We start from the raw sequence: 57,671 nt of genomic DNA on the forward strand, positions 1-57,671 counted from the left end.
GACTAATCGTAAGAAAAAGAGCGCCTTGGCAGCCTTACAATCGTAATGAAAATGGTGAGTTAACCAAAAATTGATGGGAATTATCGACCTGAAGCTAAGATTGAAAGTGGAGGCGGAGGATTGCTGTCTTTAGTTAGGCGACTATAGTCGATTTCCCCACATATTGCAAACGGCAGCAAGCTTAATTTTTCAAATTATTAGGATTCGCCCTTTTTGGAGATACAGAGGCATAAAATGAACACAAAGAATTAATAAAGGAGGATTGGCTACGGCATATCCAGTAATTAAGAAAATAAATTATAATCCATCCATGAAAGTATTTTGTTAGACTTAGGTACTAAGCTATATATTGGAAACAATTAAGCCTCCTTGCGCTTCATCGGGGGATGTCCTAACATAGCAAGGAGGCTCCAAAGACTGTTTGATATTAGCCCAAACAGTATTTATGTATAATTAAAGATAGTTCCGCTCATGCAAGCTTATTAATACCACACAATAAAAGTAATAAATTTTATGAAGTTTTATCCACTTGTTCCTGCCTGCAAATCACGGTTCTCTTTAGACTTACTTCCATTTTCAACGGCAAACTGTGTAAATTTCAGTTCACTAAGCCAATAGGTAATGAAAATAGCTATACTTGAGAAAAAGAAAATAAAGATGACTGGAAATTTTAAAGAAATAAATAATAACCCATAAAGACAAATCATATTGATTAAGGTCAGATGAAATTTATACAAGCCAAATTTCAAGGCATTTATAAGTAACTGTTTGCCTGTATAGTAACCGTTAACCATTAACGGAAACACATGTAAAACAACCATAAAATAGAAAACCGTCATTAAACAGAAAAACATGTATAGAGCGATTTTTATGTTTGAGTCCATTTTTGTGATGATTTGGAAATCTCCATAAAGCAACAAACCCATTATTAAAATAAAAACTCCGACAACCATGCTTTGTCTGAAATTTTCTTTCAATAATTGAATGTATGTTGAGACAATCGGCGGTTCTTTCTTTTTTACCCATTGTCTTGCTACTCCAAAAGCAGCTGCCGTCGCGGGAAATATTGTAATAATCGGTATACAGCTAATTAAGAATATAAGGTTTAAAAGGGTAAAATGATAAATCCAAGTACACATCCGATATAACCAACCGTCTATCTGTAACATAGTGAACCACACCGCCCTTTTTAATTACTTATTACCTATAATCGGTCATTACCAACCAGCATTTACTTACGAAACAATATGTATTTGTGTTTTTATTTTTTATAATACAAGTAGATTATTAGGAAACTGCCTCATAATGAGACAGTTTCCTAATTGGTAATCTATTAATTATTTCTTATTTTGAGCATTATAATTCTTTACATACTCATCCTCAACCGCTTTTCCGCCCTGACCCATGTACTGGTCAACCAATGTTTTGTACAGGCTGTCTACTTCAGATGGCTTAGCAGAAATTAATTTTGCAAGCATCTGAGCAGAAAAATCTTTAAGCGAGGTATTGTATTTGGCGTCAGCAGAATTCGGTGTTGAATAGTAGTAAGGAGCATAGTAATCCACAGACCCAACCTTTAATGCATTCTCTACTTCTTTTTCAAAACCTGGATACCCTGCGGAAACAGCTGCAACGTTCTTTTCTTTATCACCAAGCTCGATACCATTTGAAAGAATATCATAGTCGAGATTGTTTGCAACAGTCATCATCTTTTCACCTTCATTTGTAGTTCCTGTCTGAACTGGAACACCATTGACCATGTTGTAATCTACACCTTCCTCACCATTCTGTAAGAAGAGCGTTACCTCTTGGTCAGCCATCCAGTTAAGATATTGTATCGCAAGGTCAACATTTTTACTTGCTTTCGGTACAAGAATGAACATGCCATTAGGAGAGTATCCTGCCTTAGGAGTCTTTCCTGCGTCATTTTTCCAAGGATCAATAGGGATCAGATCTGCACCAGGGACGTTATTTTTAAGATTGGTAAGGGTACCAGGAGCTGTTCTGTACGGACCATCCCAGTTCGTGATAAATGCTCCAACTTTTCCATTGGAAATATCTGCATCTAGCTGTTTTGCATCTTTGTCAGTAGCGAAACCTGGGCTAATCAAGCCTGCATTATACATCTTGTTCACATATTGAACACCTTCTTTAAATCCTGGTAAATTCCAGTTGGCCTGGTAACCGGGACTTGTCTGCATTGTAGCAAAATCTTTTTGAGACAGGTCAGATGGTTTAAAGGCATCCGGTATGTTACCGATTCCTGGATAAGCAGGTTGAAGTGCATATCCAAAAGGTATGACACCGCTTACATTCCCTGGATTCTTCTCTTTGAATACCTCCATCGTTTCATAGAACTCTTCTGGAGTAGTAGGAACAGGAAGACCGAGTTTATCCAGCCAGTCTTTACGGATGAATGTATTCATGCCCAGGAGTACCGTTCTCTTACCTGGTATGGCAAACTGCTTACCGTCAAACTTTCCATACTTTAATAAATCATCCCCAAGATATTTTGTGAGGGTAGATCCATGCTCCTTAAGAACTGAATCAAGGTCTGCCAATCCACCCTGCTGTACATAATTATAAACAGTACCCTGGTTATAGGTAAAGACGATATCAGGTGCCTCACCTGCTGCCATCAATACATTTAACTTGTCTACTTCCTGGGTTCTAGGAACTGGAATAAACTCTACCGTTGCATTGTACTTCTTGCCGAACGTATCGTTGATATACTTTGTCCAGTAGTTATTATTTAAATCTGGCTGACCGGGTTTGCCTCTGTCAAAAACTTCAACCTTTAACGTTCGATGTTCTGTTGTCTTATCTGTTGTCTTTTCTGTTGTACTACTTTGTTTGTCACTTGATGCTGTACTCTGACAACCAACCAAAGCAGTGGCAAGTGCCAGCGCAGTGAAAGAAGCAAAGATAGATTTTAGTGCCTTTACCTTCATAGAAAGCCTCTCCTTTTGTATATATAAATTTTTATATAAATTTGTGGAACAGATTACAATAATCTCTTTCACAAACTCATCTTAGCCTTTCGTTGCACCAATGGTTATGCCAGATACAAAGTATTTCTGGAGCCACGGGTATACGAGAAGAATCGGAACTGTACCAAACATAATGCTTGCTGCTTTTAGTGCCTCTGATGGAATATTTAAGTTGATATTCTCTCCAGCCATTTGCTGTGAAATATTGATCACATTGTACAGCTTAAGCTGGATTGTATACAGATTCTCGTCCGTAATATAGAAAAGAGCGTCTTGAAAATAATTCCATCTGAATACCGCATATAGTAAAGCGATTGTGGCGAGTGCCGGCTTGGAAAGAGGCAGCATGATCTTAAGCAGTATCTGCAGGTCATTGCAGCCATCCAGATATGCAGCTTCCTCAAGGCTTTCCGGCAAGTTCTCAAAGAACGATTTCAATATAATCATATTGAATACGCTCATCAAACTCGGTAAAACCAGTGCATATGGAGTGTTCAAAAGATTTAAGTCCTTAATAAGCATATAATCTGGGATCAAACCACCGCTAAAATACATGGTAAACACCATTACTAACATAATTACTTTTCTGCCCTTGAGCCTTTTTCTACTCATTGCGTACGCTGCCAAAACGGTAACAGACAATGCAAGAACCGCGTATAAAAGGACCAGAATCACAGTGAAAAACAATGAGTACAACATACCGCCGTCACCGAATACTACTTTGTAGGCTTCTATATTAAAGTCTATAGGGTATATCGTAACCAACTGGGATATAATCGCCCTATTGGAACTAAGTGATGCCGAAAGAACATATAGAAAAGGAACCAGGCATATAAAAACCGCTATTAAAACAATAAATGCTGCTGAATAGTCAAAAACTCTATTTCTTAATTTTTGTGACATTGTAAGCACCCCCTTACCATATTCCTTTCCCGCCTAATTTCTTAGTAATAAAATTGGAAGATACCAGAAAGATTAAGCAAATAACGGATTGGAACAGACCAACAGCTGCACCAATTGAAAAATTTGCAGATTGAATACCTACACGGTAAACATAGGTACTGATAACGTCACCATAGTCCATAACAAGGTTGTTTTGCAGGGTGAATGGACGGTCGAAATTTATCGCCATAATATGTCCGAGTTGCAAGATCAAAAGAATCGCAATGGTCGGTCTTATACCCGGCAGTGTAATATGCCAAATTTTCCTTAGCCTTCCTGCACCATCCACGTCAGCAGCCTCATAAAGCTCTTTGTCAATTCCCGTCATAGCAGCAAGATACAAAATTGTCCCCCACCCTGCACTCTGCCATACTCCAACTAAAGAATAAGTTCCAACCCATGCCAATTTGTCCGTTAGAAACGGTAATGCATCTCCACCCATACGGGTAATTAATGAGTTTACCATTCCTGTAGGGGCAAGCAACTGAGTAACAATTCCGCCGATAATAACCCAGGAAAGGAAATGCGGCATATACAGAATTGTCTGACTAATTTTCTTAAACTTTTTAAATGCCAGTTCATTTATTAGGATAGCTAAAACGATTGGTGCCGGAAATCCTACAATTAAATCCAAGCCGTTAAGCACCAATGTGTTTCTAACAACTTGATAAAATTGTGGATTTGCAAATATTTCCTTGAATGTTGCAAAGTTATTCCATGTACTCTCGCTCAATCCCGTAAACATGTTGTAATCCTTAAAGGCTATCTGTATGCCATACATGGAGCCATATTTAAATATCAATATGTATGCCAGCGGGATAACCAACATAAGGTAGATTATAAAATCACGCTTTATATAATAAAGGAATCCCTTCTTCTTTATCAGTGACGTTTCAATGCTAGTCTTTTTATCCAGAGCAAGATTACTATCTATTACTTTCATAAACTACGACCTCCGTTATACTAATGAAATAGACGATGGCATCGAAGAATCGCCCCTGCTATTTTTTTCTCAAGTTAAAAATTTTATAAGTTCAGTTTCACTTTTTGATCTGCTGTTTCAATAAATTCAGCCTTTTCTTGAGCTACAATGCATAACTCTGCCGCCTTGAATGCATGAGCTTGCGTCATGGCATTTTCTGTTCCATTTAAACAATCGAGAATAAATTCACCAAAGAACGGAAATCCTACCTTCCCTGTCACCTGTATATGCTTTTCACCTTCATGGTTAACTAGATATACGTGATTAGAGGTGCTCTCTCTGCCGATATCAATATATTTCCGAACCTCTATATATCCTTCCGTTCCTAAAATCACTACTCGCCCATCTCCCCATGTCCCAAGACCATCAGGTGTCAGCCAGTCAACGCGAAAATAAAAGGTTGCTCCATTATCTGCGACCAGCGTGGCATCACCAAAGTCTTGGAAGAATGGGTATTCTTTAAATTTGTAGTTCGCCACCTTACTATGAAGGATTTGTGCATCTTTAGCACCTGAATAATACAAGAATTGCTCGATTTGATGGCTTCCAATATCACATAAAATTCCACCGAATGATTCTGGATCAAAAAACCAATCTGGACGGTTGTTCACATTTGCACGATGAGGACCTGTTCCAATTACTTGGACCACTCTGCCTATAGCCCCTTCCTCAATAAGCTGTCCCGCAAACACAGCACTTTCGACATGGAGACGTTCACTATAGTAGATTCCCCATTTCAGTCCCGTCTCAGCTGTTTTTTGCTGAGCTTTTCTTATTTGTTCTATTTTGGTAAATGCAGGTTTGTCGGCAAAGTAGTGTTTACCATGGTCCAGTACTTTCAAGCCTAAAGGACCTCGGTCCGAAGGAATACATGCACTCGCCACCAACTTAATTTGAGGATTCTCAAGGATTTCTTCTCCTGATGATACTGCCTTTACCCCAGGATATTTTTCACAAAAGGCTTTTACCTTCTGAGGATCTGGATCATATACATGGGTTAATTCCCCGCCTGCTTCCATTAATCCATTACACATTCCATAAATATGACCATGATCCAAGCCAATAACTGCGAAAGGAAATTCCCCCGCTTTCACTACTTTCGAAACATGACCTTTTGGAGCATAATTCATTCCATCCATTTTATCCATTTGGTTCTCCTCTCCATCTCTTCAAAGGGATAATGACTTATCCCTTCTTCAATATAAAACCATTTTTATAAAGTAATAGAGCTAGTGCCGAAGTTTTCAATGACCTTAGTTTTTTCATAGAACTTAACGGAATGTTTTAACAATCCCTCTCTAGTATAAAAAGGACTTTCTTCATTTAATGGAAGTTTTACCGTTTTTCCAAAGCTTGCCGACTCATAAATCGCTGTGATTAATTCAAGCGTTTTTCTGCCTTCATTCCCATCGATCAAAACTTCTGAATTAGTATCGATTGCTGTTAACACATTGTGAATCTGACCTGGATGTCCTTCATATGGAATATCCGGAAGGGCATCATAAGCACTTTGAATTTCTTCTTCTAATTGAGTATCTTCTACTGGGAATCCATTTTCTTTTGATTTAGATGCTTTTAATTTCCAAGGTGATGAAATCCGGGCATTTTTGCCTTGGAAAATTAATTGCTGTTCTTGACCATGATGGACGACAGAACTTGTAATTTGTGCCAAACACCCGCTATTGTATCGTCCAATAGCAATCGAGATGTCTTCTACTTCCGCATTATCATGAGAGGTATTACTCATCACAGCGGTTATTTCCGATGGCATTCCATTCATCCATTGGAATATATCAATATGATGAACAGCATGATTCAACGTAGGTCCGCCACCTTCTTTTTCCCAAGTTCCGCGCCACCATAAATCATAATAGCAGTGACCTCTCCACCAGTAGGAATCAACCTGAACGTGGACAATTGGACCAATTAAATCTTGTTCCAGTATGTTTTTTAACTTCATCATCGGGTTAAGGAAACGATTCTGAGCCACAACCGATAAAGTTTTACCGCTTCCTTGGGCGGCCGCATTCATAGCATCACATTCTTCTAACGAAGACGCCATTGGTTTTTCAACCAAAACATGTTTACCAGCATTTAAGAAATCAATAGCTATTTGAGCATGAGTATATGGAGGTGTACAAACTGAAATTAAATCAATATCTCTTCGGTTTAGCAGTTCTTTGTAATCTTTTACCGTGATAGCTTCGAGATTATACTCGTAAACAAGTTTGTCTGCCTTTTCCTGATAAATATCTGATATGGCTACAATTCTACATTTGTCCGAAAACTCCAAATATCCTTTAACATGTGCGGGTGATATAGCTCCTGCTCCAATAATTGCTACATTAATCATTTTCTGCCTCCCCATAGATATTTTTTGCAAAGGTCGAAGAAGTCTACGAATCTTAATTAAAATAATTTGGATACTTTTCCTTTAATAAGGCTTTTTCAATTACCACTAACTGTAAATGCTCAGTTATTACCTTCTCTACAGAATTTGCGTCCTTGCTTTTTATAAGGTTAAAAATCTGTTCATGCTGATGAATAATAAAATCCCATTTCATACCTGAGGATGTACGTAAAGCTCTTACTCTATTAAAGTGGGTGTTCATCTGCTGCAAAATGACCCAAGTTCTGCTTTTCTTACAACCTTCAAAAAGAATTTGATGAAATTGATCGTCTAATTCATATAGCCTCGTAAAATTTTTCTTTTCATTAAATAATTTCTGCATGGCAATATTGGTTTCTAATTGGATGAAATAATCCTCTGGAAACTGTTCACATGCCAGCCGTACTATCCCTCTTTCAATATTTTCTCTCATGAACCTTGCTTCTTCTACTTGATCTAAATTTATCCTTGAAACAAAGGTTCCTCTTTGAGGATAGATGTCCAAAAGCTCTTCTTGTGCTAGTTTTAGAAAAGCTTCCCTTATCGGTGTTCTGCTGACTTGTAATGTTTCACCTATTTCCTTTTCAGAAATCTTACTTCCAGGTTCAAGTTCTAATTTTAAAATTTGGGTCTTTATTGCAGTATAAACATGTTCCCTAATAGACCCTTTATTATCTACTTTTGTTTCCGCTAATAATTTCATACTCCACCTCTAATTGACCATCCATTCATAATCAGTAATACCTATACCAAAATCTTCCTTTTAGTTCCTGAGTAACAATTCTCTCTAATAAATATACTAAAGCCTCTCTAATAGCTAGTATCGCGTCCCTTATCACCCCTAACGATTGATAACGCTTACAGATACTAGTAAAAAAAATACATATGTAAAGAATTTAAATCACACTAGTATAACTAATATACTAGTATACCTAGGATTATATATTTTTTTCATACCAATTTCAACAATTTTTTTGAATATTTAATTTAGCCTGAAAATTACATATAATTAGTTAGTGTTTTCGAAAATTTGACAATTTTTTATTTTAAAAGATTACAAAAAACGCAAAAAAATCTCCGTCGTTTGATTCGAAGGGACTCTGCGATACGTGAAAAGGAGTGTTAGCCAGAAATGTTGCAGAACTCCACCAAAACAACAAAAGTTGAAATGCTTATATGGGCTAATGGCCATTATTTTCGAACGTTTTAGGCACTTGACAATTGGCAGCAAGATGGACATACATACTCAAGTGTTAGCAAATATACAAAAAAAAGCCGCCCTTCAATTCGAGCAGCCAATTAAAAAATAACCCATGTAAATGATTTAAAATTCAATGTTACCAAATAACTTCTAAAACACCGTCCTAAACCCTTATATATATGTTTGGCGGGACTGCGTGGGAATCGAACCCACCAGACCTTACACGCAGGTCTCAAGCCGTTTTTAAGTTAGAGGGAAAATATCTTCTTGGTTCCATCTAGTATTATATAATTGTGTAAAGTCTTTGTTTTACTGACTTTTTAACTATTTATATATCATTTAATTTTATTCTACTTCATATTTTAAAAATCCATATCTATAACTTCTTTAATAGTCCCTGTAACTCGATCACTTTCAAGCAATTGCCCTTCTTTCAAATCGTTCACTTTATTAGTTTGTTCCACAGCAGGCTTTGTGTTACTTGGATTAGCAGGATCAACTGGACGACCAGTAAGTTCATTTTTAAGTAAGTTAATCTCACTTAATAACTCGCTGCGAAGGGATTTTAACAACGTTTGGAATTGATCCTTATCTAACTTTTGCTCACCGAGTTTCGTTACAAAATCCCGTAACTCGTTTGTTTGAACGGACCCCACCCCAATACGATCAACATTGAAACGGGAGGCAAAATCTTGTTTAAGTAGGTTGATCTTAGCTAAAAACTCTTCACGAAGTGTATCGATTGTCTCTTCTTTTTCAAATTTATCCATATCCAGCTCAACAAGCTTCGATATATAATCCTCCAGTTCATTTGCTTGTGCTTTTTCCTCAAGAAATGAATACACCTTTGGAGAGATTTTCGAAGTATTTAAAGTCAACCCTACATGTTCGTTTTTATTTCCTGATTCCAAATTCATTATTCTAAACATATCCGTTTGGAGATTAGCAGCCGTTAAAAAAAAGTTTGATAGAGCGTAAAATGGTGCAAACATCTGTGCACCCAGATGTGAATCCATATTGTTCACTCCGAAAGCGGACTTATCACCATGAAGATGATATTTGTTGCTCATACGTTCTTCTCCCCTTCTAATGCAAAAGCAGCGTTTGTTTCATGTCTGCTTAAAATTTCTAGTCCATACAAATTTAACTTTCTTGAATCATGTAGGAATAGATGATTTTGCTCTCTAATTTCGACGCCATATCTTGTATCTAGTGATTCCTCGATGAAGCGTTTAAGAATCCAAGCAATTCCACCTATATAAACATATTTATAGACCTTATCTTTAGGGGATGGGAAAGTGCTTTCAATTTTCGTTAATAAAATTTGCGTGTACTCCCTTAATGAATCATGGATTCGCTCAGTTAGATCAACTTTTTTACCACTATTTCCATCCTGTTGCTCCATTTTCGTTTTCTCGATTGTTTTAATAATGAATTCTTCTAGTGAGCGAACATCCGAAAAGTACTCAAGTAACTTTTCACTTCTCAGTTTATCTATATGCTTTAAGTACGAAATGTCTGCAAAGCAGTTCAATGAATCCCTGCTCTTAGGAGCTTGAAGTCCTGCTTGGAGCAAGGCAAGATCAACAGTCCCTCCCCCTAAATCCACAATTAGGGTTTCATAGTTTTTAAATGAATTGGCTTCCTCACGATCCTGTAAATCAAAATCTTTTTTTATTGCCCAACGAGCAACTTCGCTTTCAATCCGGCATTTGCTTGTTTCGACGTGAATGGAAATAACTCTTTCAAATCCTGGAGTTAAAATCGCCACCTGGTGCTCCCCCTCAAATCGGCTGGCCATTTTATTTTGCATATCACTGAACTTATTTGTTTTCTTGAGTAACCAAATTGGAAGCATGGTTGAAAAATAATTAATGTTCACTTTGTTATCTTCTTTGCCGTTTCCCTTTAAAACATTGTAATAGGCCACTGAAGCCAGGAACATCACATAAGGAATCTCAGATTCTGTTTTATCATGCAGCTTGTTGATATGAATATTTCCTAACACCTGTTTTTCCGCTGAATCGCCCACCAGATAATATTTCTCTACACCGTCTATCTTAGTTGAAATGAGCATATTTTGAAGAAGGAATTGGGGATCATTAAAAGTAGACGGATAGTGGCCGTCTGCCTTTTCCTTCGTTATTTCTACTACATTTGTAGGAACCTCAAAATAATAACCATCCACAAGGGTTTGAAAGATAGAATTACCAAAATCGACATTTTGACGCATTATTTCCATTTTTTCTCCTCATTTCATACTTTTTCCTTATAGTAAGTATATATTCTTCTCTTCTATTTGTCTAAATATGTTAATACTTTTTTAAATTTTGATAATTTAATATTCCACTTTATGTTGTACTTCAAACTTAGTAAACTCAGTTTCTAAGCATAAACGTAACTTATACATAAAATCCGTAAATTGTTATAGATAACGGGGCCAGTCCCCCGACATATTAACGCTCTACTTGAGATGAGGACTGCCCCCGGTATCCCTAATTTATTGTTAAATTATGCTTTAATGTTAACGGTAAACAAAATAGGAAAGCATTCTGTTCAACACAGAACACTTTCCTATTATAGAGATTGTATCATTAGGTGACTTTATTCCATTACTTGGCTTCGGGTTTCTCTTTTCCCATCGAATTAAATAATTGTGTAGATGATAAGGCATTGAATGGTAACGTCACATTGTGTTTAAGCCCTTCGTTATATGCCGCTTTTAAGTCTTTAAGCAGCACAGCTAAGGCAGTGTCTGCTGTCCATTCAGAAACATTACTCCAATTTCTAACGACCCAGCTATCACCTGTACTTACTTTTAATAGGTTTAATATTTCATCTTGAGGTAAAGCGGGTGATGAATGTGCTAATTTTCCATTATTCCTAAACAAGATACAAAACCACTCCCTAATTTTTAAGAAAGTGGATATTATTTAAATGGAATCCTTTTCATAGTGGAAATAAGCAAAATCAACAAAACCGCCAATTTTGGTAGTAGCATAATTAAATAAGCCAATACGGTAACCCATAAAATGATCTAAAGTATACTTCATTTTTAATGGACAACCAACCTTGCACCAGTTTTCTCCGTCTTCAGAATAGAAAAACTCTGCCAGATCTAGACTATCCTCAAAGTTAAATTCCACTTTCACAAAAATCCTATTTCCGGAAAAAGGAATCATTTCTACTACTTCTTCACTACCATCACCAATATTTACACACATTACTACATAGCATTCGTTCTCTTCTGTCTTAATCCCAACAGTCCCAAAGCTGTTCTGGAGAGCAACCAACCCGGCATGATCGCCAGGCTTCATGTTTGAAATTTCCATCATGGTTATTCCGATGCAGGAAGGGCCTTCCGTTCTTTGTGTCAACGTATTTCGAGCATACAAAACACTATTGGCTAAATGGCCAGTTTCCAAACGCAGATAGCCTGGACGTTTCGTGAACGACCATAGATTATTGTCCGGATTATGATTCCACTGCCAATTCAATGCCAGTTTATTTTCTTTATGATCAAAATCATCACTGATCACCAATGGCCATCTAGAAGTAGAAGGCATGTTTAGTTCCAATTTCCTTGGTGCCTTTCCATCGATTCCAATCATCGGCCATCCATCTTCCCAGTTAACCGATAAAACATAGGGAATTCTGCCAACAGCATCATGATCTTGAAACAACATGGCATACCACTCATGATCTGGCGTATCAAAAATGGCTCCTTGTGCGATTCCTTTATTGTGGTACTCCATATCATCATCAAAAATCACTTTACGTTCATACTCTCCCAAAAGTTGATCTGAGCGGTAGCATATCTGCCTTCTTCGGCGGTTGCCGTTTGTTGTCCATTCTATGAATAATAAATAATATTGCCCATCTATTTTGTAGGCGTGGCAGCCTTCACATCGCAACCCAATATTTTCTTTTTCCGTTACCAATAATAACTGGTTCACCCCTCCGGGTTTTATTGCCGTTGCATCTTCTATCAATTCTGTAATGCGAATATCTCCACAGCCATAAATAATAAACACTTTATTTTCGTCAAAAAACAAAGCTGGATCATGTAATTTCCCTTCAAAAGTAGAGCGCTTCCATTCTCCACTTTCGATATCCTTCGTCTGATACATATAAAACCGGTCCATATCGTTGCTTGAAAAGCATACATAAAACGTTTCATTATGATAGCGCAAGCTTGCCGCCCAGGAGCCCTGTCCATATATGTTCTTTCCATCCATCAAATTATGGGCATCATTTTCCTCCAAGGTATCGAATACATATCCGATGATCTCCCAATCCGCCAAATTCTCCGACTTCATGATAGGGCACCCAGGCAAGGTGTGCATGCTTGTACTAACCATATAATAAACGGTTCCGACTCTTATCACATCTACGTCGGGGACATCTGCCCACATAATGGGATTGGTTAAAATGGTTTTACTCATATGTTTAATCTCCACACCTCTTATTTCTATATTAAATCTATTTTTTAAAAAAATTTTTCCATATCGTTACCCTCTCGTAGAAGGAAACGATATGGAAATAAATTTTAACCTATTTACGTTTAGCTAAACGGATAACATTCCAGGATAATTTCGGTAATACAGCAGTAACCAGACCATCTTCAATCGCGGCATTACCATTTGAATGGGGAGCAACCGGCGTGCTCTTAGCTGAATTAGTTTGTTTTAATTCATCGTTTTCAAGCACGATATGCTCCACAACATGATATCCTTCAAAGTTACGAATATCACATTCTAATTCCAAACCTTCTTGTAAATGACGGTTTACAGCAAAAATCGTTAACTGTTCATTCTCTTCATTGTATACAGCGGTTGATTCCAAATAAGGAACATCCGTAAAATCTTTACTATCATATTTTGGACTTGAAATAATAGGGTTTAGTGAAACTCCTCGTCCATATACAGATGTATGCATATAAGGATAGAAAATAGTCTGTTTCCAGGCGGCTCCGTTTTCTTCCGTCATGATTGGGGCAATGACATTCACTAGTTGGGCCATACAAGCGATTTTCACACGATCAGCATGCTTTAACAAAGTGATTAGCATACAACCGACCAATAAAGCATCTTCGAAATTATAAATGTCTTCAAGCTGAGGAGGTGCAATCGTCCATGGCTCGATTAACTTATCTTGGGCATTACTGTGGTACCAAACATTCCATTCATCAAATGATAGATTAATGTTCTTTTTCCCGCGCTTCTTTGCTTTAATATAGTCCGCAATGGAAATAACCGATTTGATAAAGTCATCCATTTCAAGAGATTTAGCTAAATAATTGGAAATATCGTTGTCTCTATTACCGTAATATTGGTGCAAGGAAATGAACTCTACATGATCATATGTATGGTCTAATACAGTTGCTTCCCATTCTGCAAATGTCGGCATGGTACGGCTTGAACTGCCACATGCAACTAACTCGATCGTCGGGTCAACCCATTTCATTACTTTGGCTGCTTCTTGCGCAATTCGTCCATATTCCACAGCCGTTTTGTTGCCGATCTGCCATGGGCCATCCATTTCATTTCCAAGGCACCAGGTCTTAATTTTATGAGGCTCTTTGTATCCATGGGAAACACGCAAATCACTATAATAGGAACCGCTTGGATGGTTGCAATATTCTACTAGATTTCTTGCTGCATCAATTCCGCGTGTTCCAAGATTTACTGCCATATTGACTTCCGCATTGACAAGTTTTGCCCATTTCACGAACTCGTTTGTTCCGATTTCATTTGTTTCAGTTGTACGCCAAGCAAGGTCCAAACGGCGTGGACGCTGTTCCACCGGACCTACTCCATCCTCCCAGTTATACCCAGAAACAAAGTTCCCGCCAGGATAACGGACAAGCGGAACTTGAAGTTCCTTTACCATTTCAATTACGTCTTGACGGAAGCCATTTTCATCAGCTTGAGGATGGTCCGGTTCATAAATTCCCCCATAAACTGCTCTACCCAAATGCTCAACGAAGGAGCCGTAGATACGGTTGTCAATTTCAGAAATTTTAAAATCCTTTTCCAAAATCATTTTTGCCTTTTTACTCATGATTTTCTCCCCTCAGTATCATATTCTATAAATCTTTGATTTTAAATTGGCTGAAAAGGGTCAAACTTAATATCAATAGTAAGCAGACCCTTCACTTTAACTTTAATTACCTGTGTTTGCTTCTACCGTTTCTTGTGCTTGTTTCAGGGCTTCTTTAGGAGTTTGTGAATTCTGTCTAAGGACGTTGTTCAATGTGTTTGTACCTATTTCAGTTACAGCATCTGGATAATTTTCATTTACATTAATATTTGGAATTTCATCTTTAATACTTAACAATGTATCAAAGATATCATTACCGAAGTATTGATAAAACTTGTTATCTTCACGAATAGCAGGGTCTTCCCAAACATCCCAGCGTGGAGGATCAAATCCTAAGACTGTCCATAACTTAATGTTTCCTTCCTTTGATAGCTTTGCAAATGCCAGGAATTCTTTTGCAAGCTCAGGATGTTTTGTTTGGTTTGTAACAACTGTACCTGTTCCACCCATACCAACTGAACGGCCGCCGCCTTCTTCCCAGGAAGGCAAAGGACGGATAACCATTTTACCTTTTAGGTCTGGCATATAATCTGTGAAACGGCCCATAAACCATAAAGGCATAGAAACAGAAGCCGCTTTTCCTTCATTCATATAAGCATAATATTCTTCAGCATGCGGCTCTCCACCTGGCATTACCTCAGCAATTTTATGCTTATTAAGCATATCACTTAAAAATTGAAGTGTTTTTATATTCTTATCATTATCAAGAGTTATATTTCCTTCTTTATCAGTAAAATCTGAGCCTTGCTGGGCGATCATCGCCTGGAATTGCATAATATCTCCTGTTTGTAGATTCGTCATGAAAGCATCAGTGTTTTCGACTACTTTTTTACCTGCTTCAACATAGTCATCCCATGTCTTGATGGAATCGATATCAACGCCTGCTTTTATCCATAATTTCTTTATTATAATACATGACAGTTGCCCCAACGTGTGTTGGCATACCATAATACTTGCCATCTTTAGAGTATAGGTCAAGACGTGATTCAATGAAATTATCCTTTTCAGGCTCAACAAATTCATTCATAGGTAAAAGTTGTGGTTCACCTTGCAAATAGTTAGGAAAACGGGAAACTTCGATATCAACAATATCAGGTGCTCCTTTACCAGATTGTAATGCCAGCAATAGGTTATTGTGCATCTGATCAAATGGGAAGGTTTCGGCCACAAGTTTAACCTTTTTATCCGGATGTAGTTCGTTCCAGCGAGGTACCGCATCCTTAAAGAAGTCCATATGCAATTCAGCAAAGGTCCAGAACTTTAATTCAGTAGCCCCTTTCTCATCTCCACCAATTACTTCCTTTTCGGTTGTTTCTTCTCCAGAGGTTGATTTGCCGCCACCACCGCTACATGCCATTAACATAACCATCATTAAGGCACATAGGATGGTTAATAAACTTTTCTTTTTCATTTTTTTGTCTTCCCCCTAAATTTTATTTTTAAAAAATGGAAAGAGATATAATATGTTAAACGGAGAGAATACATCACCTCCCTAAGTTACGCACCATTAGATTCTCTTTTAGTAAACGCTTGCATTCAAGTGTTTACTTTGAATTTAAAGCCGTTATGAATTCATCACTCTGCTAATTTTTAATGATTGATTGTTTCCTGCTTGATCCAGTTGTTGAAAAATCTGTGATGTAAACCACATGCATACAACCCCAATTAGACTTATTGTGAAAAAGGGTATGATACCGGGATAGCCAAGCGAAAAATAAATGATTGCAAAGATTGTGGCACCACATACAATCGTATAATGAATTTTGGTTAAACCAATAATGATGGCATTTTTAAAATGCTGCCTCCAAGTAGCTTTGTAGTGTACCAATAATGGAAACGACCAGATTACGAGAATGATATAGAAAAATACCAGCAAGTAAAACGCAAATGGGACAGCAAGAACAAATTCCCCAGCATGATTCAAAATCACCCGATAATTTAAATAAAGAATGATTCCAATAACAGAAAGGATCCAACCCATTCCATTCGCCGAAGAAAATTCACTCCGGTAAATTTGTTTGTATGTATTCCAAATTTTAATTTCCTGATCTCCCATCATCCATTTTCTAGCTACACCTAATACGGCAGCTGTAGCCGGGAATATCCCGACCACAAACAATCCAAGGAGGGAAAATAAAATCCAAAGTCCATTCAATATCACAAGGCGTACAATCCAATGAAATAAATAATCTAGTTTTGTCACAATTTGTTTTCCATTCATTTTAAGAGCCACCTCTTTATCTACTGCCTTAAATCATCCTTTTACTCCGCCAACAGTAAGTCCTGCAACAAAGTAACGCTGGAAGAAGATAAATAGAATGATAATTGGTATAATGGTCATCACTGAACCGGCGATTAATATATCGTAGTTATTACCATATGGAGTTAATAAAGTTGCTAAACCAATCGGTAAGGTAAACATATCATTTGATCTTAATACAATTAATGGCCATAAGAAATTGTTCCAACTTCCTAATCCTTGAAGAATTGCCATCGCAGCCAAAGATGGCGTCATAAGCGGAAGCATAATTCTGAAGAAGACACCATATTCATTTGAACCATCAATTCTGGCAGCATCCATTAATTCCTTCGGAAGACCCAGCGCATACTGTCTAAAGAAGAACACTGCCATTGGTGCAACGACTGCAGGCAGAATAACCGCCGCATAAGTATCGATTAAATTCAAGTTGATCATTAACTGAAATAATGGCAGCATCAGAATTTCAAATGGCACCATCAATATAAATAGCACACATCCGAAGATTAAGTTTCTCCCTTTAAAGTCATATAATGCCAAAGCATATCCTACCATGGAAGAGAAGAATAGAGAAAGTACAATAGTAATTGTAGTTATCACCAAACTATTTATAAACCAGCTCCAATAATTCCCCCCTTGTGTAAAAATATACATATAGTTATCAAAACTCATCGTGCTTGGATCAAACGTAATGCTAATTCCATTTCGCATCAATTCCGATGAAGGCCTAAGAGAAGAAATCAATAGGTTGATAATTGGAAACAGAGCCAAAAAAGAAATAATTAAAAACACAATGTTTGCAATCCACGGAATTGTCTTAGATTGTTTCTTTTCCATCTATTGGCCCTCCTTTTTAAAGGCACCTGTTAGAATAAGCTGGATAAAGCTTACTACAAAGATGATTAGCATTAGGATAACGCCAATTGCCGCACCGAATCCCATGTCATTTTGTTGAATACCTTGTTGATATAAATAACCTACAACCGTTAAACCGATATTTCCCGGCGAACCGGCTTCCCAGTACACGAAGCTTTCTTCAAACATTCTAAATCCACCGATAACAGAAATAGTGGCTACAAAGATGGTAACCGGTTTTAAGAAAGGCAAAGTAACATTCCAGAATTTTTGGAAGGTTGTAGCTCCATCTATTTCTGCCGCTTCATATAATTCCTTCGGAACATTTTGGAGACCGGCTAAGAAATAGAGGATATTTACCCCCATCCATTTCCAGCTGCAAAGGATTACCATTAAAAACATTGCAGACCAAGCCTGGTATCTCCAATCCATTGATTCAATACCAAACCAGTTAAGAATCTGGTTTGCAGCAGCTGTATCCGTCTCACCAAACATAAGTCTGAAAACCATCCCAGCTACAATGGTTGAAGATAGAGAAGGCAAGAATAACGAAGCACGGAAAAGTGTTTTAAATTTTACCAATTTTGAGTCTAATAGAACCGCAAGTATGATAGGTATAATCGTTAAAATGACTACTGTTAAAACAACATAGATGGTTGTATTTGAGAGCGCTTTATAAAAAATGGGATTGAAAACTCTCGAATAATTATTCATACCTATAAAAGTAACTTGACCCGGCAATACTTTCTGGAAACTCATAATAATAGCTTTGATAGACGGATATAAGGAAAAAACTAGAAAAGACAGTATGAACGGTGATACAAAAATATAGGGAACTACTTTTTTCGAATTAAAAAAATTAAGCATTTTACTTTTTCGCTTGACAGAAGTTGCAAGTTCTTGTGGTGTACTTGACGCAGGTAACATTAGAAAACCTCCCTTAGAAAATACGCTGTGATTATTCTTTCTTAGGTTAGCGTTCGACCAGTTAAACTTTCTTCAAAACTTCTTTTATTCTTATTTTATTAAATTCTATATCTTATGTAGTGGTAATTCTGTGTTGTTACAAACTGGAGGTAATTACTATAGCAGTTTCCATGGAAAGAACTGATCATTCTTTATGGTTTTATCTCTTAGATGTTGTGTATTTTGACAGTAAAGAGTAAATAAACAGTTGAACGACTTTCTTCCTTACTCGTGGCTATTTGTCTGGAAATTTTATCTAACTATCTTTTAGTTAAGGCACCTCCTTTATATTTCCATTTTCTTTTGTTAAGATTAAACGGAGTTTGTCATTAATCATTGATGTTAACGCTTACAAATTTAAAAGGATTTACCACTCTTTCTTACCTAAATATACGAACGTATTTTAATATCTTAAGTAATTTATCCAAACTTGTCCGTATGTGTCCTAAAGAAATTATATGAAACTTAGAAACAATTTTCAATAGTATTTTTTGATTTATGTCAAAATTCTTAATTTTTTTATATTTTACTCTATATTAATCTTGTTATATATTTCCATACGAGTCCAAATGTCACTCCTCTGTGTATAAACCGAAGATTAAATCCCCTAAAAATAACAGATAATTATCTCGAAAAAAAATCTTTTGAGTAGAGAGGCAATATGTTAAAGGATTGGGAATTTTTTATTCTAGGATATTCGAGAATGAAAGACATAGAGATCGTAACCTCCATGTCGCATTGCCACACATCCAATAATTAAAGGGTTTACCAAATCGATTGCTCAGCTAAAACATTATAAAGAAAACTAAAAAGAAGAGAGTAAAGTGACAACGAAAAGTTTGGCGACCGGTCACAATCCTCTCTCTGGTCCAAAAGTGGAACACCGTTCCTTGGAGATGACGTTTTAGCAACAGCCATCCTCGATCGCTAATTACATCACTCAACAACTTTCAATATTATAGGACAATCATATAGATTAGGAGAAAAACAACGGGCAGGCGTTCAACCGATTTAAGGTTGGACGCTGAAATTGGGGGATTTTGTACCGTTGTAATCGGGGAAAAATAAACCGTTGTTGACATCTCAAAACTTTATTTAGTTGTTACTGTTTTTCCCTCTAAGATTTTGGTAGAGTTACGTACAATTAGACTAGGCTCAAATATAATGGACTGTACTTTATTATTTGTTTTTTTTGGTTGGTTATTCTTTTCTTTGATTAAATCTACAATCATCTTTGCTGCTGTTTCCCCCATCTTACTTTGCGGGTGTTGGATCGTCGTTAATTTTACTGCGGTCAGTCTTCCGATTAGAGAATCATCAAAGCCTACCATTGAAAAATCCTCTGGAACACGGATATTCTTCTCTCGAAGTACTTCTAACATGCTAATCGCCAGCTCATCATTATAGCAAACAATTGCCGTTGGCTTAACACCTTGGTCTAATAGTTTCATAAAAGTCTGTATCGGTTTATTTACTTTGTCACTTGAATCATACGTCACAATTCCATTTGGATTAATGGTAACACCATAATGGCGGTGTGCTTTTATAAAGCCTTTCATTCTTTTCACACCTTGAAGATCATCCGTTTTAAAAAAACCAACAATGTTCGTATGCCCTAATTGAATAAGGTGTTCCGCTTGAACATAACCGCCCTTCTCATCATTCATCGTAATACTTAACGGCTCCAATTCTTCATAATAAGCATGTATCATAATATATGGAATGTTTTGATGTTCCATATTTAGGTAATATCCTATATTTGGGTTTGATATGGCACTTTTTGTTGGTTCAATAATGACTCCATCAAAGGGTTCTGTTAATATTTTCTCTAAGATCCTTTTCTCATTCTCATGATCATTATTGGTACTAAAAAGACTAACATTGTAGCCATGTTGGCTTAAAAAGGATTCTGCCCCTCTAATGATGGAAGGGAAAATATAATCTGAAATAAAGGTAGTAATAATGGCGATATTTCTCTGAGTAACTCCACTTGATGACCTATTATCCAGTGACCTGTCGGCACAAAAAGTACCTGCCCCTTGTTCCCGATATAGCCATCCTTTATTGACAAGCTCCCCAATCGCTGCACGAACTGTATGACGGCTAACCCCAAACTGCTTCATTAATTCACTTTCTGAGGATATCTTTTGATGAGGTTGATAGGTTCCATCCAGTATTCTCGATTGTATTTCTTGTTTCACAATGTCATATTTTGTACTCATAGAAACACCTCTCTCTTAATTAAAAAAAATTTATTTCCTTTGTTTGTAATTCTATTTTTCTATCAGTAGAAACCGCTTTCAACCTAAATAAAAAAATATATTTTAGTTTTTATCGTCAGCTTATACTTAAGTATTCATTCATTATTTAATTTTATTATAAATTGTACGTATATTCAAATAGTTCGACTGTTAGGTTAGTTATTAACTATTATCTATATCTTACATTCCTTAACTGACCTTTTTATATCTTGTACGTACTAATATGTTGGCTCTATCCACTCATTATTGGATAGGGCTTCAGTTTATTTTTTCCTACCACTTCTGTTTTAGAAATCAAAAAAAACAATCTTGATGACTTCTACAATGAATATCTATACTAATATGACCGCCAATATAGAAACAAATAGTTTTAAGCATTAAATCAATGTTTTTAAATAGTTGGATTTAAATGTTTTAAATGCAATATAAAACATTGGAGGACAAAAGAGGACTACTAATGTATATATTAAGCCCTTCTCAATTGAGTGGGGCTTTTCTTCTTTAACAAGACATTCTATTTATTTTCTTTTTTCACGTTCTTTATTCAATTCTTGGCATACTTCAAAAAAGAGCCACTCCAAATGTATCTTCTCTTCCACATCTGTTACTATTTCATTTATACGATTAAATGCTTTAATGATTTGGAGGCTGCTATGGTGAGGAAACATCAGCTACATTTTCTAGATTGATAAATTACGGTGAATATTTATATCACTATTTGCTTCTACCCGTTGCACCATTCCTTCATCTGTTAAAATTGAAAGTAATCTTGGAGGAGCTACGAGCATTATTACTGAATGGTTAGGGAAAGAGCCGAAACATCCAAAAACAGATTATGTTACATTTGTTGATCACTATATGGCACCAAATGAATTATATGAACGTGCCGAAAAACTTACAAAAGAATTCCCGAAATTGGTAGAAATCATTGGTATGCCAAATAAAGCAAATGGTTACAGACGCCTTGCCCAAGCAACTATCGGGGGCACAACCACTCTCACAGTTGTTGTTTTCTAAAAAGCATGGGGGGCATGAAGGCGGGAATGATGTATTGGTAGAATTCAGGAATGCGGGAACCAATAATACACACTAAAAGTGACTGTGGATGGTACCAAGATTTCAGTAGATTTAGCTACTGATTTGTCAGGAAAGGCAACAATTACTGCCGCACAAGTGGTTAAAGCACTGAATGAGAATGCTAACCAACTTGTCACTGCGACTTCATACCGCGGTAATAATGGTGCTTTCGCACCAACTACAAATGCTGCGAGATTAACTGACGGCTTGAAAGTAGGGGCAGATTTATGGAATAAGGATACAAAAAGATGGCAGGCAGTTGGATTCCAGCCAGCCTTTGCAGAAGGTCATGAAGAAGCAATGGAATTTGCCATTGGGTTAATTGGATTAATTAAAGTAGCCTACAACAGTACAAAAGACCATCAGCCACCTTCCTTAAAAGCTAGACCTGGAATCAGTTAATACACAGTTCCGGTTGATATTAAGATTGAAACAAGTGAGGCATTTATTATACGCTTGACGGTTGACGCCGCAGGAAACATTGAGAAATACTAAAATTCACTTGGTAATGGGAAAAACTATAATTCTGTAACCCTTACTTTTGGGAACTAGCCAATAAAAAAAAGACCAAGTGCCCTCTGGTCTATGTAAGATAAGAATTCGCTGGAACCCTTGATAGTATTGAATTGGCGGGACTGCGTGGGAATCGAACCCACCAGACCTGGCACGCAGGCCTCAGGCAGTTTTGAAGACTCCACGCCCTAATTGCAACTTAATTGATGTTTATAAAATCAGGTGTATCCACGCCAAATCAACTTCAAATGAGTTTTATAAAAAAATAATCACAAGTATTTTTCTATTTAAATCACTAGTATATATGTCAAATCCACTAGTTTTATTTTACCATACCTTTTACCCTTAAAAGAGAAAATATCCCTTGAGGAAAACATCAAAGATTTTGACCTTCAAAAACTCTGCCGATTTTCAGACGACACTTCTTGCTACATATGTATGTATTGTTGTTTGCTTAGAAACTGACACAGGAAACCATGTATATATGCTGAGCCATGTAATAATCGTTGTTAGAAGGGGACCTACATCGTCTATTTTTGGGCTCACTTTCGTTTTTTTTGGGCCAAGGAGTTTTTATTTCCTTGGCCCATTTTACTAGGTAAATTTTTTTATAATTGTTTGTACCCACAGAATAAATAAAAGTCAGTGATTTCACCAATATCCAATGGGAGCCTGAACACACCAAGATCCTGATAACTGGTAGAATTTATTTGGTCGAATTCCAATTCAAGTACACCATGGAATAAGCCCGGCCAATCTGCGTCTGCTACACAAGCAATACTGTGTACGTCAATATTGCATTTTTCATTGTTATTCTTCTGACCAACGTGATGTCCCTTAAGAAATTCAACGATGTGGTGCTTGCTTGGGTCAGCACCTTTTGCTTCGATAAGAATTTCGATCCGTTTTATGGCAATAATTTTATTTCTAGGCATATAAGGAAACATATTTTTACTTAGTCGGATTCCTAATTCTCTCGATTGCTGTAGATGAACCATTGGCTTGGTTAATTGATGCCATGCATCAGTAAATTCGCGTTTCACGTCAAAATACCGTACACCTTCGCCTGGCAAGTTTTGTTGAGCATCCTCATTAGCAACTTTGCGAAGATTTTCTCCACCCTCTCTAGCCGTAAAATTCAAGTGAAGAATCAAATCGCTAAGTGTCTCCATATCGAATTGGTTATTTTCTAACGGGAGCTCTATTCTCCAACGACTAACTGCACCTGAAAACTCAAATGGTAAATAGCGTTCATCTCGGAAATTTAATTCAAACATTCCGGAATCATTCTGTCCACTTGAGGTTGCAATAGCTTCTGTAGCTCCATAAATAGGTACAAACCGAGTATCTTCAGGCATTTCTTTATAACCATTTTTCCAGCGTTCATCGTGACAACAAGTATGTGGGGGTTCCAATAGTCGCGGGTCTACCCGTGTCTTGCTGCTCAACAAAGTAAGGCGGCAATGCACCCCGGTGTATGGACCTGCCACACAAGGAATGGTCATTGTAACATTCTTGATACGCCGCATGTAGTGTCCCGGATAGTCAAGGTCAAATAACCATTCGGGTATGTCGATCTCACAAGCACCTGTTGTCTGAAGTTTTAAAAATGCCATTGGAAAATGTAAGCGCAAGGAAATATGCTTTGTTAGTTCATACCCACGAACATTTTCGTCATAATAAGCCTTTTCCATCTGACGTAAACTCAATTGCAACCTTTCACCACTAAGAAGTCCTTCATGGAGATTATCCCAAATTTCTTCAGGGATAAACTTCCTGGCTGTATTTCCACACTCAAAATTGAAGGCTCGTTGAGCTTCCTTGCCATAATGTAAAGCCAATTCATACATCTGATAATACAAAGCTGCAGTTTCCTGTTGCATCCATAAATAAAGGGCATGGTTTGTAAATTTATCTCGTAGGAAGTCATGCACCTCTGCCGCGTTTTCCAATTGTTGCTGGTGATTGTTGAGTTCTCGAAGCGCTATACTACGATGCCTTTCAGCCGCGAGTATTTGTCGTTCAATTTGTTCAATTTCAATTGTAAGTACATCTACCTGGTGTTTCCATTCTTGTTTACGCCTTTCCCAGCCAGCTTTAGTTAGTCCCAATGAGGCAATCGTATTCAAAATATCCGCCGCTGTATTGGCAATCCTTGCACCAGCAGAAAACATTAGTCCCATTTTAGTGCCCGGAGGCGGGTTTATTTGAGTGACAGGGAATCCCAAATACAAGTCAGGAGTAATATTACTCATTTGACCAATACCTTCAACAATATTTCCTGCAGATCTCACCGTCGTAGAGCTGATGGTCAGTGGCTCATACTGCGCTTCACCGCTTATTAATCCATTAGCAATCAGACCTTCGTAATATTGCAAGTTATTTTGAGTTATCTGTTTGGTTTTTTGTAATGCTTGAACCTGCCAGTCTGCCTCACGCCACTGGTTTTTACTTACTTCTAAGCCTAAATTGAGCAATTGCCGTTCATGCATAGACCGCATGGTTGCCAAATACTCTGCATCACCCTTTTCATAAGCAGCTAGTAAGGCGGCCCCCAATGCTCTCACATCACTGGCTGCTTCATGAGCCTTTTGAATTAAGAATACAAAGCGATATGGACTTGGTAATAAGCACCATTCATTTTCATCCGCACAAAAATCTTCGTTGTCCTTCCAGCAATCTCTTATGCCACAATCTCCGAAATAAGTCATATCCAAGTTAGGTCGTCCATTCCTAAATCTCTTTGCGTTAAGGCAAGAATGAATCAAGCCCAAACGATCGTTGATAGTAGTATAGAGACACATTAGTCGTGGATTGATAGGTGCACAATCAGGTTTAAATTTTGCAACTGTAGTTGCTTTTGTATCCTCATCTTTAGATATAATGGTGGTCGGCATCGCTCCCAAAATCTTAGACATAGTATCAAAAATTAAACGAGCCTGTTGGAAAGATTCTGGTGTCTTTTTCCTCATTAGGGCATCGCCCCATTGCTGTAAAGTCTCCAAAAATTGCAAAAGGAGAGCACGCTCTTTTGTTTTTACATTTGAAACTGGGTTGCTTGCACAACAACAATTTTCTTTTGGGTGACCTGGTTGAACTTTATGATTGCAAGTTATCCAAGAATTATCATTTTGCAGCGGGTTATATACTACTTCATACCAATTCAAAGCATCCTCAAAATGACAATGTGCCCGCAAATGGCGTGCAACGGAAATGACCGGGCTAAACATTGAAGAAGGCAATAAGGGTGCACCGGGGTCAAACCAAGCAAAAAAAGGAAAAGCGGTTAAGCCACCCACCGGTTTTTGAGGAGGAATCGATACCAATGTAGGTATAGGAATTGCCTCATCAGTTGCTATGTCGTATCGGAAACCTGGCGGTGGAGGAGAAACATAACCCACTGGATCTTCACCTCCGCTAATCTCAAATTGCAGCGAATCTCCAAAACGACCAGAAAACTTCAATTCCGGTGTTGCACCGATTTTGATAGTTACTCCTTCATAAGAACGGCGCGGTTGTTGGAATTCACCGTTGTGCACCCGTGACCACCGTAAATAAACATGTGGCTTCGATTCCCAATTCAATAGACCAGGTAATTTCTCTGGGCGGTGCCAGTCTGATAGCGGGTTATTGACAACTGCCCCCCATTCCGCATTCTGTATTGTTTCATCGTAGAAACGTGAGTCCTCTAGCCAAAAATAGTACTCATCCATTAAGGCTTCATGCCTTTTACCACATATGTCGCAGCAAATAGAAGTTTTCTGGGAACCACACTTTGGATCAAAGTTAGTATTTGCCGGTGGAATACCTGCGGCTGCCACACGGCAAAATTCAGTCCCCAATCGGACAGCAGCCTGAAGCCACATTGGTAAATCCGTTTGCCCTTTAAGTGTGACACTTTCAATATGTGGCATTGGGGATTCATCCCGCATCTCAATATGATCATTCTCTCTTGAATGATTGTTTTTATTGCGTACAGGCGCTAACCATGTTGGGCGTGCATGACGATCTGGAGTACCCATCAAACCTAGTCCTTCATGTGCGGGATCAAGGAATTGAATTGTTGACGCTTCTCTATGTTGAAGAAGTGTAATACCCGGATGGATAGGAGGACGTGGTCCATTCCAATATGCTAGACCTCCCGGAATAGGGATAGTTAGTGAAGCTTCACGCAGTTCTGACTCCAAAAATTGATAAGCTTCAGTTTTTTTCGCTTTCTCCAATTCCTCCCATTCTATCCAGTTTTCCCGATAAATGACCTTTCGTTTACAGGCTTTCCAAATGCAAAATTTAGCAAAATGCCGATCCCAGGCAAGTTTAAAATCCTTTGATATAATAAACGAAGGCTCTAACCCCAGACGGGCTCGCTGAATAAACAATTCTATTGCACTAACCGCCTCTTCAATGCGACTTGCTTTCTCGCAGATCCCTACTTCGACATCTATCAGCAGCAGTTCACTCAAGTGCTTAACTTCTGTAGCAAAAACAGAAACACCCCAAGGGAGGAGCACACGGTCCATATGTGTCAAGTAAGCCACTAATGCCGCACGTCCTCGTAGGCGAAGATCGTCATTTAGACTTTTAATCTCTTCATAACGTCTCGGATCATGGTTTTCTATACACCCTTCCCGATAGAATCGAGTTAGATTAAGGTTGCCCGAGTCTGTTTGTTTAAAAGCTGTCTCAGGGACAGCGGGATCATCGGAGGCCCATAGATCCGGACGTGCTTCTCGAATATCTTTTTCATAAAAATGTGTTTGCAAGGAACGAATCCATTTCTCTGCTTGCCAAACACGGACCGCCCAACGATCGTCTTCTAAATCTACTGACTTGATTTCGTAACCTGCATAATATTGCAATACCAAGCAGTCGTGCCGCAAATCGATCCCGAGATGTCGAACTAATTGGGCAGGCTTGTCTTCATGCATTTCTGCAGATTCATGGAAAAGCAGCCACGCTGGGTGTTCGGGTGATCGTTGGGTTTCATTCCTCATTACTGTATAGTCAAAAAGTCGTTCCCACCAGTCGAACATCGCTTGAATGCGTTGATCTGTAGGTGCTGCTCGTAAATCTTGTACTGGGGAAGGTGCTTCATAATTATCTAGCACCGGCAAAAAGTTCAAATCAAAATTGGCTTTATGCGTCATAAAAACATTGCTGCTACGATAATATGACTGACCTGCAAAATTTTCAGGATGTGTGAGAATATAACCCAATTCTGACTGCCCATCATCGGCAATTCCACGAGTTGAAAGACCGAGGCGACTTGTCAAAAGCATCGCCTTGAATGCACGCTGATAAGTTCGCCGAATATCTCGTACTGTACTTGTAAAATGTACGGAAAGAAATTCTTTCACTGCATCGAAAAGTTTGATACCGGATTGTAAAGTGTCGTCTTTCTTGTCTTGAAAAAGTTTATCAAAAGGCACAGATATCCATTCCATTTTTGAATCTTGTCCCTTGTATTTCAACTGAAATCCCGTGGTTTGCGTACAAACATCTTCAAGCCCACTAAAAACTAACGGCTTTCGTTCTAATTCAATGACCAGTTCATAAAAACCTGTGTTTAGCACAATTGGTTTTGTACATGCTGGAGGTGCCACCTCGTTCGGCCAATCATGGCTGAGCAAAACCCATGTCTTTTGACCACGTTTGAGAATAATACGCCAACGGTGAGAGTACTCAACTTTTTTAAAATCCGGCACTTCTCCATTTGGAGTTGGAGATCCCGTACTAAATTCATATTTTCCTTCTTTTTCAATTAATAAAAGTCCCTTCCAATGAAGTTGAAATAGTTCAGCTCCGCCTAACATTTCTCCGTCTGTATTGGACATCGCGAAACCATTTCGAATTGCAGCAAAACGAAGCTGTTCATCTGTAAAGGTTGATTCCATAGCTGGTACAATAACCGGTATTGGTGCATTCCATGCGTTTTTCTCCGGGCCAAAAGCATCAACACCACCACGCACTTCACGCCATTGAATATTTTTAGCTGGATCATAATATTCGGCTAACATTCCTGTACCAATAAGTCCTAACAGCGCTGAAAATGCTCCTCCATTTGGTTGCGGGTTCCAAGTTACCGGTGGTGTCTGGCCGTTATCATTTTCCCATGACAAGGTGGCTTTATTTTCATCCGCCCACAGGTTTTTTAATAACAATTTGGCCAGTTGTATGCCTTCGGGATTAGACCTTCCGGTAACTTCATCTATATGCTTAGCTAAATGTTCGGCAATGACTTGGCAACGTTTATAAAAAAGGGCAAACTGGGACTGGAACCATTCCCAGCGTTTAACCTCGTCCTTCTCTTGTATTAGACGCTCTTCCGCTTCACCAAAATTGTTAAAAATAAAAGCAAAATAAGCCAAATCTTTTCGCGGTAAGAAATAAAGGTCCTGCACAGCCCTTTGTTCCTCCGCTTTAAGTTGACGGATACGGCTAATTTTTGTTAATACTGCTTCATTTGAAAGAGGAAGTTCTGTCCAAAGCTCCTTTGTAGAATCATCATAATGAAAAGGACCGTCTGGAGGAGTATTCCACATTTGCACGGAAGTCGAAGCAGGAAGATTGACCCTATACTGCCTTTGTAACAAACTTCCTGGAATACCGCTATCTTCTAGCACTGAAGGAAAGAAATGCTGCCCAAGCAAAAGCCATTTATTGCTGCTTGGGGAATATCCGAATTCCTCCCGAAGAACGGTCTCCATATGATTCCAAGTCCATTGCTTTGAGGCTTCCTCACTCACGTAAACAGACAAAAGTTTTTTACGCAATTTCCAAAGTGAAAACCTTTCTTCTTCATCCGGCAGGCCTAACGGGAAATCCTTCGCCTCATTGGCCTCCTGCAATGGGAACGGGTCGTCCCCCTGCAAATGAACATCATTACTAAAAATAAATAGCAGTTCCCCTACATTAAATTCGGAAGCATAGATTTTAACCAGAATTTCAGCAAAACGCAGTGTATGCGTTGGATGAGCATACCAGCTATCAGTCTGATTATATGGATTAAAACCAGCTAGTTTTGAAAGTGGGTTTAGATTGGTAATGAGTAATTTGATAAACTCCGGCTCACGGCATCGCGAATTATGGTTGTGAATTGCATATTGCTGTATTTGATGGAGCATGTGTTCTACAGCCCATTTCCATTTAGTTGCCCCAGCTACCCATAATGCAAGTAAATGAAGTCTTTCTGCCCCTGTTTCACCAGCTTGAGGTGTTGTACCATCCGTAAGTGACAAATCAAAATCGTCACGGAACATCTGAAAAGCAGCCAGCTGCCGTATAAAATCCGGGTTGATGTTTGAACCTTGGAACAGTTCCAGCTCCTTACAGATGTCACATAACTCCGTGAAGGTGTAACGTGCATTCGGTATTATTCTCATTTTACGCCAAAGTCGAATAAAAACGGCGAGTTGTTTAAGTGCTTCCATTGCATTAGGAGGATCATCAAACTCAATTACATACTCATCTAAACAACATGGTTCACAATCTGGAAAGCCCTTTTTATTCCCTTTTAAACTAAATTTTACAAATTCAGATTTCCATAATTCGATAAATTCACAATAAGTCAAACAAGTGCGCTTTAGAAATTCAGAAACGTGAACTACAATATTCGTCCAGTGAATACCATTAATGTAATCTGAGCTAAATCCATACAAAATGTGCAATTTTTTATTAGAAATATTTTTTTGAAACAAAAATTGATACTCTTCAGGGGTGATACCAAGATACTCAATGGCTGTTTCGATTCGAACCGGATAACGCCATAAATGACTCTGGAATTTTGCCGGTTCCTTGGTCGGATCTAGGACGAATTCCGTAATGGCTTTACGGAAACGGCGCATGGTAGCAAATCTGGTTGTTCCTAATTGTTTTAAATAAGTGCGTACAACATCTAAAGGCTGAGAATACGGAAGCACACATGCGCTAAAGTCGTTCTTCAATTTATCGTAGGCAGTCTGCGCTTTGGTGACGATGGCGGACGTGGCGTGTTCCGGCAACGCCTCCAATAAGGTTTCTGGATCATGTCGAAAGTCTCTTTTTGGATTGGTTGTTGTCTTTAAATCATGGCCTCCAACTTGATCTTTTGAAGTGTTATAAATCATGCCCGACACCGAGTTATTCGCCACCATGTATTCTAACGATTCATTGACAAGATCAATTAGAGGGATTGGCACATCTAAATTTGCTTGTGATGCTAACAAATTACCCAACGGCCCTCTCCGTTTTGCCAAATGTACAGCTATTGTATCAGTAGATTTAATTAATGGGTCTTCACATGTCGAATTTGGAGAAACTAGTAATAATTCATGAAGATAAGCAACCGGTCCCAATGGTGACTTGTATTCGGGAGGGATGCAATTAACCAACTGACCATCAGGATTAACCGGTTTGAACCCGGCGGAACCCGGTACAGGGTTTGATGGATTCGGATTTGAATTGTTCCATATTTTTTGAGCATAGTCGTATGCTACTGTACCGATAAGCGCATCTTGAAAATCATCCAGAGAAATATTTTTTATGTCTTCTGAATTTATAAAGCCTCTCGCCCAAAGCGCTTCCATGACGGAGAACTGCATCTCATTAGGAGAAATCCCATTCGTCAAGTCTAAAACACCTTTAATACAACTTAGCCATGCTGTAAATTGTTTTTGAGCCACCGGATCTCCCGGGAAAATGGTGGTTAGAGTATTTGCCAATGTGGTAGGGTTCCAACCGTTGAACAAAAAGCCTGGGTACATAGTCAATAGCAAATCTAATGGATTACCAGGAGATCGACCTAGAACGGGTGCAGGATCCACAGTTAAAGAATTAGTCTTAGTAAATATATTGGCAACATAAAAAAACTTTCGCAAATGGCTAATAAAGGCTTGTATCCGTTCTTCCCTCGTTCCCGGCTTCGTGAAATTCGGGAGCCGATCTGGATTCACAGGTGGATTCGGGTTCAGTAATGCCTCCCAATCTTCACTTGTTTTAGCTGCTAAAGCAGTCACATCATTTACATTAAAAGATGGGTCGTTAATAGCATTGATTAAAGGGATATAATTTTGGGTAACTGCTAAAATAATAAGCTCAAAATGACCGACAATATTATTAACCGACAGAGTCTCCCAAAATACGTTTATATCTTCTCCTAAAAAAGCTAACCAACCACTTACTAACCCATCAATTGAAGTCCCAGGGATAATCTCTACCACCGGTGTATCATTCTCCGATTGCGAAGTTAATGCCTGCAATCGACGGGCGGCTTGAAAAGGATTAACACTAGTTGGTTGAGTCAATACTTTATCATTGATAGCCTGCTCGATATCAGATACAATTTGCTGCTCAGTTTGTAATGAGAACATTGTAAAACGCTGCTCCCGTTTGATCTGCTGCGGTAAATTAGCAGTCAGGGCATAGAAATATTCTGCAGGTACCTCAAAAACAGGGTTTAATATAGGACCCGGACTCTTCAGTATTACTTTGGTTTTATTGTCACTACCTACAGGGGGTTTAACATCATTTGCTAAAATTGCATCAATCGTATAATTTGTTAAATTTGTTTGCCCATGATATATTTCCCCACCACTGGTTGTCCCAATATAAATATTGCATTGGGTTGCACCATTAGGGAGTGTAGGAACGGTAACATCAATGTTTTGACCTTTTGTGATTGTAATATTAGCTTCTGCTGAAACTTGAGTTTCACCATTAGGAGTAACCCATGTGTATTCTATATAATACTTTCCTGCGGATAATAAGGAACCAACACCACTTGAAGAAAGTGTTGGAGCAGGCAAGGCGAATACAGGGAAGAAGAATACGGCTTGTTTTGCTTTTTGGCTTTCCTCCTCTAACCAAATAGCTGCTGAAAGATTAAATATGTAGTTAGCCAGCCTATCTGCCTCATTATTGTGTTTGATATAGTAGGTCTCTAAGTCAGCCTCGAACATTTTTCGCTCGCTGTCTAAATTACTACTGGTGCTAATGGAGCTTGTGTACATCGACTCCAAGTCAAGGCTTGGAGGGTTTGGAACAGGGAGAGGGTAGGCATTTCGATCCCAAATGATTTCATAAGCGATATGTTTGCACTTGTCACGATTAAGATTAGCAATGTCTAATGTATTACCCGGTTCCTGGTTCAGCACGTTTTCTACCGCTGTTCGTAATTCCATAAAATTAGGTGCATTTCCATTAAGTGTAGTTAAAATCGGCTCCAATTGTTCCCCAGGTACGGGCAAGGTTAAATGTAAGCTAGTAGTTATTATTGTACAAATATCGTTAAGATTTACCGGTAAGGTACCCGTCTCAACCGGTACGTTGTAATATTTTTGCCGGTGAATAAAATCTTTTCCGCCACGAGTAATTTCCAAGCGTACATCGGCAGTTTTGAACTCCCCACCAGGTGGGGGATCGGGGATTTCGATAACCGCTGTTGCTACTGCAAAGAAATCGCATAAATTTAAAACAGGGTCGATATGAAAATGTTGGATAATCCGTGTGTTTGGATCCGGGAATGGGTAAGGGTTGGGTGGAGATATATTCGGTGGGTTATATTCAGCAGGTGGATACCCAATATTATTGCCATCCGGATCCTTAAACGATAATTCATATGCAACTATTCTCAACCCGTTTAGATAACCAGTAAATTCGGCTGCGGAAACTGGCTCTACCGGATGCAGCCGAATAATGAGTAAAGATGGCATATTTTCCTCCTTTCGAGTATCTTTTGTAAGGTACTCTTAAAATCTATGTTTGGTTAGTATAATTAATAAAAGGATAAAAACCCTTCAATAATAATAGCCCATTCCCTACTTTAAATAGTTCCAGGACTTATATTGCACAAATATATATTTTATATACTTTACAAACTGAATGTAATGCGCTTTCTCTTTTTAAGATTTGTACTATACGGAAGAAATGATAAAGCTTGCTAACATCCATTTTTTATTTAACCATTGCTTTTAGGATATCTATACTGGTTTTCTGAATGCAGACTCAAGGTTTGTTTGTTAAATCTTTTATTCCATTTAAACTTCATATATCTACTTGCAGTTTGACTCCTTATTCAATGCTAGCAGCCATTATGAAGGCATCCGTATCAAAGACTTGAATCATCTAAATAAACCTTTTAAAGCCTTTTAAATACTTCCACCTTCACAAGGCCTGTCATGAGTGCATTCTATTGTCCCTAATTAGCGTTATCGAGGGATTACTGTGACAACCACTTGTCCTCTTCTTCAGTAATGACCCGAAAACTGGTTGAACCAGGTTTTGCAATTTCAGCTTCAACACGAGTACGGAGTTGTGCCCTAACTTGAGGGGTATCTGGTGACATCCGTTCCAGGGTATGCTCAGAATACCACCGATTATTGATTCTCATATCACCGCCCTGAGCTAGCAAATCGTAAAGGGGGACCGTAAGAGGTCTTTGTGGACCTATAGGAACTCCAAATTGTGTTGTCGGTCTTGCCGCGCCTAATACTCTGCCTAATCCGTAGATGATCGCCAGAGAAGCGGTAAACTCGAGGGAAGCACCCAATCTCCACACTTCATCCCCAGTAAACATTACCTGTGCCAATTTGCCAGTGCTGTCACTTCAGCTCCTAGTTTTCCTGGTACTAGGTGAAAGGTGATTTTGTTCATGAGTTTACTTCTCGTTTAATATGTCCATATAAATATTTTTCCTGGTTGCTGTTGTAACCTAAACCTTGCAATAGCATCGAGGGTAAGAGTCCAACGCTCCTCACCCGTAAGTCCGGGTGCTATTAATGCCGCTCTGAAACTAGCCTGCGCTTCTTCTGCCCAATCCAAATTGTGAGTCATACCTGCCAGATAAGCGGAACGATGACCTAGTACTTCATGGGCTATCGTACCTCGTTGAGTGATGAGAGAGTTTGCCGGATTGTTAGGATTAATCAAGCCTTCCGACGTAACTGGATTCACATCCGGACCAATCATAAGCAGATCACTTTCCGGCCAGTGTGCAGTATTTTGGAGTGGCCTATACATGATTCTATCTTGCGGCATCCCCAAAGAAATAGCGTAATTCTCTGCAGCCTTAACTTCTTCGGGCGAGAGAGGTGTGGTATTACGATATCCCGCGCTTATTTTGAACTTCGGGGAATTGAGATTATTGAGCTTCAACGGTTTGGATACTAGATTCATCGATGCCCCCGCAGCGGCCGCATTCCCTGATATATCGCCTAACACACCAACTGCATTCGCTAGTTTCGGATCGGCTCCAAAGCTAACAGCAAGAGACGAAGAAATCTCATATTTGAAAGAATGTGCCGATTTTCCGGTAACCAGCATTCGTAATCCTACCTGCCCTGTATCTATAGCATTTAAAAAAACGACATTAGAAAGCCCTAATGTTTCCGGCTCAGCATATAGTGCGCCGGCCCCTTCTAATATTGCACCAGCAAATTGAAACGCACCCATGACATGAGTGACGGCGGAAGGGTAAGTTAGCTGTAATTGTAATCTTTCCGCCACCGCCTTCAAATTCTGTATACTCTCAGCATTAGACATTCTGGGTATTTCAGATGCCGATTTGGGTACCGACTTTGAGATGGATGGCATAGACTGACTTGCGACAGTAGGAGTCTGTGGTGGTGGTTTGGCTATTGATGCCAAGCCCCCCCCAGTATGACCTGGTAAACCTGTTGAACCCTTATTGGATTTTGCAAACTCGGTGAGATCCCAATCCCCATTTTCTGAGGCATAACCGCTTTTATCAGCATATCTAATTGGGTTATTTTGGCTGTAAGCATATAAGTTCAACCCGTCTACCATTCCCGCTGGATCACATCCCGTCCACCTCCCCAACCACGGCATGGAATACCGTGCCCCGTGATAGCTAAGACCAGTTTCTTCATCTCGCTCCATCCCAGTATAGCGATAGCGTTTGGCTGCACATTTTATGGCTTTATTTTTGGCTTGGTAGGCGGTGGTGCCGTATGGATGGTACTCTTCGTAGCTAATGACCTGCGCTTCGTCATCCAATTCCATAGAAGTTGAACCAAGATGATTGTGTAGCTGGTACCGAACCGTTTGAACAGGACTGGTTCGGCCCATAAGAATGCCCATTACCACCTTGCGTTTTGTTTCAGTATCAATCATAACAAAACGGTATTGATTGTCCATCAAACTGAGGCTGGTCCGTTCCAATCCTTCATCAGTCCCGCTGTACTGCTTGTAAAGTTCATAGCCTGCGATATAGATCCTCTCATCTTTTTTGCTTGGTGTATTACCTGCATCGGCCTGGTTCTCGGTTATTTTTCTAATCCGTTGCCCTTGTCCGTCATATTGGTAATAGGTTGTTTCGGGTGAGCCGCCGTCGGTGCGCCTTTGGCGGATGGTTTTTACGAGTTCTTCTTTAAAGTTCCATCTCATGTCTTCCAAATGGGGCATGGCTGTCATAAAACCATGGCGGAGATGGTGTGAATAATTGTAAGAATTTGAACCTATTTTCGTGCTAATCAGCCGATTATTCGCTACCTGATAGGTATAATCCCTTGTCCAATTGTTGCCTGACGCCTGATGCCTCATTTGGAGGATATTTCCTACAGCATCATATAGATAGCTTTGTGTATAATTCCTCATTGCCAGCGGATCACCAGGGTTTAATTGCTGCATAAAAGCAATGTCATTCCAATTGTCTCTGCTGTCAAAGGCCAACGGAGTATTGTTCTCCCTACCTGTTGCCTCTACAAGGCGATAAAGGGCATCGTAAGTATAGGCAGAAACCCCGGTAATTTTCTGGTTGTCAAAAAACACAATCGGAATGTCTTGGTCTTCAATATGAGTGATATTGCCAACAGGATCATAAGTGTAGTGCCAATCCTGAAGCGGATCGTTGTTTTGCCGCTTGGTTTCCAAACGATTAAGCCGGAAGGTTTCCTTGTCATAATAAAATCGGGTTATCACATCGTTTCCATAAACAATTTTATTGCGCTGGCCTTTTTCGTTATAGTCAATGCTTTTAATATAGACGGAAGATGTGGCCATGCCGGTTTGAGTGACGCTCTCACTATTAAGCAATCCCGCTTCGTTATACGACGGCGTAATGATTCTGCCATCCGGTACTATCTGTTTCGTTACCCTTCCGAGTGCATCTATTTGTGTCATAAAGGTAAAGCTTTCAGATTCAAGGTCGGTGACCAAATTGGCGTCGGTCCAATTGGCTACACCCTTATAATTTTTGAAAAGATTCCAAACGGTGGATTTTGGCTGCCCTTTAAAATCATATTCAGGCGTTCCCACAAGTCCCCCTGTATCGTAGTGCCTGATGATCCGCCCTCTGAGGTTCTTCAACTCGGGGCTGGATTCCCCCTCACCGTAAAATATCCTGTCAAAAATATGATTAAGAGGGGAATCACTATCGCCGCCAATGACCTTGCTTTGGATAGGCCGATGCAAAATATCGTAATAATATTGGAATTCGTGATCTCTCTCATCCCAGGTACGAAGCGGATTGCCCAGGATATTCACCAGCAGCCATCGTTGTCCGGCATCCATGCTATACTGAAATACCTTGTTGCCCAAGATATCGTATTTGTATTGCATCACTACATTGCCTCGTGCATCTGTAACTTTGCGGAGATTGCCTTCGATATCAAGATCGGCTTTAGTCAAGTAAAATTCATCTTCATCAGCATTCAAATGTTTATTGTGATCAATTGATAATATAGGTCTACCCAATGTATCAAAGTGCTGTACATTGGGTGTTCCCGCATGTTTGGCAGCTTTAATGGCGGCCGCTTTTTCCCTTTCAGGATCTATGTCAGCTGCGATTAGTTCGGTATCTATCAATCTGTTGGTGCGGTTATGATACCAAGAAGATTCTAGAACCGTATCATTTTGGTCGTACACCGCCTGTTTCCAAGAGTCAAATTCTGTGCGTGAAAATGTGCCATTGGGCATTTCGGTTTTTATGAGCCTACCTAGTGCATCGTAGTACATGATAGGTGTAACACCGGTTTCCACCAATTCTTTCAGATTTTCATAGTTGTGCGTGATCGAAAAATAAGGCTCATATTGTTTTACTGCATTTCCTTTGTTGTTAAGCACGGTTCTGCCGCTGCCGATCCATCGCAACTGTTTGGGGGTCATCGCGAATGTATCGATGTCTGTGACAGTGTAAGTACCGTCGGGATTTACCTTAATTTCCTTTGCCTTCCCTGGTTCAGCCTGCGCCTTTTTCATCATCACCTGCCCCAGACCATTGGAGTATTCAAAACTGATTTGAACAGACGAATCATTGTTTTTTTGAAAATGTTCTTCCCTTAAAATGGAGGCGACAGACACCGGATTACCGGAATTTTGATAAGAATCGAAGTCATAGACAAACCTTGATGTTGCATGCTGCAATAAATTTTTCCCATGAGTAACCAATATATTTGAATCAGTTGCATGAAAAAAATCATTCACCAATGCATTTTCTGATTGAGATGAAAATTCATTCAGGCCCGACAGATCATCGGCCTCATTTCCTTTACCGAATACCGCGATTGCCTTTACCAGACCCAATTCATCTGTAATCGCTTCGGAAAAATTGTTATTAGGATCTTTCATTCGTTGGGCTGAAAGGATCCTGAAATTAAAAATTTCAACTTTCGTTTGATTGCCTAATGCGTCTTCTATTTCTTTAATAAAAAAATGATAGTTACTATCATATTTCACCTTGGTTTTACCGCCAAAGGGATCGGTATAGGAAACGGGAAGATAAAAACGGTTTTGAGCATCAGCCTGTGCTTCACCCGCATCGACAAATTGGGTTGTTCCCGAACGAATCCACCACCTTTCGTCACTTTCTCGGTGGGTGAATTTACCTTCCAGCATCAGGTCTTCATACACCCTAGCACCAAAAATATCGCCAATCAGTGTGGGAGTGTAGGCTAATTGATAGTTTTCGAAAGGCAGAGCCAAGGAATCCAATCGATAAAGTGGCAAGGCATCCTCTAAATTATTACTGCGATAAATGGTGTGAATATGTTCAATTAATCTTTTTTGTGAAGTTTCAAGTGCAGGATTTTGTTCAACCTGATGATATTCCACTTCAACAGTAGCTGATAGGATGTTCTCAAAATCACTTATTGAATAGAAGGGCTTGTTTTTGCTAACCCCTTTTAATTCGTAAGTTCTTGTTTCAGCTGGTAACCTCAGTCTGTAGGATCGATCTGTATCAATATCATTGGTAAACTTATATTGTGTATAGGTTACCAATGTTTTGTCCTGTACGCCCTGAATATCAATAGGCAGGGAAAGTTCCCTTTTTATCCTAGGATAAACAACCGTCGCCGATTCCAGCACATTTCCATACTCATCCAGCTGAATATTAAGTGTATGGGATATACGCGGGTCCTCCGTTTTCCGCTCGTAGTTGTAGGTAACAGCCTCGCTCTCTTTGACAACAAATACCGCATGCTTGTTTTGCCCTTTTGGCTGCAGCAGCTCGATAACACAGTTATGAGTTGCGACGGAATAAGGAGTAAGTAGCTTTTTGATTTGGTCAGGAGTTGCTCCTGTTTCGGGAGCATCATGCGCAAACATTTCCGTGCGCAGTCCCATGCCTTTGCAAGCACGCAAGGCTTCTCTCCATTCCTGGGGACTTAGATGGTCAATAATAGTTTTATCTAATACCGGCGCGGCAATGACCCGAGCATCAGCCAAAGGCATTTCATGGTTTACAATAGTAAAACCCTGTTTTGCCATTTCTTCATACCAATAGTCCTGGGCAAACTGGTTAAGGATGTTTTCGCTACCCATGAAAGCTCCGTTATGAAACCAACTTTTGGTGATTACCGGTTCCTGATGCAGTGTTTTGTCTACGACATTGCTTGAATCTCCTTTTGCCCAATGATCAAAATGCTCTGCATCTGTCTGTTCTACCATGCCAAAACCTCTGAATTCCCTTTCGGCATGGTCATAATAGCCATGATGGTATCGGTAAGAGCTCACGAATCGGTAACCTGAAATTCTATCCCTTGTTTCTATTTTTGAAATGCAATAGACCGGAAAATGCAATTTAGTAATCCATGGCCTGCCTGCAAGTTTGTCTTCAATGTATAACTTGGTAGACGGAGTATATTCAAGAGAAACCTCTTTGCCGAGATTATTTTTGTATGAAATCATGATGTGAGGTTTCTTGCTGTTCATTAGGTCTATGTATTTTAATGGAACAAGTGTATCCTTAGATAAAGGGCTTGACCAGGCAATACATGCAACACCATTTCCCAACAAATCCGTAACCGTGATTTTTGCCAGATTATGAATTTCAGGGAAGGACTCAATCTCAAATGGGATGGTGCTAAATGCGTTTCCGCTTAAATTCATCCAGCAGGAGAATTTGTTTTGGCCCAGATAAATAATATCAGTCGTACCGGAACCGTCAATATCGGCTAATCGCAAATATGACGGATTGAATGCATCCGGATGGTCAAAAACCGGGGCATGATCCATCCCCACTTTTGCCCCAAACCGTCCGAAGCCAAGGTTAGGCCAATAACAGATTTCCCCATTTCTTATTCTGACAATATCCGTAAGACCATCACCTGACATATCCGCCAAGAAAATGGTTTGTTTCGGGTCGGCAAATACCAAATATGGACCAGCTTCTTCATCAAAGGGGTAATAAATTCTGTGGAAACTCTCAAACCCTTCTCTTCCCTTTGACTCATACCAGGTGAAGACATGATCTTCTGTAATCAAAACTTCTGGTTTGCCATCCCCATTTAGATCAATCATCCGTACATTAGCATCTCCAAAATTGATAATAGGAAGGTTGTCAAAATTCCTGAAAGCCTGCCACTCCTCCTGCTCAGTTAATTCAAAATATCCTTTAGGTTCTTCGTGAAAATTTACTAACTGTTTGCTTCCGTCTGCATCCAGATCCACTAATTGCAATCGTGTACCAACCCCTGCGAATGAGGGTTTAGGCGAAACCAATTTTGCCTGTTCAAAATTGCCGTCACCTAAATTACGTTTATAATACCAGCCTTCACCCTGCTCTGTTAGAATGCCAGAGAGACCTTCACTGAACAAATCAATAAATTGATAGAGCTGTTCATCCAACCCCGCAGGCGCATGGATCAGCGAATCCGGTGAAATTGATTTCACATCTTTGTTCCAATCATGTTTTTGATAGTCAAACTCCGTTGAAGGCATTTTTTTTAAGGCATAAGTACCATCCGGTTTTTTAATATATCCATAAGCCGTTATAGAGTTTAGGAAGGTAAGACCTGATCCTGATTCACCTGCAAAACTGTATTCAAAATTAAGAGATCGTACTAAAGCCGAGCCACCTGGAAGTTCAGCAAAATAATGGAACAACAGAACTCGCTTGCAGAGTCGTGCAGTTCTTATCTCAAAACCCGCCTTATATTCTGATATGGCGTCTAATCGGAAATCCCAATCCTTAATTTTTGTATATGGGGCATTTGTATCGTACTCTCCATAATCAAATACAGTTTGGAACATGTAATCTGTTTCATTTGGATAAATATCATTTAAATTTTTATATGGTATTTTGTTTCCGTATAATACTTTCTCTAAATAAAGATTGGTGTACGTAATATCCCCGTTTTCGATGCGATTTCGATTGTGCAGCAGTGAATTGTCGAATCCTTTATCGTCTTCTTTCTTATAAATATATTGAGTGCAATTGCCTTTGTCATCGAAGACAAATTCCGGCAGCCATTCGAATATTTTATTTTCATCTTTTGGGTCAGAAATTCTTGATTCCACACTCCATCCAAACAGAGTCGTTACATTCTCTTTCGTAACGACCCGCCATTTGATTTCCATTGATGTTTTCCCTGACCATCTCTCGATCCTGGCAAATAGGCCTTCAATCCGAGGCTTGTAAAACCTGATTGTAAATAAACCGTCTGGAGAGTCCTTTTCTTTTATAATGAAGTTTTCGTTCAAATCTTTACGAAAGCTGCCATCAGCTTCTTTTATGAATACCGGAACTAGATCCTCAGCCTCCGAAAAAAGGAACGTATCCGAATCAATTTCATCCAAGTATTGGGGTAGTTCTTTATCTGTTTTGCGTTTTATGGATGGCAAGCTTAAATTCCATCCCAAACCGAAAATACCATTTCCTGCGCCTGAATTATATGTCAAATTCAATGCAGGTGAAGCACTGCCCCTGACTGGAGAAACCGGCAGAGGTATGGAAAATGAGGCTGTTCCATTTACGGGATTTACAGAAAACTTCTCATCGATACCTTTAATGGCACCGCCCCCCTTTGGCAAAGAAATGGATGGAATCTCAATTGCATTGGACTTCTTTTTTCCTCCATCTGTTTTGAGGAATTGAGAAAAAGGTTTTGGGTTTTCTAACTCATTATTCATTTTTTCACCTCTACATTCCGTTTGATCTGCACCACTTCTGATAGGTGCTTATGCTAAAAAATAATTTATTTAAAACCATTATTAAACTCAAAATGCGTCCCTTACATAGTAAATTTGATAAAATAATGGCATCCTCTTCCAACAGACTCATGTCTTATAATGTTGCAAAGTAATTTAATCTATTCTAGGAATAGCGCTTTCAAAAAAAGAAAAAGTTTAAACTTCAAATTATTTTACATATCCAGTTCAACCAACTTTATATTTTTATAATTTCTTGATATTTAGAAGTTAATTATTATCACTTGCTGGCTTAATTGCTATATCCTTTATTCTCAGTACACCCATATATGATGGAGTAAATTGTCCGCCTTATCGATTTCATTTAAATCAATAGCTTCGATGATTTTGATAATACTGACACCCAGCTTTTTATTTTGCGCCAACCTGGACGCCTGATCAAGCAGTTCAATCTTATGCCGGGTATCCTTGTATTCTTCATGCTGGGCAATGTGCACAAGTCCGCTTATTTGATTTTGATACTCTTTTTGGCTGTTTACAAATATCAGGGCTTTTTCAACCTCGCCGACAGCTAAATACAGCATGATGATTTGAGTATGCGGAATCCCTGAACCAATATGCGACAAATCACCATCTAGTTGTATTACCGATTGTTCCGCCAATTGTAACACTTCGAAAAATAACTTAAAGTCATTGTCAAACTTGTGGGAAAGTTTACTGATTTCAATGAGCGCTTCTGTTTTTTCCCTTGCAGCCAAACGATCCGTCTTTTGGATTAAATCTCTAATTTGCACAATGTTGAAATTTGCATCTTCCTTATTCAATATGCCAATCAGTTCAAGTTTTACAAAAATATTATCAACGTTATGGAACAAATCGATGAATTCTGCCTTCCGATCTTGATGATATAGATAGTCTCCTACCTGTTTCAACTGTATGGGGTTGTTCAAGATAGTTCTATTTGCTTTCTGACTGTTCCCCTCCATTTTAAATAAGAGACGGATCGCTTCTTCTTTCGCCTCTTTGTTCCAAAAATGATTAACAAATAACTGATTCAACTCAAGTGATTTGCGATGATCTTTTTCCCAAGTGATTTTCTTCCGTAAGACAAAAGCTTGCTTTAAGTAATCGACAGAAACTAATTCTTTGATCATGTCATAATAAATGTGATTGCAGTTTTCTGTTGTGCACTCTATGAAGGATAGATAGTAAAGTGCTTCATCTACCTGGTTGTCTTTTATATACTGAGCAAGCACATTCGTATAAAGAGATTTTTTAAATTCTGGAGAAGAAATATCCTCAATTATCTGCTTACATTCCTCAATATTGTTGTTCCTTAATGCCAAATAGACAATTTTATAATAGACCATCTTCTTTTCCCAATACCGTTCAATCTCCTGAATCACCTGTTCAGCAGCCTCATACCCATATAATTGATAGGATTTTACTGCAAGGGCTCTTAGAATTAGGTCCTTTTTTACGGTGTCTAGAAATTCTGTTTTCACCAGCTGCAATGCATCGTCTATTTTTTCCGCATACGTTAAATCAATGGCTGCGGTATGGATGGCAAGTTCTTTTTCTTTACGATTAGTTATCTGATCAATTTTTTCCAGGTTCACAGACAGTATCTCATTAATTTTTCGAACCCATTCTTCTGCTAAACTTTCATTCTTCTTATCAGTAAATACCTTTTTTAATTTAGCGGCTCGCACTAGTCGGACAAATATTCTACTTTCGTTTAATAGGCATCACCATTCGGAAAATATCTCGACCAATTTTTCCAGCAGTATGAATTGGAAGAATTCCGAAATTCGGCTTTTGCTCGGGTTAACTATTTGTTAATCCAGTACCTTATCACATTGCTAAAAAGGGGGGTGGGCACCGAAAGTTTGAAAAAAACACTTCCTATTAAACTACTTCCCCTTTGAAAAATATCGAATTTTTTGCTTAGAAGGGCATCAAGTCAGGAATGTGTTATTTAAATATGGTAAAATTTAAGTGAATTTGGATATCAATTATAGTGACCTAAATTATTAAAGCCTCCTTTATTGGAGGCTTTTTGAGTTTTCGAGACATTTTGGAAGTAATTTTTATCATTTATCTAGAAAATCAATTGGAAGTTAAAAGCAAAAACTGTGTTCTTCTTACCTGCACTTGAATAATACGTTGTGTTCTTCTGGTGGTTACATGGTATTCCTTTAGCGTCAATTATATTGAAATTTTTATTAAACCGTTAGTTTATATATAATCTTCCAAATATACTTCTAAGTGGAGAAAAGGAATTATGTTGTCTTTTAACGTCTGAATCTGTCATTTGAATATATTTACGAACCATTGACATATCACTATGCCCTAATATCTTTTGTAAAGAAAATGGGTCACCGCCATTCATAATATAGAATAGTGCACCTGTATGTCTAAAAGTGTGAGGCGATACTCTTTTATTAGATATACCAGCCATTTCACCTAATTCTGTTAGTCTTCTTCTCCATGTATTACTAAGAATTTCTCTACCATCATACGAAACAAATAGATATTTACTGCAAAAGTCATCCGACTCCCTCATATATTCTTCAAGAAGATTAATTGTTTTTGTTGATATTGGTACGCTTCTACTACGCTTAGTCTTCGTTTCATGCGGTTCCAATTTGATGTACCCACTCTTTAAATCCACATTACTTCTCCCCATATTAAGAAGTTCTGATATTCTTACCATCGTATCTAATAATACATAGATCATCACTTTATCACGAAAACCAACAAACCTTGAATCATCAATTTGGTTCAGCAACGCTTTTATTTCAGCTGGTGTAAAGGATTGGATTTCATCTTCTGGAGTTTTAATAGGCTTAAATTTTTCGTGAATAGGTATTTCAATCCATCCTTCTTGATAACAGTGTCGTAAGAAAGCACGATTTGTTCTGATCCGTAAATTAACAGTAGTCGGTTTTAAACCTTGGTCATTAAGCATATAGCCAATATAATTTCGAACAAATCAACAGTAACTTCTTCGTTAGGAACATCCTCACCTAAGTAATCATTCAGATAATGAAAATGTTCATAATAGCCTTGGATCGTAGGCTTTGCCAAACCCTCTGTTTGTTTGAAGGTCATAAATCGCTCAAACATTTCAAACAGAGTCATCTTTTGTTCAATTTGTTTGAGCCGTTTAATGTTCTGAGTGCTTCTTGAACCTTTTCGTTGAGTTTTCCTGGCCGTTTGCATAAAAAAATCCACCCTTCTTTCAAGAAATTGGTGGATTTGACACACTAGTACACACAAAATCAATCGCACTAGTACTATGTAATTATAAGAAAAAATACTGGTGACTTTTTACTCTTAACTCACTGTTCAAATAGCCGGTAAAACAGAGCTTTAAAACAGTCGAAACCCTTGATATAATTGAGTTTGGTTGGCGGGACTGCGTGGGAATCGAACCCACCAGACCTGGCACGCAGGTCTCAAGCAGTTTTGAAGACTGTGGAGGACACCAGTACCCCATTCAGCCCCATAATAATATTTTGAAAAAGTTTATATCACTTGTAACCATAATACAATGGAATATAGTAAAAAATCAATAGTACCAAGGATATTGTCATTTTTCCGACAATTTTTGCAATCCAATATGAAGACGGCAGTTCCCTTGATCATAAAGGTCGAGACTTGTCTTTTAGCCTCATTACAGACTATAATAAATAGATGAAAATAGTATTATGTAGGTGAATTCTATGCAACTAACAGGTTGGTTTCTATGGTTTATATTAATATGGATTTTTGCCTTTGCCGGGGCCATGGCGATTGGCGGATTTTTTATGTTTCGTAAGTTTCTTAAGAGAATGCCAAAAGACGATGGCAAATCGGCAATGGACTGGGAAGAGTATTATGTGAACGAATCCCGTCATTTGTGGGGGGACGAGGAGAAAGCGCTTCTTGAAGATTTAGTCAGTCCCGTTCCCGAATTATTCCGTGATGTTGCACGACATAAAATAGCTGGTAAGATTGGCGAGATTGCCCTTCGTGAAAAGGTAACAAAAATTACAGAAGAACTCGTGATCCGAGGCTATATTCAAGCAACTCCAAAGAGAGATCAAAAATTTTTACGAAAAAAGCTTTTTGAAAATCGAATTGATGTCGCTCCCTACGAGCACCTATTCTAAACCGTCCAATTTTTGGCGGTTTTTTTTCATAAAATTGGTTATCTTAGTTAGGGAGTCTATATTGAGGTGAAATAATGGATGGCGACAAAGAGGCACAAGGTATTTAATCTATTGATAATATTGATTCCCTGGATGTCATTGTTATTTATAGGAAAGCGCAATATAAGACGTTTTGCCTTTTCCGGAGTTTTTATCGTTATTTTTGAAATCATAAATCATTTGTATGGGCATAAGAGGAATTGGTGGAAGTTTTACGATAAACGTAAATCATTTATAAGGGATGAGCTCCCTTTTAGTGTCGGCCCTTATATGCCGCTCTCCATTTGGCTGCTTAAATTATCTTACGGAAACTTTAAAAAATTCATCTTGCTTAATTTAATCTCAGATGGCGCTTTTGCGTTCTTTTTCATTGATGTTCTTAAAAAGCTTAAAATTATCAGTCTAAATCGCATAAATCATCTTCAGTTCTTTTTCTATTTACACTATAAAGCCTATATCTTATATGGAGTACAGTATTTGTCTGATAAAATCAAAAGATATCGCTATTAAAAAACACTCAGAGCTATTGCCCTGAGCGTTTTCAATACTTATTTCAGAGTTGACTATGAATCTGTTTATGGAGCTTCTTATAATCCAGATACATGGCAACCCGCCAAGGAACAATCATACTAAATGCTAGAAGGAAGAACATACCGCTCAGTTCTCCAAAATCGATTGTCGTACTTAAAATCGATTTTAAAGCTAATCTCACAACCAATAAACCAACTAGAATGTACATAAATGCTTTTGAGCGTTTAAGATAAATCTCATTTTCGCGAATCTCAAATTTTGAGGTTTTTATTAACAGGATGGAAAACAGCATTCCTACAATGACTACCTCTACGATTTCCATAGGGGTTAACCGAAATTCCGGCACCACATACATAAGTGCTCCACTAGACATAAACACTGGAGGCAGAATAATCTTCATTCCATTTGTAGGTTTCTTTGCCGCCTTCATCCGGACAAATAAAGCAAATATCCCCATAAATACCGCACCGATTGAAGAAACAACAACAAAGTTCATAGGTACCATCCCCTAATTCCTTAATTCAAGGTAAAATTCATAATCTATATTGTTTAAAAGCCTGTAAATCCGCCAAACATACCTGAGAAAATCGCAATGATTTTGGTCATCCAGTCAAAGAAAAGAACAATCCCCATAACAATCATGAGATAACCGCCGATTTTAACAATCATTCCGCTATTTTTGCGGATCCATTTCATTCTGCCCACAAAGAAAGACATGATTAAAAACGGAATGGCAAACCCGAGTGAGTAGGCGGTCATGTATAAAACACCTGATCCAGGATTAGAAGCAGCAAGTAAAATGACTGATGTTAGAATTGGTCCGGTACATGGAGTCCATCCAGCAGCAAAAGCCATACCTATTAAAATAGAGCCAATAAAGCCAGAAGGTCGGTTTTTGAATTCTAACCGGCGATCCTTCATCAGGAATTCTGGTTTAAAAATACCGACAATTATTAATCCAAAGAGAACAATGAAAATTGCGCCAAGCTGACGAATTAAATCTTTGTATTCCATGAAGAAGCGGCCAACAAACGATGTTCCAAATCCAATGGCAATGAAAATAGCCGAAAAACCGATAAGGAAAAATATCGTATGTAGTAGACTCCTCTTTTGAAGCATGGCATTTTCAGTTTTTAACTCCCCTACTGACATCCCGGTAATATAAGATAGAAAGGCAGGGTAAAGCGGTAGACAGCATGGTGAAATAAAACTTAAAAATCCGGCCCCTAAGGCTAAAAATATATTTACATCCGTCATATTAACACTCCTACTATAGTCGATACTATTTCATTTTAGCAAACCTTACCCCTAAAAGATAATGATTAACATGAATATTTTGTGTCGCTAAGAAATTATTAAACTTCCATCAAAATATTGAATTAAAATGGATATTTTTTTACAAATTGTTTTGTATTAATTCCCATCTTAGGTTATACTAGTAAAACATTGGTAGAGAATTTCCTATCAATTTTTTCTATTAAATGGAGCTTCTCCGGAAAGGACCACGGCTGTGATTAAACAAGAACTAATTGCACTGATTGAAAAAAAACGTGCTGAAATGATACAAGTCGCGGTCACAAACGGCCTGACTTCCTCCATTGCAATTCGCTATAGTCAGGAATTAGACCATCTTCTTAATGAATATAATCGAAAATATATAAAGAAGACTCGCCATGTGGCGAGTCTCTAAATCAGTAATCCTGGCCAATTGCCAGGATTTTTCTTTTTGGCTATGTTAAAAGTTGATTTTATTAATTTTAAATATCTAAATAGGCGGAGAAATTCCGCTTATTTGGTAAAAAACATTAAAAATATCCTAAATAGACGGAAAAATTCCGCCTATTTATAAAAAATACATTAAAATGGGGGATTTTATATAGCATAACCGGAAAATCTCCGCTTATTTTACTTTCGCTGGATACTTAAGTACCAATCAACAAATTTATCTAACAAAGCCTTCATTTTTAATGGATAACATCCTCTAACCGCTCTACTCCTCCATTTTGCAAGAGGAACATTTTGTGGTATAAGCCGCCTTGGGTTAATAGCTCTTGATGTGTGCCTCGTTCCACAATTTCACCTTGGTGCAAAACAAGAATTAAGTTCGCATCCTGAATGGTAGATAATCGGTGGGCGATGGCAATCGTCGTCCGCCCTTCCCGCATTTTGGCTAGAGCTGTTTGGATTGCTTCCTCTGTTTCCGTATCAATATTAGCAGTTGCCTCATCCAATACGAGAATTTTTGGATTCGCTGCAATGGTCCGCGCAAACGCAATTAATTGACGCTGACCACTCGAAAAGGTAGAACCCCTCTCAACCACTTTATGATCATAGGAATCTTCTAATTTTTCAATAAACGTGTGCGCTTGAACAAATTTAGCTGCTGCCTCCACTTGTTCATCTGTTAAAGTATCATTATGCAACGTAATATTGTCCCTCACTGTTCCAAAAAACAAAAACGGATCCTGGAGGACGAGACCCATTTTTTCTCGTAGTTCATCCTTCGAAAAATCACGAATGGATTTACCATCAAGTAAGATATCGCCCTTCTCGTATTCATAAAATCTCATTAATAGATTGATAATGGAACTTTTCCCGCTTCCTGTATGTCCAACCAGAGCCACGGTTTCCCCTGGGTATGCAGTAAAGGATATATTTTTCAGTACATCGCGCTGTCCATCATAGGAAAAAGTTAAATTCTTAAATTCAATTTTCCCCTCTTTAATGGTAAGAGCACTTTCCTCACTTTGCGCAGGTGCCAATTCATCTATATCCAGAATTCTAAAAACACGGGCACCCGCCACAATCGCTTGCTGGTACAAGGATAATCTCATCATCATATTGTTTACCGGTTCAAAGAAACGCTCGAGGTAATTGACAAAAGCGTATAACATACCAATTTCAACCGGGCTATCCAATGATGTAATACCAAAATAATTTAATACGATAATTAATCCCAAAATGAAAATCATATCGACTGCTGGACGCAGTAACAATGCATCGATTTTCAGATTCTTCATTCCCGCATTAAAGTGCTTATCATTGATGTCTTCGAACTCTTTTCGAAGTCTCTTTTCCTGGCGAAATACTTGAATAATACTCATTCCCTGCAGAGATTCACTTAGTTTTGCATTTAATTGGCTTAATCTTTCACGCATATCCAAATAAAAACGAGAACTAAATTTCCGATATAAACTCATGACAAGGAGTATTAAAGGAATAAAAATAAGACAGAAAAATGCCAGTTTTACGTCTAACACAAACATGGTAATCAAAATACCCGTTAGTAAAAACCCGCTTTGGATAAAGGTTGAGAGCACGGTCACAAACATATCTTTTATGGCCTCAGTATCATTTGTCACCCTTGAAACAATACTCCCGGCTGGTGTTTGGTCAAAATACCTTAGACCCAGTGACTGTACCTTCGAAAAAATATCAATCCGAAGCTGTTGGATGATTTTTAAAGCAATCTCCTGAAACTTCACTAATTGAAAAAACATTAAAAATGATTTGATAATTTGGATCCCTAGGTACGTTGCCCCAAGGATTAAAAGGGGCTCAAAAACTAAATTTCCGGGTGTTAGGTAATCATCAATAAAGATTTTTACAAGCAGCGGACCTGCTAATTCTCCCAAAGTAGTCAACAGCAGCAGACTAAATGCAAGGATTAATGTCTTTTTGTGTGGTTTCGTATAGGCCAGCAAGCGAGTTAAAACATTTCGTTGTTCTTGTTTTGTCAGCTGCATTTTTTCTTCCATTTTAATGTCCTCCATGCTCAACCAACTCCTCTAGCTGCTGACGTAAATACATTTCTTTATACCAGCCATCCATTGCCATTAGTTCTTCATGTGTTCCCCTTTCGATGACCTTGCCCTCATCAAGAACAAGAATTAAGTTGGCATGTTGGATAGCACTTAGGCGGTGCGACGTAATGATCGTTGTCTTCCCCTCACGATTCTGCCTTAATGCTGATAGAATCGCCTCTTCAGTCTTTGCATCAACGGCAGATAGCGAATCATCCAGCACTAATACTTCTGGATTCATTAACAGTGCACGCGCAATAGAAATTCTTTGTTTCTGGCCGCCTGATAAAGATACGCCTCTTTCACCAACGACGGTTTCATATCCTTCTGTAAACTGAAGAATATCATTATGAATATTCGCTAGTTTAGCAGCGGCATAGATTTCTTCTCTTGGCGCATTCGGATTCGTGAAGGCAATATTTTCTGCAACCGTTGCGGAAAACAAGAAATGATCCTGAGGAACATACCCAATTGCCTCACGTAATTTCCCAAGCTTATATTCTTGAAGCTGATGGCCTCCAAATGTAATTCCACCTTCATAGTCTTCAAATTCACGAATAAGCAGCTTTAACAGAGTTGTTTTTCCTGCACCCGTTTTTCCAACAATTCCAAGTGTTTCTCCCCTGTTTAGCATAAAAGAAACATCCTTAAGCATCGGTTCTTTTTCACCTGGAAAAGTAAATTTTTCGATCTCATAATAGATACTGCCGCTTGGGACTGCCTCCAACCCAGCTTGCTTATCTGTTATATCCGACTTTTCCCGCAGTAAGGCTGCTACACGGTCATATGAAGCACGCCCGCGTTCAACGATATTAAACAACCAACCGAATGCTAACATCGGCCAAATCAATAGTCCTAAATAAGTCGTAAATGAAATGAGCTCTCCAATCGACAGCTCTCCAGCCAACACATATCTGGAACCAAAAGTAATAGCTAAGAAAAAGGATATTGCTACGATGATAGAAATCGTTGGATCATATAAAGAATCTATTTTGGCAACGACGATATTTTTTTGGACTACATCCTCTGATTGCTTTCTGAAATCCTCAATATCTTCTTTTTCCTGTCCAAACGTCTTAATTACCTTAATTCCCGAAATACTTTCCTGAGTTTTATCATTCAAGGCAGAGAAGGCTTCTTGAGCCTTGTGGAAAGTTCGGTGCAGCATGGTGCCAAACCAATTGGTAAGGAGTGCCATAATAGGCATTGGAATTAAACAAATTAAGGTAAGTTTCCAGCTTATTGTAAAGGCCATTGCTAGAATAACGGTCCCGCCTGTTGAAAGAGAATCGACCAATGTCAAAACGCCTAATCCAGCAGTTTGTTGGATCGCTTGCAGATCATTTGTCGCATGCGCCATCAAATCACCCGTTCTTCGTTTCTGATAAAACGAGGGTGACATATTGGTAAAGTGTCGATATAAAGTATTACGTAACTGTTTGCTTAGCTTTACAGATGAACCAAATATCATAATTCTCCAAAAATATCTCAGAACATACATTCCTAGACCTGCACCCACTAATATGGCCATCCACTCTAGCAGCATGCCTTTGGTCAGTGTCCCTTCATTAATATGGTCGGCAATCACCCCAATAACCTTTGGAGGGACGAGTTGAAGCAGTGCAACGAACAACAAAATTACGATTCCTGATATATATGATTTTTTCTCTTGCTTAAAAAACCAGCCTAAATCTAAAAATACTCTCATTCTCTTTCCCCCGAAGTATCAACTTAACAATTATTATTTTTAAAAAACATTTCACCTTGCCCGAAGGTATATTTTATCAAATTTTAGAAAAAGAATAAAGATTTAGACACCTTTTTTTTCCAATAAAAAGCACTCATTTTTAAAATGAGTGCTAGACATTTCTATCCCTATTATTGGGCTGCTTGTTTCTCAAGTTCTTCTGTGTAAAATACCGCTTTTTCTTCAGATACATTTCTTAATTCATCTACTTCAGCTTTGATTTCATCCGGTACATATTTTACTCTCTTTAAATAATTTACAATGACCGTATAATCCGTTTTTGCGTCATTATAGTTTGTTTCTGTATAGGTCTTTGTTTGGACCTCATTATTTTTGATAAATGCTGAAGCAAGGTAATAGAAATTCTTTTGCTCTTCTGTTTTTAAGGAAATAGCCTCTTTAATAATCGCATCATAATTTTTTTCCACCATTAACTGAGTGAACTTTTCATCTTCTGCTGTTAACTCTTTTTGAGGTTCTTTATCAGCGTTAGTACCCTGTTCTCTCTTATTTTCTTCAGGTGCCGCTGTTTCTTCCTTATCTTGCGTTCCACAAGCAGTTAAAGCTAGAAGTAAAACGAAGATGAGTGATAAAACTTTTTTCATGAGAATTGCTCCTTTTTCTATGTTCTTAATCTTAGCGTAACTAGTATGTACTTATTTAACACGTATTTCAATAGAAAATCTTAATATAAGATTTTTCTAAAAAATCAATATAAAAAAACCACCTTTTCATCCGTGATAAAGTGGTTTTTGTTTTATTTATTATTTACCTTGCTGTTTATTCATGGCTGACATCATTTGGTTAATCTTCTTCTGAGAAGGCTTCATACCCATTTGCATCATCATCATTTTTAGCATTTGCTCATTGATTGGCGGATTTTTCTTTAAGTAATCCATCATATATTTTCGAGCAATGAAAAATCCTAGAGCCACACCAGCTACTAACGCTAGTACAACAACTAGAATCCATAGACCTGTACCCATTAAACTTCCTCCTTCATGTTGTCTACCATACAGTGTACTAAATAAAACAAGAATATACAATATTCTCTTTTAAAAGATTAGACATATTTTCTTTCTTTGATAGGCTTTAACCATCCAAACCGCTGGTGATTAAGGTCTAATGCCATAAACGAAGATTCACATTTTCTAAGCACCTCAAAGAAAATGGTTTCCGCTTCATAGCTGCCCGTTGCCTCAATTGTGATTAAATCCTGGAACACCCTTAATTTAGCTGTACTTAGCTTTCCACTTAACTCTATCAAGTATGTACCATGTTCCGCACGGAAACCCTTCTTTTTTCCAAGTTGTTTTTGAATTAATTGATGGATTTTTAAAACTTCCAATGGTTTTGTTATATAGGATATTTGTTTATTTGTAATAAATTTTAGTTCGCCTTCTGCTTTGTCATGTTCCTGAAAAAGCTTGAAAAACATACGCTCTCTTCCGAAGTAATGGGCGGCAAATTCATCTTCTATTAAATAAAGCTGATAATTCCTCACCACGATCTCTCCTTCGTTGATTACCCTTTCTACCAATTATAAATAATAGCAATCAAAACATTTGTCTTAAGCCGGCAAAAAATAGCACTAATATTGTCGAATACATAAAATATACAAATTTTATTATATCTAACAAATATTTGGACTGTCTGTTAGCCAAGAAAATTCATGTAATCAAAAAAAGAGAACGGCATGTGCCGTTCTCTTTAAGTAGTTCTAATTACTGAAGAAGTGCCTTCACGCGTGCAACTACATTGTTAACACTGAAGCCGTATTCTTCCATAATTTTTTCTCCTGGTGCAGATGCGCCGAATGTATCAATCGCTAATACATCGCCTTCATCACCAGTGTATTTATGCCAGCCCATTGAAGAACCAACTTCAATTCCAAGACGCTTTTTCACATTCTTAGGAAGTACTGTGTTTTTGTATTCCTGAGATTGCTGCTCAAAACGATCCCATGATGGCATGCTTACAACAGAAACATGAACTCCTTCACCAGCTAAAGCTTTTTGTGCTTCAACAGCTAGACTAACCTCTGAACCAGAAGCTAGAATTAGAGCGTCTGGAGTTTCTCTTTCGGAAGGAGAAACCACATAAGCACCTTTGGAGACGCCCTCGTAAGCATTTTTGTCTGTATCTTTAAGAGTTGGTAAATCCTGACGAGTTAACACTAAAGCAGTTGGTTTATTTGTAGACTCAACTGCAAGCTTCCACGCAGCAGCAGTCTCATTACCATCAGCTGGACGAATAATAGAAAGACCTGGCATTGCACGTAAAGCCGCAAGTTGTTCAACAGGCTCGTGTGTAGGTCCATCTTCCCCAACCGCAATACTGTCATGCGTAAATACATACGTAACAGGTAATCCCATGATAGCAGCTAGACGGATAGCAGGACGCAGGTAGTCAGAGAACACGAAGAAAGTTCCTCCGAAAATTTTCACTCCGCCATGTAAGGCGATACCATTCATGGCAGCACCCATTGCAAATTCACGTACACCGAACCAGATATTTCGGTTCTCATAGTTGCCTGGTGCATAATCGCCTGTTCCTTTGATCATGGTTTTATTAGAACCAGCAAGGTCAGCAGAACCACCCATAAAAATAGGTAGATTTTTTGCAATGCCATTTAGAGCTTCACCAGAAGATGCACGGCTAGCTAGGGCTTTGCCTTCACTATATACTGGAATGTCTTTGTCCCAGCCTTCAGGCAATTCATTTCTTAATGCTGCTTCTAATTGATTTGCTAATTCTGGATATTCATTCTTATATTGTGCAAATAAGTCGTTCCATTCTTTTTCCTTCTTCGAACCATTTTCAACGATAAGGTTCTTGAAGTTATCATAAACCTCCTGTGGCACATGGAAATCTTCTTCAAACGTCCATTTATATGCTTCTTTTGTCAGCTTTAATTCTTCTGCTCCAAGTGGAGAGCCATGGACACTAGAAGTTCCAGCGCGGTTTGGAGAACCATAACCAATCACAGTTCTAACTTCAATCATAGTTGGACGATCTAAATCGTTTCTAGCTTCTTCTAAAGCCTTTGCGATTTCTGCTAAATTGTTGCCGTCCTCTACTCGAAGGTATTGCCAGCCGTATGATAAGAAACGGTTCTTAACACTTTCAGAGAAGGATTTATTTAAATCACCATCTAATGAAATATCATTGGAATCGTATAAAACAACTAAACGTCCAAGTTTTAAATGTCCAGCTAGAGAAGCCGCCTCTGCTGATACACCTTCCATTAAGTCTCCATCACCACAAATACTATATGTATAATGGTTTACAATTTCGAAATTCTCTTTATTATAGACGCTAGCTGTATGACGTTCTGCCATTGCCATACCAACAGCCATAGCAATACCTTGTCCAAGTGGACCTGTTGTTGCTTCGACTCCTTCAGTGTGTTTATACTCTGGATGTCCAGGAGTTTTACTTCCCCACTGACGGAATTGTTTTAAGTCTTCCATTGACAGATTGTAACCGGATAAATGAAGCATGCTGTATAATAAAGCAGAGCCATGGCCTGCAGATAATACAAATCTGTCACGGTTAAACCACTCTGGATTTTTTGGATTATGGTTCATAAAACGAGTCCATAATGCGTAAGTCATTGGTGCAGCACCCATTGGCAAACCTGGATGCCCTGAATTTGCTTTTTCGATCATATCAATCGATAGCGTACGAATAGATGTTACGGACAAATCATCAATAGTTTCAAACATGTAAATAATCACTCCTGTTTCAATAGGATAATAATAACACCCTTAATATTATAGTTCAGCGGGCATTAATTCAACAATTAATTTGATTACTAAACAAATTAATTTACCTTCATTTTATTATTTTTACACACAAAGGGAGACAATATGTAAATAGGAAAAACAAAAAGTTTTTCCATTTGATTAATGAAGATTATATTTTTTTCTATCTTTTATCTTTTTAGGTGTTACATCTTTACCTTCTGGATCAATAAAAGTTGTATTTGTTAATGTATCTAGCATAGAGCTGCGGAAAGTGGTTAAATACTCACTTCTTAGTTTTGATTGTTCCTTTGCTTCTGCTTCTGTTAATCCAGTTGCTTTGGCTTTTCTGGCTAGTTCATTGATTCTAGCCATTTTTTCTTTTGAGAGCATGTAAAACCCGCCTTTCGAATATCTTCGCAAAAATTGATTTTACTAAAAAAAAGACCATCTGACAAGGCAAATGGTCTATTGTTCCTCTGACTCAATAGATTCTTGGAATTCTTGATAACGTCTGTGAACAGTTGCTTTTGATATAGTATATCCAAAACCCCTTAATGTAGCAGCTATCTCTGCAAACGTTAACTTGTTTTTTCGAAGCCGGATAATCTCCTCAACCGGAACCTCTATTTTCTCTCTGCCTGAATTCGACTCGAGGTTTTTTAGATTTTTCTCAGGCTTATACCCTTGAGCAACTGCTCTTTTCATTCCCCTCTTAATCTTAATATTATGTAGCTTTCTCTGGTATTCCTCTACCATTCCTACGATTTTTAATACCATTGAATCACTTTCAGACAGTTGCAGCTCACCATTATGAGAAATGCTATAAAGCTTTACTTCTTCTTTTAATATACAGTGCAAGAGAGCAATTTTCGCATTTCCTCTTCCCAGTCTTGTCTCATCCTGAATTAGCACAGCCTGTATCGTTTTTTCTTTCAATATATCTAATAACTCTAAGATCCCATCTCGTTCTAGGTCATAACCGCTGGCTTGCTCTCTAATTATCGAGACAACATTGAAACGATGCTGACTGGCAAGCTGTACAAGTTCCTCTTCCTGACGTTTTAATGAGGTTTCCTGGGTTTCTTTGTTGGTACTAACTCGGCAGTATATTATTGCATTCATCATCTGACTTTTACTCTCCAGCTGCACTTGCATATTCAGTTAAAGAACCTACTTCATAGTTTACAGGGATGATAATTTCTTCACCCGGATAAATTCTATCTCCTTCTATTTCGTTATGCTGTTTAACCCAACTGATAAATTCGGTATTTGAGTAAGAATGAAGTTCAGAATATTGGTTGGAGATTTCCCAAAGGGAGTCGCCTTCAAATACGGTAATTGTCAAGAACTTTTCTTCTACATTCGAATTAAAACGTATTGATAAAATAAAACTTAATGTACAGCTCAAGATAATAAGTACTATTGCAAAAGAGTATTTTTCCCATAAATTTTTCATCATATAACCCCTATTCAGAATGTATGTTCGTTTATATGTTTTCATTATAATCCGAACATTTGTTTGTTGTCAACAAAAATTCGAACTTATGTTTGTATAAAAAATACCAACATGCTATAATAAATTTAATAATTAAATAGGGCGAGGTGTATCTTATTATGACAAAAATATCTAAGCGACAGCAGGATATCCTTGAATTTATCAAAGGGGAAGTAAAGAAGAAGGGCTATCCACCATCCGTAAGAGAAATTGGAGAAGCAGTAGGACTTGCTTCAAGTTCTACCGTTCATGG

At 38.3% G+C, this 57,671-nt stretch carries 39 protein-coding genes, 1 tRNA gene and 2 pseudogenes (1 of these 42 running past the window's edge); 7 read left to right on the forward strand and 35 right to left on the reverse strand.

All coding sequences use genetic code 11. The features are described from left to right. Positions 1 to 521: 521 nt before the first annotated feature. The 16 genes and pseudogenes from V7108_RS03960 to V7108_RS04040 all read right to left on the reverse strand — a co-directional run bounded on the left by V7108_RS03960 (position 522) and on the right by V7108_RS04040 (position 18,645). On the reverse strand, positions 522 to 1,169 hold the full coding sequence (locus V7108_RS03960) for a YesL family protein (protein ID WP_335567397.1): 648 nt from the start codon (positions 1,167 to 1,169) through the stop codon (positions 522 to 524). Between the two features lie 168 nt (positions 1,170 to 1,337). Beyond that, complete coding sequence (locus V7108_RS03965; protein ID WP_335567398.1) at positions 1,338 to 2,951, reverse strand: extracellular solute-binding protein; 1,614 nt, start codon at positions 2,949 to 2,951, stop codon at positions 1,338 to 1,340. An 81-nt stretch (positions 2,952 to 3,032) separates the two neighbouring features. After that, positions 3,033 to 3,893: a carbohydrate ABC transporter permease gene (locus tag V7108_RS03970; protein ID WP_335567399.1), complete on the reverse strand. Its 861-nt coding sequence runs from the start codon at positions 3,891 to 3,893 to the stop codon at positions 3,033 to 3,035. Between the two features lie 13 nt (positions 3,894 to 3,906). Next, a complete protein-coding gene (locus V7108_RS03975) occupies positions 3,907 to 4,875 on the reverse strand; it encodes an ABC transporter permease (RefSeq protein ID WP_335567400.1) in 969 nt (322 codons plus the stop codon). Positions 4,876 to 4,958: 83 nt separating this feature from the next. Then, entirely contained in the window at positions 4,959 to 6,062 is a 1,104-nt protein-coding gene (locus V7108_RS03980; protein WP_335567401.1) for a Gfo/Idh/MocA family protein, read from the reverse strand. Positions 6,063 to 6,127: 65 nt separating this feature from the next. Next, complete coding sequence (locus tag V7108_RS03985) at positions 6,128 to 7,267, reverse strand: Gfo/Idh/MocA family protein (RefSeq protein ID WP_335567402.1); 1,140 nt, start codon at positions 7,265 to 7,267, stop codon at positions 6,128 to 6,130. 52 nt (positions 7,268 to 7,319) lie between these two features. After that, entirely contained in the window at positions 7,320 to 8,006 is a 687-nt protein-coding gene (locus V7108_RS03990) for a GntR family transcriptional regulator (RefSeq protein WP_335512285.1), read from the reverse strand. An 860-nt stretch (positions 8,007 to 8,866) separates the two neighbouring features. Continuing rightward, complete coding sequence (locus tag V7108_RS03995; RefSeq protein ID WP_335567403.1) at positions 8,867 to 9,574, reverse strand: hypothetical protein; 708 nt, start codon at positions 9,572 to 9,574, stop codon at positions 8,867 to 8,869. Further along, complete coding sequence (locus tag V7108_RS04000; protein ID WP_335567404.1) at positions 9,571 to 10,746, reverse strand: ParM/StbA family protein; 1,176 nt, start codon at positions 10,744 to 10,746, stop codon at positions 9,571 to 9,573. Before V7108_RS04000 ends, V7108_RS03995 begins: the two co-directional genes overlap by 4 nt. A gap of 370 nt (positions 10,747 to 11,116) precedes the next feature. Continuing rightward, positions 11,117 to 11,395: a hypothetical protein gene (locus V7108_RS04005; protein ID WP_335567405.1), complete on the reverse strand. Its 279-nt coding sequence runs from the start codon at positions 11,393 to 11,395 to the stop codon at positions 11,117 to 11,119. Positions 11,396 to 11,437: 42 nt separating this feature from the next. Next, positions 11,438 to 12,949 carry a glycoside hydrolase family 43 protein gene (locus V7108_RS04010; RefSeq protein WP_335567406.1) on the reverse strand — a complete coding sequence of 504 codons (1,512 nt, stop codon included), beginning with the start codon at positions 12,947 to 12,949 and terminating at the stop codon, positions 11,438 to 11,440. 109 nt (positions 12,950 to 13,058) lie between these two features. After that, positions 13,059 to 14,570 carry an arabinosylfuranosidase ArfA gene (gene arfA, locus V7108_RS04015; RefSeq protein WP_335567575.1) on the reverse strand — a complete coding sequence of 504 codons (1,512 nt, stop codon included), beginning with the start codon at positions 14,568 to 14,570 and terminating at the stop codon, positions 13,059 to 13,061. Positions 14,571 to 14,669: 99 nt separating this feature from the next. Beyond that, positions 14,670 to 16,017 (reverse strand): annotated as a pseudogene (locus V7108_RS26850) (ABC transporter substrate-binding protein). Positions 16,018 to 16,170: 153 nt separating this feature from the next. Beyond that, positions 16,171 to 16,827 (reverse strand): YesL family protein, encoded by a 657-nt coding sequence (locus V7108_RS04030; RefSeq protein ID WP_335567409.1) that lies wholly within the window; start codon positions 16,825 to 16,827, stop codon positions 16,171 to 16,173. 33 nt (positions 16,828 to 16,860) lie between these two features. Then, the gene (locus V7108_RS04035; protein ID WP_335567410.1) at positions 16,861 to 17,700 is read right to left on the reverse strand and encodes a carbohydrate ABC transporter permease; all 840 of its coding nucleotides are present in this window, start codon (positions 17,698 to 17,700) and stop codon (positions 16,861 to 16,863) included. Then, positions 17,701 to 18,645 carry a carbohydrate ABC transporter permease gene (locus tag V7108_RS04040; protein ID WP_335567411.1) on the reverse strand — a complete coding sequence of 315 codons (945 nt, stop codon included), beginning with the start codon at positions 18,643 to 18,645 and terminating at the stop codon, positions 17,701 to 17,703. A 931-nt stretch (positions 18,646 to 19,576) separates the two neighbouring features. On the opposite strand from V7108_RS04040, the pseudogene V7108_RS04045 reads away from it, so the two are divergent. Next, positions 19,577 to 19,699 (forward strand): annotated as a pseudogene (locus V7108_RS04045) (ATP-binding protein); the annotation flags it as partial. 76 nt (positions 19,700 to 19,775) lie between these two features. On the opposite strand, the gene V7108_RS04050 reads toward V7108_RS04045, so the two are convergent. Next, on the reverse strand, positions 19,776 to 20,906 hold the full coding sequence (locus tag V7108_RS04050; RefSeq protein ID WP_335567412.1) for a GntR family transcriptional regulator: 1,131 nt from the start codon (positions 20,904 to 20,906) through the stop codon (positions 19,776 to 19,778). Between the two features lie 897 nt (positions 20,907 to 21,803). Here V7108_RS04050 and V7108_RS04055 point away from each other — a divergent pair. Both V7108_RS04055 and V7108_RS04060 read left to right on the forward strand, forming a co-directional pair. Further along, on the forward strand, positions 21,804 to 21,962 hold the full coding sequence (locus V7108_RS04055) for a hypothetical protein (RefSeq protein WP_335567413.1): 159 nt from the start codon (positions 21,804 to 21,806) through the stop codon (positions 21,960 to 21,962). An 84-nt stretch (positions 21,963 to 22,046) separates the two neighbouring features. Continuing rightward, entirely contained in the window at positions 22,047 to 22,424 is a 378-nt protein-coding gene (locus V7108_RS04060; RefSeq protein ID WP_335515269.1) for a hypothetical protein, read from the forward strand. A 719-nt stretch (positions 22,425 to 23,143) separates the two neighbouring features. Here the strand turns inward: V7108_RS04060 and V7108_RS04065 are convergent. From V7108_RS04065 to V7108_RS04095, 7 genes are all read right to left on the reverse strand, one after another. Further along, on the reverse strand, positions 23,144 to 33,223 hold the full coding sequence (locus tag V7108_RS04065; RefSeq protein WP_335567414.1) for a neuraminidase-like domain-containing protein: 10,080 nt from the start codon (positions 33,221 to 33,223) through the stop codon (positions 23,144 to 23,146). Between the two features lie 506 nt (positions 33,224 to 33,729). Continuing rightward, a complete protein-coding gene (locus V7108_RS04070) occupies positions 33,730 to 34,098 on the reverse strand; it encodes a hypothetical protein (RefSeq protein WP_335567415.1) in 369 nt (122 codons plus the stop codon). An 80-nt stretch (positions 34,099 to 34,178) separates the two neighbouring features. Next, the gene (locus tag V7108_RS04075) at positions 34,179 to 41,879 is read right to left on the reverse strand and encodes a SpvB/TcaC N-terminal domain-containing protein (RefSeq protein ID WP_335567416.1); all 7,701 of its coding nucleotides are present in this window, start codon (positions 41,877 to 41,879) and stop codon (positions 34,179 to 34,181) included. Between the two features lie 332 nt (positions 41,880 to 42,211). After that, positions 42,212 to 43,516 carry a hypothetical protein gene (locus V7108_RS04080; protein ID WP_335567417.1) on the reverse strand — a complete coding sequence of 435 codons (1,305 nt, stop codon included), beginning with the start codon at positions 43,514 to 43,516 and terminating at the stop codon, positions 42,212 to 42,214. Positions 43,517 to 44,130: 614 nt separating this feature from the next. Beyond that, positions 44,131 to 44,868, reverse strand: a complete 738-nt coding sequence (locus tag V7108_RS04085) for a tyrosine-type recombinase/integrase (RefSeq protein ID WP_335567418.1) — start codon at positions 44,866 to 44,868, stop codon at positions 44,131 to 44,133. Further along, a complete protein-coding gene (locus V7108_RS04090; RefSeq protein WP_335567419.1) occupies positions 44,847 to 45,122 on the reverse strand; it encodes a hypothetical protein in 276 nt (91 codons plus the stop codon). The genes V7108_RS04085 and V7108_RS04090 overlap by 22 nt, the downstream gene beginning before the upstream one ends. A gap of 188 nt (positions 45,123 to 45,310) precedes the next feature. Next, positions 45,311 to 45,407, reverse strand: a tRNA-Sec gene (locus tag V7108_RS04095). Between the two features lie 218 nt (positions 45,408 to 45,625). Here V7108_RS04095 and V7108_RS04100 point away from each other — a divergent pair. After that, positions 45,626 to 46,054, forward strand: coding sequence for a DUF2621 domain-containing protein (locus tag V7108_RS04100; protein ID WP_335514928.1), 429 nt, complete (start codon positions 45,626 to 45,628; stop codon positions 46,052 to 46,054). 78 nt (positions 46,055 to 46,132) lie between these two features. Further along, positions 46,133 to 46,603 (forward strand): hypothetical protein, encoded by a 471-nt coding sequence (locus tag V7108_RS04105; RefSeq protein ID WP_335514926.1) that lies wholly within the window; start codon positions 46,133 to 46,135, stop codon positions 46,601 to 46,603. Positions 46,604 to 46,646: 43 nt separating this feature from the next. Here V7108_RS04105 and V7108_RS04110 read toward each other — a convergent pair whose 3' ends face one another. Beyond that, positions 46,647 to 47,120 carry a CcdC family protein gene (locus tag V7108_RS04110; RefSeq protein ID WP_335514924.1) on the reverse strand — a complete coding sequence of 158 codons (474 nt, stop codon included), beginning with the start codon at positions 47,118 to 47,120 and terminating at the stop codon, positions 46,647 to 46,649. Positions 47,121 to 47,173: 53 nt separating this feature from the next. Continuing rightward, positions 47,174 to 47,881 carry a cytochrome c biogenesis CcdA family protein gene (locus V7108_RS04115; protein ID WP_335514921.1) on the reverse strand — a complete coding sequence of 236 codons (708 nt, stop codon included), beginning with the start codon at positions 47,879 to 47,881 and terminating at the stop codon, positions 47,174 to 47,176. A 253-nt stretch (positions 47,882 to 48,134) separates the two neighbouring features. Here V7108_RS04115 and V7108_RS04120 point away from each other — a divergent pair, with 253 nt between their 5' ends. Then, on the forward strand, positions 48,135 to 48,314 hold the full coding sequence (locus V7108_RS04120; protein WP_335514918.1) for an aspartyl-phosphate phosphatase Spo0E family protein: 180 nt from the start codon (positions 48,135 to 48,137) through the stop codon (positions 48,312 to 48,314). A gap of 274 nt (positions 48,315 to 48,588) precedes the next feature. On the opposite strand, the gene V7108_RS04125 is transcribed toward V7108_RS04120, so the two are convergent. The 9 genes from V7108_RS04125 to yneA all read right to left on the reverse strand — a co-directional run bounded on the left by V7108_RS04125 (position 48,589) and on the right by yneA (position 57,379). Continuing rightward, positions 48,589 to 50,382 carry an ABC transporter ATP-binding protein gene (locus tag V7108_RS04125; RefSeq protein ID WP_335514915.1) on the reverse strand — a complete coding sequence of 598 codons (1,794 nt, stop codon included), beginning with the start codon at positions 50,380 to 50,382 and terminating at the stop codon, positions 48,589 to 48,591. 1 nt (position 50,383) lies between these two features. After that, positions 50,384 to 52,135, reverse strand: coding sequence for an ABC transporter transmembrane domain-containing protein (locus V7108_RS04130; protein ID WP_335514912.1), 1,752 nt, complete (start codon positions 52,133 to 52,135; stop codon positions 50,384 to 50,386). A gap of 170 nt (positions 52,136 to 52,305) precedes the next feature. Next, positions 52,306 to 52,779, reverse strand: coding sequence for a hypothetical protein (locus V7108_RS04135; RefSeq protein WP_335514909.1), 474 nt, complete (start codon positions 52,777 to 52,779; stop codon positions 52,306 to 52,308). A 159-nt stretch (positions 52,780 to 52,938) separates the two neighbouring features. After that, entirely contained in the window at positions 52,939 to 53,160 is a 222-nt protein-coding gene (locus V7108_RS04140; RefSeq protein WP_251630748.1) for a YneF family protein, read from the reverse strand. A 77-nt stretch (positions 53,161 to 53,237) separates the two neighbouring features. Further along, complete coding sequence (gene sirA / locus V7108_RS04145; protein WP_335514905.1) at positions 53,238 to 53,678, reverse strand: sporulation inhibitor of replication protein SirA; 441 nt, start codon at positions 53,676 to 53,678, stop codon at positions 53,238 to 53,240. A gap of 220 nt (positions 53,679 to 53,898) precedes the next feature. Next, on the reverse strand, positions 53,899 to 55,902 hold the full coding sequence (gene tkt / locus V7108_RS04150; protein ID WP_335514903.1) for a transketolase: 2,004 nt from the start codon (positions 55,900 to 55,902) through the stop codon (positions 53,899 to 53,901). 180 nt (positions 55,903 to 56,082) lie between these two features. Beyond that, positions 56,083 to 56,313, reverse strand: a complete 231-nt coding sequence (locus V7108_RS04155; protein WP_335567420.1) for a DUF896 domain-containing protein — start codon at positions 56,311 to 56,313, stop codon at positions 56,083 to 56,085. Positions 56,314 to 56,388: 75 nt separating this feature from the next. Continuing rightward, the gene (locus tag V7108_RS04160; protein ID WP_335520580.1) at positions 56,389 to 57,045 is read right to left on the reverse strand and encodes a YneB family resolvase-like protein; all 657 of its coding nucleotides are present in this window, start codon (positions 57,043 to 57,045) and stop codon (positions 56,389 to 56,391) included. A 10-nt stretch (positions 57,046 to 57,055) separates the two neighbouring features. After that, positions 57,056 to 57,379 carry a cell division suppressor protein YneA gene (yneA, locus tag V7108_RS04165; protein ID WP_335567421.1) on the reverse strand — a complete coding sequence of 108 codons (324 nt, stop codon included), beginning with the start codon at positions 57,377 to 57,379 and terminating at the stop codon, positions 57,056 to 57,058. Between the two features lie 158 nt (positions 57,380 to 57,537). Here yneA and lexA point away from each other — a divergent pair, with 158 nt between their 5' ends. Further along, a protein-coding gene (gene lexA, locus V7108_RS04170) for a transcriptional repressor LexA (RefSeq protein WP_335567422.1) crosses the window boundary here: on the forward strand, positions 57,538 to 57,671 show its start. 490 nt of this gene lie beyond the right edge of the window; 134 of the gene's 624 nt are visible here — the first part of the coding sequence; its start codon is at positions 57,538 to 57,540; its stop codon lies off the right edge, out of view.

Source organism: Neobacillus vireti, assembly GCF_036962345.1.
GTDB lineage: Bacteria > Bacillota > Bacilli > Bacillales > Cytobacillaceae > Neobacillus > Neobacillus vireti_A.

Excerpts from the sequence above, each read along its gene's own strand:
- V7108_RS04030 (WP_335567409.1), bottom strand. The coding sequence starts at position 16,827 with ATGAATGGAAAACAAATTGTGACAAAACTAGATTATTTATTTCATTGG.
- V7108_RS04105 (WP_335514926.1), top strand. The coding sequence starts at position 46,133 with ATGGCGACAAAGAGGCACAAGGTATTTAATCTATTGATAATATTGATT.
- V7108_RS04010 (WP_335567406.1), bottom strand. The coding sequence starts at position 12,949 with ATGAGTAAAACCATTTTAACCAATCCCATTATGTGGGCAGATGTCCCC.
- V7108_RS03995 (WP_335567403.1), bottom strand. The coding sequence starts at position 9,574 with ATGAGCAACAAATATCATCTTCATGGTGATAAGTCCGCTTTCGGAGTG.
- V7108_RS04125 (WP_335514915.1), bottom strand. The coding sequence starts at position 50,382 with ATGGAAGAAAAAATGCAGCTGACAAAACAAGAACAACGAAATGTTTTA.
- V7108_RS04140 (WP_251630748.1), bottom strand. The coding sequence starts at position 53,160 with ATGGGTACAGGTCTATGGATTCTAGTTGTTGTACTAGCGTTAGTAGCT.
- V7108_RS04090 (WP_335567419.1), bottom strand. The coding sequence starts at position 45,122 with ATGCAAACGGCCAGGAAAACTCAACGAAAAGGTTCAAGAAGCACTCAG.
- V7108_RS04075 (WP_335567416.1), bottom strand. The coding sequence starts at position 41,879 with ATGAATAATGAGTTAGAAAACCCAAAACCTTTTTCTCAATTCCTCAAA.
- V7108_RS03985 (WP_335567402.1), bottom strand. The coding sequence starts at position 7,267 with ATGATTAATGTAGCAATTATTGGAGCAGGAGCTATATCACCCGCACAT.
- V7108_RS04160 (WP_335520580.1), bottom strand. The coding sequence starts at position 57,045 with ATGAATGCAATAATATACTGCCGAGTTAGTACCAACAAAGAAACCCAG.
- V7108_RS03990 (WP_335512285.1), bottom strand. The coding sequence starts at position 8,006 with ATGAAATTATTAGCGGAAACAAAAGTAGATAATAAAGGGTCTATTAGG.
- V7108_RS04130 (WP_335514912.1), bottom strand. The coding sequence starts at position 52,135 with ATGAGAGTATTTTTAGATTTAGGCTGGTTTTTTAAGCAAGAGAAAAAA.
- V7108_RS03960 (WP_335567397.1), bottom strand. The coding sequence starts at position 1,169 with ATGTTACAGATAGACGGTTGGTTATATCGGATGTGTACTTGGATTTAT.
- V7108_RS04040 (WP_335567411.1), bottom strand. The coding sequence starts at position 18,645 with ATGTTACCTGCGTCAAGTACACCACAAGAACTTGCAACTTCTGTCAAG.
- V7108_RS04065 (WP_335567414.1), bottom strand. The coding sequence starts at position 33,223 with ATGCCATCTTTACTCATTATTCGGCTGCATCCGGTAGAGCCAGTTTCC.
- V7108_RS04085 (WP_335567418.1), bottom strand. The coding sequence starts at position 44,868 with ATGCTTAATGACCAAGGTTTAAAACCGACTACTGTTAATTTACGGATC.
- V7108_RS04110 (WP_335514924.1), bottom strand. The coding sequence starts at position 47,120 with ATGAACTTTGTTGTTGTTTCTTCAATCGGTGCGGTATTTATGGGGATA.
- V7108_RS03975 (WP_335567400.1), bottom strand. The coding sequence starts at position 4,875 with ATGAAAGTAATAGATAGTAATCTTGCTCTGGATAAAAAGACTAGCATT.
- V7108_RS04050 (WP_335567412.1), bottom strand. The coding sequence starts at position 20,906 with ATGAGTACAAAATATGACATTGTGAAACAAGAAATACAATCGAGAATA.
- V7108_RS03980 (WP_335567401.1), bottom strand. The coding sequence starts at position 6,062 with ATGGATAAAATGGATGGAATGAATTATGCTCCAAAAGGTCATGTTTCG.
- V7108_RS03965 (WP_335567398.1), bottom strand. The coding sequence starts at position 2,951 with ATGAAGGTAAAGGCACTAAAATCTATCTTTGCTTCTTTCACTGCGCTG.
- V7108_RS04100 (WP_335514928.1), top strand. The coding sequence starts at position 45,626 with ATGCAACTAACAGGTTGGTTTCTATGGTTTATATTAATATGGATTTTT.
- V7108_RS04115 (WP_335514921.1), bottom strand. The coding sequence starts at position 47,881 with ATGACGGATGTAAATATATTTTTAGCCTTAGGGGCCGGATTTTTAAGT.
- V7108_RS04035 (WP_335567410.1), bottom strand. The coding sequence starts at position 17,700 with ATGGAAAAGAAACAATCTAAGACAATTCCGTGGATTGCAAACATTGTG.
- V7108_RS04055 (WP_335567413.1), top strand. The coding sequence starts at position 21,804 with ATGGCACCAAATGAATTATATGAACGTGCCGAAAAACTTACAAAAGAA.
- tkt (WP_335514903.1), bottom strand. The coding sequence starts at position 55,902 with ATGTTTGAAACTATTGATGATTTGTCCGTAACATCTATTCGTACGCTA.
- yneA (WP_335567421.1), bottom strand. The coding sequence starts at position 57,379 with ATGAAAAATTTATGGGAAAAATACTCTTTTGCAATAGTACTTATTATC.
- V7108_RS04155 (WP_335567420.1), bottom strand. The coding sequence starts at position 56,313 with ATGCTCTCAAAAGAAAAAATGGCTAGAATCAATGAACTAGCCAGAAAA.
- V7108_RS04135 (WP_335514909.1), bottom strand. The coding sequence starts at position 52,779 with ATGAAAAAAGTTTTATCACTCATCTTCGTTTTACTTCTAGCTTTAACT.
- V7108_RS04000 (WP_335567404.1), bottom strand. The coding sequence starts at position 10,746 with ATGGAAATAATGCGTCAAAATGTCGATTTTGGTAATTCTATCTTTCAA.
- V7108_RS03970 (WP_335567399.1), bottom strand. The coding sequence starts at position 3,893 with ATGTCACAAAAATTAAGAAATAGAGTTTTTGACTATTCAGCAGCATTT.